The organism is Enterococcus sp. DIV0712, assembly GCF_050554855.1.
Classification (GTDB): Bacteria; Bacillota; Bacilli; order Lactobacillales; family Enterococcaceae; genus Enterococcus; species Enterococcus faecalis.
Genome location: NZ_CP187333.1, coordinates 1 through 57,671 on the forward strand (window position 1 = coordinate 1; position 57,671 = coordinate 57,671).

Consider the following 57,671-nt stretch of genomic DNA (forward strand, 5'->3'; position numbering starts at 1 on the left):
ATGCCCGACGTGGAAAGTTTTTGGCATAGCCTTGAAGAAGCCTATCAAGCGATTTTGTCGGCGCCAAGTTTTGATGCTTGGATTAAAACCACACGCCCTTTGAAATTAGACAACAATCAATTGTGGCTAGAAGTCCCTTCTGCAGTTCATCGTGATTACTGGGAAAAAAATCTTTCGGCAAAAATTGTCGAAACTGGATTTAAATTGACCGGTGCAGAAGTGATGCCCCATTTTGTTGTTGCCGATGAAAAAGACGCAGCACTGGCACAAGAACTCGAAGAACCTGCCGAAGAAGAAGTTGTTTTTAGTGAACAAAGTAAAAAAGCGATGCTTAATCCTAAGTACACTTTCGACACCTTCGTTATTGGTAAAGGAAACCAAATGGCGCACGCTGCAGCGCTTGTTGTTGCCGAGGATCCAGGTTCGATTTACAATCCCCTTTTCTTCTATGGTGGTGTAGGGTTAGGGAAAACCCATTTGATGCATGCTATTGGTCATCAAATGTTAGTGAATCAACCAGATGCCAAAGTCAAATATGTTAGTAGCGAAACGTTTACGAATGAATTTATCAACTCAATTCAAACAAAGACATCCGAACAATTTCGGAAAGAATATCGCAATGTTGACTTATTATTAGTCGATGATATTCAATTTTTGGCGGAAAAAGAAGCAACATTGGAAGAATTTTTCCATACCTTCAACGATCTTTACAATGAAAATAAACAAATTGTTTTAACAAGTGATCGCCCGCCGAATGATATTCCAAAATTACCTGAACGATTAGTTTCTCGCTTTGCTTGGGGTTTGTCTGTCGATATCACCCCGCCTGATTTAGAAACACGGATTGCAATTTTGCGCAAAAAAGCAGATGCCGAGCGTTTAGAAATTCCGGATGATACACTAAGTTATATCGCTGGTCAAATTGATTCCAACATCCGTGAATTAGAGGGTGCTTTGGTCCGTGTTCAAGCCTTTGCAACTATTAATGGAGAAGATATTACCACTAGTTTAGCGGCGGACGCCTTGAAATCTCTAAAATCAGTTGGTAGTAAAAATCAATTGTCCATTTTACAAATTCAAGAAGAAGTATCCAAATATTATCATGTGCCTCTTAAAGATTTAAAAGGGAAAAAACGGGTGAAAACAATTGTGGTTCCTCGTCAAATCTCAATGTATCTTGCTAGAGAAATGACCGACAATTCCTTGCCAAAAATTGGTGCCGAATTTGGCGGCAAAGATCATACAACGGTGATTCATGCGCACGAAAAGATTCAGCAATTATTGGAAAAAGATCCAGCGATTCAAAAAGAAGTCAGTGAAATTAAAAATTTATTGAACTCTTAGGATGTGGAAAACTAAACAAAAAAGAACAAAGTTATCCACAACTTATGCACAAGTGGATAACTTAGTAAAATCAATGCTCTTTTGACTTTTCCACAGAATCAACATGCCCTATTACTTTTATTATTTATTTATATATAATATACAAAACAGTGGCGTACAAAATTAGAACGTATTGAAAATACTTAAAAAGGAGTTTACATTATGAAATTAACGGTCAAACGAAGTGTCTTTTTACAAGAATTACAAACTGTTCAACGAGCAATTTCTTCTAAAACAACGATTCCAATCTTAACAGGTGTTAAAATTGTGTTATCAGAAGATGGCTTATCACTTACTGGGAGTAACGCGGATATTTCAATTGAAAGTTTTTTAAGTAAAGATGATGAAAAAGCTCAAATGACCATTGAACGCACAGGTAGCATCGTTTTACAATCTCGTTTCTTTGGCGAAATTATTCGTAAATTACCAGAAGATATGTTCACAATGGAAGTTCTAGATAACAATCAAGTTGCAATTACTTCAGGAAAAGCTGATTTTACGGTTAATGGATTAGATGCTGATAATTATCCGCACTTACCAGTAATTGATACTCAAAACCAAATGAAATTACCTGTTCATTTATTGACAAAAATTATTAGTGAAACAGGTTTTGCTGTATCGATGCACGAAAGTCGTCCAATTTTAACTGGGGTTCACTTTATTTTAGAAAATCAAAAATTACTTGCCGTTGCGACAGATTCACATCGTTTAAGTCAACGTGTGATCCCGACAGAACAAGCAGTAGAAGACTTTAACATTGTAATTCCAGGAAAAAGTTTAACTGAACTTTCTCGTTCATTAACCAATGAAGAAGAAATGGTTGAAATCAGCATTATGGAAAATCAAGTGCTATTTAAAACAGAAACAATGTACTTCTATTCTCGTTTGTTAGAAGGAAATTATCCTGATACCAACCGTTTAATTCCAACTAGCCATAACACGCAAATTGAATTTTATGTACCAGAATTGCTTTCAGCAATCGAACGTGCCTCTTTACTTTCTCATGAAGGACGTAACAATATTGTTCGCCTTTCAATTTCACCAGATTCTGTTGTTTTATATGGAAATTCACCTGAAATTGGAAAAGTCGAAGAAGCTTTAAACTATGAAAATGTTTCTGGTGAAGCGTTGGATATTTCTTTCAACCCAGATTATATGAAAGATGCGTTGCGAGCGTTTGGCGATATGAATATTACCGTGAAATTCCTTTCTCCAATTCGTCCGTTTACATTGGAGCCAACCGAAACAGAACTAGATTTCATTCAACTAATTACACCGGTTCGTACAAATTAATCATGTTTAAAAAAGACCTTCGGAAAATCAATATGATCGCCGAAGGTTCTTTTTTGTCGTCTGTTTAAAGCCGATAAACGCTGCTAGATAAGCTTTTTATAACTAGAATAGCTTTTACGCTAATATGATTGTGAATGTTTGAACTATCGTTTGGCGAATAAATTCTGCCTTTTTTTTCGTGGATAAAGAAAAAAGCCCTTTAATTTTTCGTTTAAGAGCTGTTCATTTTTTTATGAACATTTCCTAGTGAAAGAAGTTTACGTTGCTTAAAACGACGCTCAGACCTCTACAAGCTACTTTTCTTCATTGCGCGCCCTCTTCGTTTGTCTTTGAGTTACCCCTAATTGTTTTTTAGTTAAACGCTACTCGTCATTTCTGCCAAATCAGGCCCCTTTTTTCTCAAGAAAATATCAATTTCCGTTTTAAAATGCTTTTTAAGAGTTTTTTTATCCTAATAATATTTTCGGTCATTTAGAATTAAAATTGCTTAGAATGAAAATTAGACAGATAAATTTGTTTTCTCTTATGAAAAAGGGTATAATATATATGAGAACGTATTAGAAAAAAGAGGGATGCACATTGAAAAAAACGTTTGTTTTAGCAACTGAGTATATAACGCTTGGTCAGTTTCTTAAAGAAATCAACGTCATTGGTAGTGGCGGCCAAGCCAAATGGTATTTGGCAGATAATAGCGTGTTTGTTGATGGCGAGTTGGAAAATCGTCGCGGACGGAAACTTTATGCGGGCATGATGATTGAGATACCTGAAGAAGGTACTTTTTTTATGGTGAAAAACGGAAACGAGTCCGACGATGCGGCTGAATGAGCTGACACTTCAGCATTATCGTAATTATGAAACAGTCAGCTTAGATTTTCCAAAAACGTTAAATCTTTTTTTAGGCGAAAACGCCCAAGGAAAAACCAACTTGTTAGAAAGCATTTATGTTCTAGCAATGACACGAAGTCATCGAACCAGCAATGAAAAAGAATTAATTGACTGGGAACAAGCAGCAGCTAAAATTAGCGGTGTGGTTGAAAAAAAGACAGGCACCGTGCCGTTGGAAATTTTAATTTCCAACAAAGGACGTAAAACCAAGGTTAATCACATTGAGCAAAAAAGGCTCAGTGCGTACATTGGGCAACTGAATGTTATTTTATTTGCCCCAGAAGATTTATCTTTGGTGAAAGGCTCACCTCAAGTCCGCCGGAAATTTATTGACATGGAACTCGGACAAGTGAGTCCTATTTATCTTTATGATCTTGTCCAATATCAGTCTGTTTTAAAGCAACGGAACCAATACCTAAAACAACTAGCTGAAAAGAAACAAACAGATACTGTTTATCTGGATATTTTGACAGAGCAGCTAGCTGAATTTGGCGGGAAAGTTCTATACGCTCGGTTAGGTTTTCTTAAAAAATTAGAACACTGGGCAAACTTACTCCATCAAAAAATTAGTCATGGACGCGAAACGCTCACCATTGACTACGCATCAAGCATCCCAATTGACAACACGGATCTTTCCTTAGAAGCACTTCAAAATCAATTGCTCCAACAATTAATGAACAATCGTAAGCGTGAATTGTTTAAAGCGAATACTTTTTTAGGCCCTCATCGTGACGATTTGCTATTTATTGTCAATGGTCAAAATGTTCAAACGTATGGCTCACAAGGCCAACAGCGAACGACAGCTTTAAGTATTAAATTGGCAGAGATTGATTTGATGCATTCAGAAACAGGAGAATATCCTGTGTTATTACTAGATGATGTCATGAGTGAATTAGATAATGAACGTCAAATTCACTTGTTAGAAACGATTGAAGGCAAAGTTCAAACGTTCTTAACGACAACTAGTTTAGATCACATAAAAGACAAGCTAACAGTTGAACCAGATATTTTCTATGTTCAACAAGGCAAGATAGAAAGGAATTCAGCGACATGACAGAAGAAGAAAAAAACATGAGAGAACGTGCGCAAGAATATGACGCTAGTCAGATTCAAGTTTTGGAGGGCTTAGAAGCTGTCCGGAAACGTCCTGGTATGTACATAGGTTCTACTAGTGGCGAAGGGTTACACCACTTAGTATGGGAAATCGTTGACAACTCTATCGACGAAGCCTTAGCAGGATTTGCTAAATCAATTCAAGTAATTATCGAACCAGACGATAGTATTACTGTTATCGATGATGGTCGTGGAATTCCAGTCGGGATTCAAGCCAAAACAGGTCGCCCAGCTGTGGAAACAGTGTTTACAGTGCTACATGCCGGCGGGAAATTTGGCGGTGGCGGCTATAAAGTATCAGGTGGCTTGCACGGTGTTGGTTCCTCTGTTGTTAATGCTTTATCGACCAGTTTAGATGTTCGTGTTTATAAAGATGGCAAAGTGTATTACCAAGAATATCGTCGTGGTGCGGTTGTTGATGACCTAAAAGTTATCGAAGAAACGGATCGTCACGGAACCACTGTTCACTTTATTCCAGATCCTGAAATTTTTACAGAAACAACCGTTTATGATTTTGATAAATTAGCAACACGGGTTCGTGAATTAGCCTTTTTAAATCGAGGCTTACACATTTCAATTGAAGACCGTCGTGAAGGACAAGAAGATAAAAAAGAGTATCACTATGAAGGCGGGATTAAGAGTTATGTTGAGCATTTAAATGCCAATAAAGACGTTATTTTCCCAGAGCCAATCTTCATTGAAGGAGAGCAACAAGATATTACAGTGGAAGTGTCAATGCAGTATACAGATGGCTACCACTCAAATATTTTAAGTTTTGCCAACAATATTCATACTTATGAAGGCGGAACGCATGAATCTGGTTTTAAAACTTCTTTAACACGTGTGATTAATGACTATGCACGTAAACAAAAATTGATGAAAGAAAACGATGAAAAATTAACTGGGGAAGATGTTCGTGAAGGCTTAACCGCAGTGGTTTCCATCAAACATCCAGATCCTCAATTTGAAGGACAAACCAAAACGAAATTAGGAAACTCAGAAGTACGGACCGTCACGGATCGTTTATTCTCAGAATACTTTACAAAATTCTTGATGGAAAATCCAACAGTCGGCAAACAAATTGTCGAAAAAGGCATGTTGGCTTCAAAAGCTCGTTTAGCCGCTAAAAGAGCCCGTGAAGTCACCCGTCGTAAAGGCGCGTTAGAAATTAGCAACTTGCCAGGGAAGCTGGCTGATTGCTCAAGTAAAGATCCGGAAAAATGCGAATTATTTATCGTCGAAGGAGACTCGGCCGGCGGTTCAGCAAAACAAGGCCGTAGCCGTGAATTCCAAGCCATTTTACCAATTCGTGGGAAAATCTTGAATGTCGAGAAAGCCAGCATGGATAAAATTTTAGCCAATGAAGAAATTCGGTCATTATTTACAGCTATGGGAACAGGCTTCGGCGAAGATTTCGATGTTTCTAAAGCACGTTATCACAAACTAGTGATTATGACCGATGCCGATGTCGATGGTGCGCATATTCGAACGTTGTTATTAACCTTGTTCTATCGCTTCATGCGGCCAATTGTTGAAGCTGGTTATGTGTATATTGCCCAACCACCACTATATGGTGTGAAACAAGGGAAAAACATCACCTACGTTCAACCGGGCAAACATGCTGAAGAGGAACTAGCAAAAGTGTTAGAAGAATTACCTGCTTCACCAAAACCAAGTGTTCAACGTTACAAAGGGTTGGGTGAAATGGATGATCACCAACTTTGGGAAACAACAATGGACCCAGAAAAACGATTAATGGCGCGAGTGAGTGTCGATGATGCCATTGAAGCTGACCAAATTTTTGAAATGCTAATGGGCGATCGTGTGGAACCACGTCGTGCGTTTATCGAAGAAAATGCCCATTACGTGAAAAACTTGGATATTTAATGTGTCGCAACGTTGTAAGAGACGCTAGAACATATATTTAGAGGGGAAAAAATTCATGAGTGAAGAAATTAAAGAAAACATTCAAGACGTCAATCTGACCAGCGAAATGAAAGAATCTTTCATTGACTACGCAATGAGTGTTATCGTAGCCCGCGCGTTACCTGACGTTCGTGACGGTTTAAAACCTGTTCATCGCCGAATCTTATATGGAATGAACGAATTAGGGGTAACCCCTGATAAACCACACAAAAAATCAGCCCGGATTGTTGGGGATGTTATGGGTAAATATCACCCCCATGGGGACAGTGCGATTTACGAATCAATGGTGCGGATGGCACAACCTTTTAGTTATCGGGCTATGTTAGTTGACGGCCACGGAAACTTCGGTTCTGTCGATGGTGACGGCGCTGCCGCTATGCGTTATACCGAAGCACGTATGAGTAAAATTGCTTTAGAAATGCTACGAGATATTAACAAAAATACAGTCGATTTCCAAGGAAACTATGATGATTCAGAACAAGAACCAGTAGTTTTACCTGCTCGTTTTCCAAACTTACTAGTTAACGGAACAACGGGGATTGCGGTGGGGATGGCAACAAATATTCCACCACACAATTTAAGTGAAGTGATTGATGCAACAAGTTTATTGATGGACAATCCTGATGTAACGACGAATGAATTGATGGAAGTGTTACCTGGACCAGATTTTCCAACAGGCGGTTTAGTGATGGGGAAATCAGGGATTCGCCGAGCATATGAAACAGGGAAAGGTTCGATTACTGTTCGTGCAAAAGTTGAATTGACTGAAATGCCGAATGGAAAAGAACGTATTTTAGTAACTGAATTGCCTTATATTGTGAATAAAGCCAAATTAATCGAACGAATTTCTGAATTACACAGAGATAAACGAATTGAAGGAATTACTGATTTGCGGGATGAATCTTCTCGTGAAGGCATGCGGATCGTCATCGATGTTCGTCGAGATGTGAGTGCCTCTGTTGTGTTAAACAACTTGTACAAAATGACTGCCTTACAAACATCTTTTGGTTTTAACATGTTAGCCATTGAAAAAGGCGTACCGAAAATTTTAAGCTTGAAACGTATTTTAGAAAATTACGTCGAGCACCAAAAAGAAGTCATTACTCGCCGGACGATTTTTGACAAAAACAAAGCAGAAGCACGGGCGCATATTTTAGAAGGTCTACGAATTGCCTTAGATCATATCGATGAAATCATTGCCATTATCCGTGGATCACAATCAGATGACGAAGCAAAAGCAACGTTAATTGAACGCTTTGAATTTTCAGATCGTCAAGCGCAAGCGATTTTAGATATGCGTTTACGCCGTTTAACAGGCTTAGAACGCGACAAAATTGAAAATGAATATCAAGAGCTATTGAAATTCATTGCGGACTTAGAGGACATTTTAGCCCGCCCAGAACGCGTCATTGAAATCATTAAAACAGAGTTAAATGACGTTCGCACAAAATTTGGTGATGCACGACGCACAGAATTATTAGTAGGTGAAGTCCTAAGTCTTGAAGATGAAGATTTAATCGAAGAAGAAGAAGTCGTGATTACGTTAACCAATAACGGCTACATTAAGCGGATGGCAAACTCCGAATTCCGGGCGCAACGCCGCGGCGGACGTGGTGTCCAAGGGATGGGCGTTCACGATGATGATTTCGTGAAAAACCTAGTTTCTTGTTCAACACACGACACGTTATTATTCTTTACGAACACTGGGAAAGTTTACCGAGCAAAAGGTTACGAAATCCCTGAATACGGTAGAACAGCAAAAGGAATTCCAGTAATTAACTTACTGGGAATTGATTCTGCAGAAAAAATTCAAGCGATTATTTCTGTTGAGGGCAAAGCGGAAGCAGGTAAATACTTGTTCTTCACAACCTTAAAAGGAACTGTCAAACGGACAGCCGTAACAGCCTTTTCTAATATCCGTAGTAATGGATTAATCGCCATTAGCTTAAAAGAAGATGATGAGTTAGTTAACGTAGTAACGACTAATGGCAATCAGAAGATGATTATCGGAACACATGCAGGATACTCTGTCACATTTGATGAAAATACTGTACGTGATATGGGCCGGACAGCATCAGGCGTTCGGGGAATCCGTCTCCGCGAAAATGATTATGTGGTCGGCGCAGCGATTCTGGATGAAAATAAAGAAGTCCTAGTCATTACTGAAAATGGTTATGGTAAGCGTACAAAAGCTTCTGAATATCCAGTTAAAGGACGTGGCGGTAAAGGGATTAAGACAGCAAATATCACTGAGAAAAATGGTCCATTAGCTGGTTTAACCACGGTCAATGGGAATGAAGATATCTTATTGATTACGAACAAAGGCGTCATTATCCGCTTTAACGTTGATTCTGTTTCTCAAACAGGACGCGCAACATTAGGGGTTCGTTTAATGAGAATGGAAGATGGTGCCAAAGTGGTAACAATGGCCGTTGTAGAACCAGAAGAAGTGGAAGAAGAAATCGTTGAAGTTGTAGAAACAACAGAAAACGAAACAACATCAGAAACAGAAGAATAACATAAAAAAGTTTCGCCAGTTGGCGAAACTTTTTTATTGGGGCTTTTCAAAACTATTTCTTGCTTTTGTCCATCAATTAGCATATAATTAGAGATTGTGAACTACCTTTTTAGGTATGTTCTCCTTGCTCTTAGCCAACTAAGAGCCTTGAAGTCCATAGGGAGGTGAAAATCAATGAGTCAAGATACGAAGTACGAAATCATGTACATTATTCGTCCGAACATTGATGAAGAAGCAAAAACTGCTTTAGTAGAACGTTTCGACACAATCTTAAAAGATAACGGAGCAGAAGTTATCGAATCTAAAGATTGGGAAAAACGCCGCTTAGCATATGAAATGAACGGATTCCGTGAAGGCATCTATCATATCGTTAATGTTACTTCTCCATCAACAGCTGGCGCAATCAACGAGTTTGATCGTTTAGCAAAAATCAATGACGATATTATCCGTCATATGATCGTGAAGGTAGAAGCATAATTTGTTTCACATGAAACATTTATTGACGAAAGGAGATGTTTTGAATGATTAATAACGTTGTATTAGTCGGAAGATTGACAAAAGATCCTGACTTACGTTACACCGCTAGTGGTTCAGCTGTTGCGACCTTTACACTTGCTGTAAACCGTAACTTTACGAATCAAAATGGTGACCGTGAAGCAGACTTTATCAACTGTGTGATTTGGCGTAAACCCGCAGAAACAATGGCTAATTATGCCCGTAAAGGTACATTATTAGGTGTTGTCGGAAGAATTCAAACTCGTAACTACGAGAACCAACAAGGTCAACGTGTCTACGTAACTGAAGTGGTTTGTGAAAACTTCCAATTGTTAGAATCTCGTTCTGCTTCAGAACAAAGAGGAACTGGCGGCGGTAGCTTTAATAACAACGAAAATGGTTATCAATCACAAAATCGTAGCTTTGGTAATAACAATGCCGGTTCTGGATTTAATAACAACAACAATAGTTTCAATCCATCATCTTCTCAGTCGCAAAACAATAACGGTATGCCTGATTTCGATAAAGATTCTGATCCATTTGGTGGCTCAGGTTCATCTATCGACATTTCAGATGATGATTTACCATTCTAAACGAATTTGATAGGAGGGAACAAGAATGGCACAACAAAGAAGAGGCGGACGTAAACGTCGGAAAGTCGACTACATTGCAGCAAACCACATCGAATACATCGATTATAAAGATACTGAATTGTTAAAACGATTCATTTCAGAACGTGGCAAAATTTTACCACGTCGTGTTACAGGTACTGGCGCTAAAAACCAACGTAAATTAACGATTGCTATTAAACGCGCACGTATCATGGGATTATTACCATTCGTTAGTGACGAACAATAATTTTATGACAATTTCCAGAACCAAAGAGCTTGCTCTTTGGTTCTTTTTTATCTTGACTAGTGTTTCACGTGAAACATAACAAGGTTCGCAGAATGAAGTGTTTTGTGATAAAATAAAGGATGAAATAACTAGTGAATCACCAGAGCAATATGCTCGTTGGAACAAGTCGCCTCAAAGGTCTGCAGAAAGATTGGAGGCAAAAAAATGCAAAAGAAGAGAATTCAAAAAAACGGTTTCTTAATTGTTGTGGGTCTTCTCTTAGTAGAATTTCTCCTCTATTACTTACTAACAAATAAATGGCTGCTATTGGCGGTAATTATCGCATTAGATATCTTTCTCTTAGTGGTTATTCGGCTGTTGATTAGAGATGTAGAAATTACGAACGTAGAAAAGATTCAAGAAGCAAGTTCCATTGCTGAACAATCGTTGGATTATGTTGTGAATGAAGTACCTGTGGGAATTATTACGTATAACGGGGAAACACGCGCGGTAGAATGGCTTAATCCTTATGCTGCTTCTATTTTTAATAAAGACAATCAGCTAACGTTAACCGCTAGCCAAGTTACGTCTTATTTAGAATTAGCAGAACGAAACCAAGATATCTTTACGATTGACGAAAATACCTATCGCTTTAGCGTCAATAAAGAACAACATACAATTACTTTTGAAGATATCACTAAAGAAAGTAATTTGTATCAAGAAAAAGTCGAAATGCAAACGGCTATTGGCATTGTGTCTGTCGATAATTATGATGATGTCACCGATACAATGGACGAGAAAGAAATTTCTTATTTGAATAGTTTCATTACGACGATGGTTTCTGATTGGATGGACCAATACAAAGTTTTTTATAAGCGAATCAATGCAGAACGTTATTTTTTCATTGCCCAATGGGAAGATATTCAAAAAATGATGGACGAAAAATTTTCTATTTTGGATACGATCCGTAAGGAATCAGCTAACCATGAAGTAGCCATTACGTTAAGCATGGGGATTGCTTATGGGGGGCCAACCTTAGATCAAACCGGGACCACGGCTCAAACAAACCTAGATACAGCTTTAGTACGTGGCGGCGATCAAGTGGTTGTAAAAGAAGCCAAAGATGAAGCGAAGCCGTTATTTTTTGGTGGAAAAACGGCAGTAACGACGAAACGTTCCCAAGTACGTTCTCGCGCAATGAGCATGGCAATTAAGGGAATTATTGCGGAATCAGCTGATATCTATATTATGGGCCATCGTTATCCAGATATGGATGCGTTAGGTTCAGCATTTGGTGTTGCTCGTTTAGCCTCGTTTAATAATCGAAAAGCGTGGATTGTTTTAGATGAAAATGAAATCATTCCCGATGTCAAAAGAGTGTTAGAGGCGATTAAAGAGTACCCAGAATTAGAAGAGCGCATTATTAGTCCTAAAGAGGCCATGAAGCGCAAGAAAGAAAGTAGCTTATTAGTTATGGTAGATTACCATAAACCGTCTCTATCGATCTCACAAGAGCTCTATGAGCGTTTTGATAAAGTGGTAATCATTGATCACCATCGACGAGGAGACGAATTTCCAGCAAAACCCTTGCTTTCTTATATTGAATCTTCTGCCTCTTCTGCTTCAGAATTAGTCACAGAATTGATCGAATACCAAAGTAATAGCGCAAATAAACTGCAGGCCTTTGAAGCAACCATGATGTTGGCGGGAATTGTGGTTGATACGAAAAGTTTCAATACACGAACGACGGCGCGAACATTTGATGTGGCTAGTTATTTACGAACTTGTGGAGCAGACTCATCTTTAGTACAATATCTATTAAGTTCTGATCTTACAAGCTATCTGGAAATGAACAACTTAATCTCTAAAAGCGAATATGTCACAAAAGATACCGTCGTTGTTGCAGGGAGTGAAGACAAAGAATATGATAGTGTCACAGCTGCCAAAACAGCGGACACATTACTTTCTATGGCAGGGATTAATGCAGCATTTGTCATTACCAAGCGGACGGATCAACAGATTGGCATTAGTGCTCGGAGTAACGGTTCAATTAATGTCCAAATTATTATGGAAAATTTAGGTGGTGGCGGTCACTTTACTAATGCGGCAGTACAATTATCAAACGTAACAGTAGCAGAAGTAAAAGAGCAACTACTTGATGTAATTCGTCAAAATATTAATGAAATGTATGAACAGGAGTGAAGGAAATGAAAGTCATTTTTTTACAAGACGTTAAAGGAAAAGGAAAAAAAGGGGACGTAAAAGAAGTGCCAACTGGTTACGCCCAAAACTTTTTAATTAAAAATGGTTATGCGAAAGAAGCCAATAAAGGGAGCATGAGTGCGTTAGCGGGTCAAAAGAAAGCCCAAGAAAAACATGAAGCAGAAGTTTTAGCACAAGCAAAAGAAATGCAAGCCTTTTTAGAAGATGAAAAGACTGTTGTAGAGATCAAGGCAAAAGCTGGAGAAGACAGCCGTTTATTTGGCTCAATTCCTTCAAAACAAATTGCAGAAGCCTTAAACAAACAATACAATGTAAAATTGGATAAACGCAAAATCGAATTAGCCAACCCAATTCGTTCTCTAGGCTACACTAACGTACCAGTCAAACTACATCATGAAGTTACAGCGAAAATTAAGGTTCATGTCGTAGCGGAATAATACAATCGATAAAAAAGAAGCCGATTTCTCCGGCTTCTTTTTTATACCGAATAAATTACTCGAATTATTTTTATAATATTTAAAAATCAAATATACAACACTTTAAATTAACGAAAGCATTATATTTTTATTATTTGTATATTTTTTGAAATTGAAAAGTGAACTAAAAATAGAGAAATCAGCAGAGAAAAAATGTACTTTTTTTAATGAAATTGTGTTAAAATGGATAGACTAAATGAACCAGAAAGTAAGACATCGTGGGAGAGAACAAAATGAATGAATTATTGCAAGATAGGGTACCGCCACAAAATATTGAAGCGGAACAAGCCGTTTTAGGTTCTATTTTCTTAGATGCAGATGTGCTAATAGAAGCGATGGAATATGTGGAACCTAAAGATTTCTATCGTCGTAGTCATCAGTTGATTTTCCAAACGATGATGACCTTAAGCGACCGAAATGAAGCAATTGATGTGGTAACAATCAAAGATCGCCTAGAACAAGAGAATTTGTTAGAAGATGTTGGCGGACTAAGTTATCTGTCAGATTTAGCTTTAGCTGTACCGACAGCTGCCAATGTCATTTATTATGCAAAAATTGTTGAACAAAAATCGTTGCTGCGCAACTTAATCCAAACCGCTACAGAGATTGTAACTAAAGGCTTTGAGCAAGGTGAAGATGTTGAATCTATTTTGGATGATGCAGAACGAAGCATTTTAGAAGTCTCCGAAAAGCGGAATCGCAGTGGCTTTTTATCAATTTCAGATGTTCTAAATACAACTATTGCGAATATTGACCAATTATACCAAAATGATGAAGAGATTACTGGTTTACCTACAGGCTATCAAGCATTGGATAAAATGACTGCTGGCTTGCAAGCGGAAGAGCTAATTATTCTAGCGGCCCGTCCAGCGGTAGGGAAAACCGCTTTTGCATTAAATATTGCCCAAAATGTCGGCACCAAAACAGATAAAGCTGTCGCTATTTTTAGTTTAGAAATGGGGGCAGAATCATTAGTGAACCGGATGCTTTGTGCAGAAGGATCCATTGAGGCCAGCCATTTAAGAACAGGGCAATTATCTGAAGAAGAATGGCAAAACTTAATTATTGCGATGGGTAGTTTGTCCCGTGCGAATATCTATATTGATGACACACCAGGGATTAAAATTACCGAAATTCGTGCGAAATGTCGTAAATTAGCACAAGAAAAAGGCAACTTAGGTCTAATTTTGATCGACTACCTACAATTGATTGAAGGAACTGGAAAAGAGAACCGCCAACAGGAGGTTTCTGATATTTCACGTCAATTAAAAAAATTAGCGAAAGAATTAAAAGTCCCAGTTATCGCTTTGTCACAGCTTTCTCGTGGCGTGGAACAACGTCAAGATAAACGTCCTGTGTTAAGTGATATTCGTGAATCAGGTTCCATTGAGCAAGATGCCGATATCGTTGCCTTTCTTTATCGTGATGATTACTACGATCGTGGTGAAGGAGAAGACGGCGATCATGAGCCACCAGAAGTGGACAATGTTGTAGAAGTTATCATTGAGAAAAACCGTAGTGGTGCGCGTGGAACGGTCGAATTACTTTTCATTAAAGAATATAATAAATTTTCTTCGCTTTCGCCGAGGACAGAATTTTAAAAAAACGAACTCATTTTTTGAGTTCGTTTTTTTGCTTATTAAGGGATTAAAATCAGAGAGTAAAACACGAACAATATTCGTATATTTTATTATTTTACAAAAACATAACTAAAAATGTTCGTATTTTTGACAGAAACGCTTTTGATTGTGAAAGAATATTCGATTTTTACCCTTGAAAGGGACTGGTTTTACTGGTACAATGATTCAGGACAAAAAAATTATGAACGAGGTGTTCGAATGTCATCAGTAGTAGTTGTTGGAACGCAATGGGGCGACGAAGGTAAAGGAAAAATTACAGACTTTCTAAGTGAAAACGCAGAAGTGATCGCTCGTTACCAAGGCGGAGATAACGCCGGACATACCATTAAATTCGACGGCGTAACGTATAAATTACATTTAATTCCTTCAGGGATTTTCTATAAAGAAAAAATTAGTGTAATTGGTAACGGCGTAGTTGTGAATCCAAAATCTTTAGTAAAAGAATTAGCTTATTTAAAAGAAAATAATGTTGCCACTGATAATTTACGTATTTCAGATCGTGCCCATGTCATCTTGCCGTATCATATTAAATTGGATCAATTGCAAGAAGATGCGAAAGGTGAAAACAAGATTGGGACAACGATTAAAGGAATTGGCCCAGCCTACATGGATAAAGCAGCACGGGTGGGAATCCGTATCGCTGATTTATTGGATAAAGAAATTTTTGCGGAACGTTTGCAAATTAACTTAGAAGAAAAAAATCGTCAATTCGTTAAAATGTTTGATAGCGAAGCCATTGAATTTGATGATATTTTTGAAGAATACTATGAATACGGACAACAAATTAAACAATATGTTACAGATACTTCGGTTATTTTAAACGATGCATTAGATGCTGGAAAACGGGTTTTATTTGAAGGGGCACAAGGTGTCATGTTGGATATCGATCAAGGAACCTATCCATTTGTTACTTCCTCTAATCCAGTAGCTGGTGGCGTAACTATCGGTAGTGGCGTTGGTCCATCAAAAATTAATAAAGTGGTTGGTGTCTGCAAAGCGTACACTTCACGTGTCGGTGACGGCCCATTCCCAACAGAATTATTTGATGAAACAGGAGAAACCATTCGTCGTGTCGGTAAAGAATACGGAACAACAACAGGACGTCCGCGTCGTGTCGGTTGGTTTGATTCAGTAGTCATGCGTCATTCAAAACGTGTATCAGGGATTACAAACTTGTCATTAAACTCGATTGACGTGTTAAGTGGTTTAGAAACGGTGAAAATTTGTACAGCTTATGAACTTGATGGTGAATTAATTTATCATTATCCAGCAAGCTTGAAAGAATTAAGCCGCTGTAAACCAGTTTATGAAGAATTACCAGGTTGGTCTGAAGATATCACTGGTTGCAAAACTTTAGCCGATTTACCAGCTAATGCTCGTAACTATGTGCATCGGATTTCAGAATTAGTTGGTGTGCGCATTTCAACATTCTCTGTAGGTCCAGACCGTAACCAAACGAACGTTTTAGAAAGCGTTTGGGCACAAATTTAAGCAGATTTTTAAGGGAACGTAAAGGATGGCTTATGCCAGTTCAGCCTTTACGTTCTTTTTTAATTTTTATATAAAAATTAAAAACTATGGTAAAATAAAAGAAAACATGAAGGGGGCAATTGTCCGTGAATTATCAATTAGTGACAGATTCTTGTTGTGACTTGCCGTATACATACTTAAAAGAAAACCAAGTACCTTTTATTAGCATGAATATTCAAATTGACGGGAAAGAATATCGCGATGATTTAGGCGAAACGTTTGATTATCAGAACTTCTTAACGGCTATTAAAAATGGAAGTATGCCCACTACCTCTCAAGTTAATGTAGGACGCTACAATGAATTTTTCCGTCCTTTTGTGGAGCAAGGGTTACCGGTGATTTATTTAGCTTTTTCATCTGGGTTAAGTGGCTCTTATCAAAGTGCGTTGCAATCAGTAGAGATGTTAAAAGAAGAGTACGATAATGTAGAAATTCATATTATTGATACAAAAGCAGCTAGCTTAGGTCAAGGGATGTTAGTCCGAGAAGCCATTCGATTACAAACAGATGGTCATTCATTAGGAGAAGTTGTTGCCTATCTTGAAGAGCAAAAAATGAAACTTCACTCGTGGGTAACGGTAGATGATTTAAAACATTTAGAACGTGGCGGACGGATTTCTAAAACAGCGGCAGCACTTGGTGGCTTAATGAACATTAAACCAATTATTCGCGTGGATGCGGCAGGCAAACTAGCATCCGTTGGTAAAACTCGTGGACGAAACAAGTCCTTGCAAAAGATTGCGCAAGAAACGATTCAAGGCATTGTAGAGCCAATGAAACAAACACTGTTGATTGCATATGCGGGAACGAAAGATGACGCGGAAAAAGTCAAAGAATTAATTGAAAAAGAAATAGAGGTTAATGAGATACTGATTTATCCTCTAGGCCCCACCATTACTAGTCATACTGGAATAGGTTGTATTGCTGTGTTTTCTTTTGGTGAAAAAAGAAAATAAAAAATGAGCCTGGGACAAAAATCACTTTGGATTTTTGTCCCAGGCTTAAAAATTGATAAACGGCGGGAACAGAAGCAACACTACGCGTTGCTCCGATCTCAACAACTTCTAAGGTGTTTTCTCGACATGCGTCTCGTCACAGTACAGCCTTCAAAAGAGCTAAAGCTCTAAGAGTTGAAGGTCCTTCGGAAATAAGCCGAAATTGTTGAGAATCACGAAGAACGTAGTGATTCGATGATGAACAATACCTACTTGGTCTCCAAAAATTATAGAACACCGGGTAGGTATCATGCAACATCAACTCGTTCCTCGTTGTGTTTTATGACAATTTTCGGAAATTCCTTCTTATTGCTGAGAAACACTATTTGCAAAGTAAATAGATGACATCTGCGATTACTCGATGTATTTGAGCCTTTGAGAGTGTTGAACAGTACCTACTTGGTTCTCGGAGTTAAACGCTTCTGTCCCGACCTCATTTTTTAATAATCTGAACTGAATAAAACGTCCATTTGTTTTTGAATTTCTGGGTTTTCCAAGAATTCATCATAGGTTGTTTCTGCTCGATCAATGACCCCTTTATCAGAAACAGCAATAATTCGGTTCGCTAATGTTTGGATAAATTGGTGGTCATGTGAAGCAAAAAGAATTGAACCAGTGAAAGCCATCAACCCATCATTTAATGCAGTGATTGATTCTAAGTCTAAGTGGTTCGTTGGATCATCTAAAACCAAGACATTGGCTTTAGAAAGCATTAATTTTGAAAGCATGACACGCACTTTTTCGCCTCCGGAAAGAACATTGACTGGTTTTAGTACCTCTTCACCAGAGAATAACATCCGACCTAAGAAACTACGTAAGAACGTATTGTCATCTTCTTCTTTACCAGCAAATTGACGTAACCAATCTAAAATGGTTAATGGCTCTTCAAAGTCTTTGCTGTTGTCTTTTGGTAAATAAGCTTGGCTAGTTGTAACGCCCCAACGAACAGAACCTGTATCGGGAGTAATTTCGCCCATAATCACTTTGAATAACGTAGTCGTTGTAATATCTGAGTCAGCGATGAATGCCACTTTATCATCTTTTGTTAAGTTGAACGAGATATTATCTAAGATTTTTTTGCCATCAATCGTTACAGAGACATTTTCAACTTGTAATAAGTCATTGCCGATTTCACGTTCTGGTGTAAAGCCAACGAATGGATAACGACGAGAGGAAGGTTGAATGTCATCTAAGGTAATTTTATCTAACATTTTTTTACGAGACGTTGCTTGTTTTGATTTTGAGGCATTGGCGCTAAAACGAGCGATAAAGTCTTGTAATTCTTTGATTTGTTCTTCTTTTTTGGCATTAGATTGTGCTTGCAATTTTGTCGCTAGTTGGCTTGATTCCAACCAGAAATCATAGTTACCAACGTAAAGTTTGATTTTACTAAAGTCTAAATCTGCCATGTGAGTGCAGACTTTGTTTAGGAAATGACGGTCATGGGAAACCACGATAACGGTATTTTCAAAGTTGATTAAAAATTCTTCTAACCAATTGATTGAGCGGGTGTCTAAACCATTTGTCGGCTCGTCTAATAGTAAGACATCTGGTTTGCCAAAAAGAGATTGAGCTAATAATACTTTGACTTTTTGACCAGCTGTTAATTCGCTCATTTTTTGATCATGTAATTCTTCTGGAATGTTTAGCCCTTGGAGTAAAACAGCTGCCTCAGGTTCTGCTTCCCAACCGTCAAGTTCAGCAAATTCGCCTTCTAGTTCTGCGGCACGAATCCCATCTTCATCTGAAAAATCTTCTTTCATATAGATAGCATCTTTTTCTTTCATTACTTCGTAAAGACGTTTATGTCCCATAATTACAGTTTCTAAAACAGTGTAGTCTTCGTAGTCAAAGTGATTTTGTTTCAGCGTTGCTAGTCGCTCATTAGGACCCATTGAAACTACGCCAGTTGTCGGTTGAATCTCACCTGATAAAATTTTAAGAAACGTTGATTTTCCTGCACCGTTTGCGCCGATTAAGCCGTAACAGTTGCCAGGAGTAAATTTAATATTCACTTCTTCAAAAAGTTTACGATCTGGAAATTGTAAACTTACATCATTAACAGTAATCAATTGTTTTCCTCGCTTTTAATATATTCTTGAACCTCTCTGCATTATATCGGCTACAGAACCTTTTTTCAAGGAGTTTCAATCTTTTTACAGAAACGAATAAAAAGGTGGGTTTTTTATAGAAAAAAGGCGCTTTTTTAAAATGTTTCATGTGAAACAGAAATTTTTTTCATGAAAGGGTTTTTAGTGTATTTTTTTAATGATACACTGTATCATGTAAATTAATTAGTGTATCGATTAAAGGAGCCATCAAAAATGAAGCGGATTGAAAAAATCTATCAATATGTTAAAGAGCAAACGAAGAATTTAACGCCAATGACCTTAACAAGTGATGCGGGAGTCACGACACAAGAAATTTCAGAACGTTTAAACATTCAGCGGACCAATGCTAGTAAAGATTTGAATCAACTGGTTCGTGAAGGGCGCTTGAAAAAATTATCTGGTCGACCAGTAAAATATGTCGCGCAGGTGGCGTTTCAGCATCGACCATTAACCAAGCCAGTTAAAAGTTATCGGGAAAAATCAATGGATCACTCCACAAAAACTTTTATCGAACCATTGGTTGAACCAGTAGTCACGACAAGTAAAACCCCAGAAGTTGAAGATATTTTCAAAAAAATTATCGGTTCAGCTGGAAGCATGAAAACGCCGGTGGAACAAGCCAAAGCAGCGATTTTATATCCGCCAAAAGGCTTGAATTGTTTAATTACTGGACCAACAGGTTCTGGGAAAACTTATTTTGCTCATGCCATGTTTCAATTTGCGAAGCTGAACCAAATTGTGGCCAAAGAAAAAGAGTTTGTGGTGTTTAACTGTGCAGACTATGCGCATAATCCAGAACTTTTGATGTCGCATTTATTTGGGTATGTAGAAGGGGCCTTCACAGGCGCTACGAAAGCGAAAGAAGGGATTATTGATGAAGCAGATGGCAGCATTCTGTTTTTAGATGAAGTACATCGGTTACCACCCGAAGGACAAGAAATGATTTTTTATTTTATGGATCACGGCGTGTACGCGCGTTTAGGTGAAACAGTGAAATCACATCATGCGGATGTTCGGATTATTTGTGCTACGACGGAGAATCCTACTTCTTCTTTATTGAATACTTTTGTGCGACGCATTCCGATTATCATTCAATTACCGAACTTTAGTGACCGTCCTGCGAAAGAAAAAATTGACCTCCTAAAAGTGATGGTTTCAATGGAAGCAGCGCGGATTCAACGGCGAATCTCTTTGTCAGAAGATGTGGTCAAAGCGTTAATTGGAAGTGTTTCTTATGGAAATGTCGGTCAGCTAAAATCGAATGTGCAACTTGTGACTGCGCGAGGGTTCCTTAATCAGATGGAACAAGAGGAATTAATGATTACGATGGACGAATTAACGGACAATATCAAAGAAGGCATTATGCAACTTGCCAGTAATCGAGAAGTGTTGTCGGAGTTATCGAAATATCTGGAACCGCAATTAGTGGTATCACCAAATGAATCTTTAGTAGCTATTCAGTCAGATGCCTATGAATTGCCTTACAATCTATATGAGATTATTGGAGATAAAGCGGCTCTCTTAAAAGCAGACGGCTTGGACCAAGAACTAATTAATAATTTTATTACAACGGATATCAATGTTCATTTAAAATCTTTCTACAAAGATTATGGATTCACCTTTGATACAGAAAATAAATTGGCTGAAATTGTTGACCAACGAATTATTGATGTCACTAAGAAAATTTATAATTTTGCAGCGAAGCGGTTATCGTATTCGTTTCAACCCAATTTTATTTATGCAATGAGTTTACACATTAGTTCTTTCTTGAAACGCATCCAATTAGGTAAAGATCCTAAGCATCCTTTAAATGAAAGTATTCGAAATATGGTTTTAGATTATCCAACAGAGTTTGAAACAGCAAAAGAAATTAAAAATATTATTGAAAGTAGTTATCAGATGGAGATTCCTGAATCTGAAAGTTACTATTTAGCTGTTTTGCTCATTTCTTTAAGAGAAAATCCTGAGGCTGGCCGGATTGGCATTGTCGTGGCTGCGCACGGAAATAGTACCGCTAGCAGTATGGTACAAGTGGTTTCTCAATTGTTAAATGTTGATAATTTGAAGGCTGTGGATATGCCTTTAGATATGCCACCGAAAGAAGCTTTGCGTAAAATCGTTGAAGCAGTTGGTGAAGTGAATGAAGAGAATGGCGTACTATTATTGGTGGATATGGGTTCATTAAGTACGTTTTCAGAAGAAATTGTACGCCAGACAGGCATTGATGTGCGGACAGTAGACATGGTGACCACGCCAATTGTTCTTGAAGCGGCCCGCAAAACCGCATTAATTGATACGCAATTGGAAACACTTCACGAGTCTTTAAAAAACTTTCATGGCTATGCCGATATTCGCCAAAGTGAAACGAAACAAATCATTGAAAATTGGAAAACAAGAGCAATTATTGCTATCTGCGCTTCTGGAGAAGGAACTGCGCGCCGAATGAAAGAGCTTATTGAGGAAGCTGTCTTGCCACAAATAGACTGGCATTTAGAAGTGATTCCTTTGTCCATTGTAAATATGAAAGAAGTCTTGCCTAAAATTCAAGAAGACTATGAAATTATTGCGACAACTGGGATTACCAATCCCAAAATTGGAGTTCCTTATATTTCCATGGAAAATTTCTTTTCCGGTGAAGCAGAAAAAATTATTCAGCAATTACTAGCAGAGCGGAAAGAAGAAGTAATGAATAAGCCGTTGGACGAAGCGGCAGCAAAAGAAATTTGTCTAAAATATATGGAGCAAAGTTTCACTTTCATTAATGGAAAAAAAATCATTGATCTGTTGTGGTCATTCGCTAAAAATATCCAAACCCAATTAGCGATGCCAGAAGAGTACACATTTTACATCAATTTGATTATGCACACATCGGGCATGTTGGAGCGTATTTTACGGAATGATACACTGACGGTTTCAGAAAAGGAACTTGGTCGATTGGTTCAAGAACCAATTTATCCAGTGATTGTGGCCTCAATTGAGACTATGGAAGAAGCTCTTAATATGGATGTTCCAGCAGAAGAAGTTTATTTTATCGCACAGTTAGTCAAAAATGCTCAGTGTATCGAAGATAAAATCACCGAAATTGATACACTAGATTAATACAGAAAAAACGATACACTATTTATTAGTGTATCGTTTTTTTTTATTTTCTTAAAAAAACCTATAATTTTCTAGGTTTCGAACCGATACACTAAAGTTGGCACGAAACTTGCTTATAATAAGGTGTCCCTTTTTACCTAAAATTTTTAAGTAAAAAGACAAAGGTCCTAACCTTTAAAAATGAATTTAAAGGAGCATTCCCGATGGTAATGGATATTCGTTTAGCTCGAATTGATGATCGATTAATTCATGGCCAAGTAGCAACTGTTTGGGCAAAATTGACGAACATTAATCGCATTTTAGTGGTTAGTGATTCCGTTGCTCATGACAATTTGAGAAAAGCCTTGTTGGTTCAAGCTGCTCCACCTGGTGTCAAAGTAAATGTCATCACTGTTCAAAAAATGATTGATGTTTACCCTGATCCTCGTTTTGATTCGTTTCGAGCCATGTTGTTATTCACTAATCCTTTGGACGTGAAACGAGTGGTCGAAGGCGGTGTACAACTAACTTCTGTGAATATTGGCGGAATGAGTTTCAGCACAGGCAAGCGAATGATTACGAATGCAGTCGCAGTGGATGCCAACGATTTAAAAGCATTTCTGTTTTTAAATGAACAAGGTATTGAATTGGAAATTCGAAAAGTCGCAGCAGACAGCCAAGTGAATTTGATGGATTTACTGAAAAAAGAGCGTAGCAAAGAAAATAACGCCAGCTGACGTTAATTTTTACAGACGAAAGACATTGAAAGGATGTGGTGGCCTAGGACCAACATCATTGCTTCATGAACTGTATTGATAAAGGCAAGTGCTGATGTTGAAAAAAATCAAGAACTATTGAAATTTTTTCATTTATTTTTGTCAGAATCTGATTTATCTGATTTTTTTCAAAAAGTGAAAGCGTTTAGCAGTACAACCATGAAAAAAAACATCAATTATACAGGAGGTATAAAAATGGTAGGAATTATCCTAGCAAGTCACGGTGAATTTGCTGAAGGGATCTTGCAATCTGGTGCAATGATCTTTGGCGAACAAGAAAATGTAAAAGCAGTTACGTTAATGCCTAGCGAAGGTCCCGATGATGTAAAAGCAAAAATGCAAGAAGCCATTGCATCGTTTGACAATCAAGACGAAGTACTATTTTTAGTTGACCTATGGGGAGGAACACCATTTAACCAAGCGAACTCATTGTTAGAAGATCATAAAGACAAATGGGCAATCGTTGCAGGTATGAATTTACCAATGGTTATTGAAGCATATGCTTCTCGTTTCTCTATGGAATCAGCACAAGAAATTGCGACACATATTCTTGAAACAGCAAAAGATGGTGTCAAAGTTAAACCAGAAGAGTTACAACCAGCAGAAGCACCAAAAGCTGCTGCGACAGAAGATGCACAGCCAAAAGGTTCGTTACCACCAGGTACAGTTGTTGGCGATGGCAAAATTAAATTTGTGCTAGCACGTATTGATTCACGTTTATTACATGGTCAAGTAGCAACAGCTTGGACAAAAGCAACACAACCAAACAGAATTATTGTTGTTTCTGATGCCGTTGCAAAAGATGACTTACGTAAGAAATTAATCGAACAAGCAGCTCCTCCAGGAGTAAAAGCCAATGTTATTCCAATCAGTAAAATGATTGAAGTAGCGAAAGATCCACGTTTTGGCAATACAAAAGCATTATTATTATTTGAAAATCCTGAAGACGTCTTAAAAGTGGTTGAAGGCGGCGTAGAAATCCCAGAAGTAAACGTTGGTTCAATGGCTCACTCTGTTGGAAAAGTCGTTGTAAGCAAAGTATTATCAATGGGTCAAGAAGACGTTGATACGTTTGATGAATTAAAAGCCAAAGGCATCAAATTTGATGTGCGTAAAGTGCCAAATGATTCAAAAGCGAATATGGACGAAATTTTGAAAAAAGCAAAAAATGAGTTAGCAAACGCGTAACTCGCCAAATACAAATCAAAATAGGAGGCTTATCATGTCTGTTATATCAATTATTTTAGTTTTACTCGTTGCCTTTCTAGCTGGTATGGAAGGGATTTTGGATGAGTTCCAATTCCACCAACCGTTAGTAGCATGTACATTAATCGGATTAGTTACTGGTAATTTAGAAGCCGGAATTGTTTTAGGTGGTACTTTACAAATGATCGCGTTAGGTTGGGCGAACATCGGGGCTGCCGTTGCACCGGATGCCGCTTTAGCATCTGTTGCCTCAGCAATTATTTTAGTTTTAGGTGGCCAAGGTGTTAAAGGTGTTCCTTCAGCGATTGCCATCGCAGTTCCTTTAGCGGTTGCAGGTTTGTTCTTAACAATGATCGTTCGGACAGTTGCGGTTCCAATCGTTCACATGATGGATGCGGCTGCTGAAAAAGGCAACATTAAACAAGTTGAAATGTTACACATTTTCGCTGTATGTTTACAAGGTATTCGTATTGCGATTCCAGCAGGTGCGTTACTATTCATACCTGCTGACACTGTTCGTAATTTCTTAGAATCAATGCCAGCTTGGTTAACTGATGGTATGGCTATCGGTGGTGGTATGGTCGTTGCCGTAGGTTATGCATTAGTAATCAACATGATGGCAACAAAAGAAGTATGGCCATTCTTCATTATCGGTTTCGTAGTCGCAGCGATTTCTCAATTAACATTAATCGCATTAGGTGCTTTAGGTGTCGCTTTAGCTCTTATTTACTTGAACTTATCTAAAATGGGCGGTTCTTCTAACTCAAATGGCGGAGGCAACTCTGGCGACCCATTAGGCGATATTTTAAACGACTACTAATTCTGAAGGAGGAGCAAAGAAAATGGCAGAAAAAATTCAATTAACTAAAAAAGATCGTTTAGCTGTAGCTTGGCGTTCAACATTTATCCAAGGTTCTTGGAACTATGAACGTATGCAAAACGGCGGCTGGGCATTCTCAATGATTCCAGCAATCAAAAAATTATATAAAACGAAAGAAGAACGTTCAGCGGCGTTAAAACGTCACTTAGAATTCTTTAATACACACCCATACATTGCCTCACCAATCCTTGGTGTAACATTAGCTTTGGAAGAAGAACGTGCCAATGGCGCACCAGTTGATGACGTAGCGATTCAAGGGGTTAAAGTTGGGATGATGGGTCCTTTAGCCGGTGTCGGTGACCCAGTTTTCTGGTTTACTGTTCGTCCAATGTTAGGCGCTTTAGGTGCTTCCTTAGCAATGGGTGGTAACATCTTAGGCCCAATCTTATTCTTCGTTGCTTGGAACTTAATTCGTTGGTCATTCATGTGGTATACACAAGAGTTTGGTTACAAAGCAGGTTCTAAAATTACTGATGACCTTTCAGGTGGTTTACTACAAGATATTACAAAAGGTGCTTCTATTTTAGGGATGTTCGTACTGGCCGCATTAGTTCAACGTTGGGTATCGATTAAGTTCTTACCAATTGTCTCACAAGTTAAGTTAGACAAAGGTGCTTATATCGAGTGGGATAAACTTCCTGCTGGCGGTGAAGGAATGCATAAAGCCTTTGAACAAGTGAACCAAGGCTTGGCGCTTTCACCAACGAAAGTTACTACTTTACAAGATAACCTAGATCAATTGATTCCAGGTCTAGCACCACTACTACTTACATTCTTATGTATGTGGTTATTGAAGAAAAAAGTTAGCCCAATCGTTATCATTCTTGGTTTATTCGTAGTCGGCGTTGTCGGCCACTTAATCGGCTTATTATAAGAATGACGAGGTAAGTTTATTACTTCTAATCAAAAAAAGCGGAAGAGAAGTCGAGAAACTTTTCTTCCGCTTTTTTAAACAAAGATGTAATTTTGTTTGTTTCGATCAGGAAAGAAACGTATAATAAAGAGGAATTAGTCGAATGAAATGGAGCAGATAACATGGTACAATCATTAAACACAAAAGTTGATTTAGTTATAGATGCGACGGCATTTACAGGATTAACAGATTATGGACAAATTATGATAGGTGACCGCGGGTTTGAATTTTACCATGCCAAAGATCCACGTAAGTTTATCCAAATTCCGTGGGAAGAAGTCGATTACGTGTTGGCTTCAGTAATGTTCAAAGGAAAATGGATTCCTCGTTATGCGATTCAAACCAAGAAAAATGGGACGTATACGTTTGCTTCAAAAGAGCCGAAGCGAGTGTTACGAGCTATTCGTGAATATGTTGACCCAGATCATATGGTCCAATCTTTGAGTTTCTTTGATGTCATAAAAAGAGGGATTCTCTCGATTGGGAAAAAGAAAAAATAATTTATAACTGTTACTTTTTTATAAACTAGATGAAAAAGTAGCGGTTTTTTTGTGGGAAAACGAGGGACTTATTTATACAAAAAAGGCACAATTGTGCACCAAAAAAGAGACAATCAAGTGATACGTTGTTTTTAATGGAGTTATCATTGAAATGGTTTTCAGAAAGCACGATGAAAATATTTGACACCTTGTAAAATAGTAGTAACATAATAAGTGTAATAAATTATTTTATAGAGGAGTGAGTGTCATGGAACAACGACAACATCATGGAATGGACTGGGGTTCATTAGTATTAGGAATTCTATTTGTTCTGACTGCATTAATTTCTTTCCAAAATCCTGCCGGTAATTTAATTGCCATTGTGATGGTTTTTGCGATTTTTGCTATTATTAAAGGGATTTTCGAAATTTTTGTACGTAATCGTATGAAAGAATTGCTAGGCTACAAAGCTTATGCACCAATCATCTTAGGGATTATTGATATCCTAATTGGTGTTTACTTATTGTTTAACTTAAATATTGGTGTCGCTGTGTTACCATTTGTTTTTGCAATTTGGTTTTTATTCGACTCAATTTTCGGCTTATTTACTTTAGATTTTGCTAAACGAGTAAGCACAGGTTACTTCTGGTTCACATTAATTGTTGACGTTTTAGGGATTATCTTAGGTGTAATGTTATTATTTAATCCATTGTCTTCAGCATTAACTCTAAGCTTCTTAGTTGGCTTCTACTTTATGATGTTTGGTATTAGCAATATTGTATATGCTTTTAGATAAAAGAAGTAAAAAAACAGGTTTTCCGAAAAGGAAAACCTGTTTTTTTTAATAACGACGGCGGCAGTTGCCATTATTTCCCGAAATTGTTCGAACAAGCCACACGATAATCGCTACGGGAACTAAAATTTTTACTGCTAGCCACAATAAGCTTCCCACGATACCGACAACGGCACTAAAGAGTGAACCGACAACTAAAAATAAAAGGACCACTAAAAGAATATTTATAAACATTGGTCGTTGATTATTCATACGTACTACCTCCAAATTTTTCCTGTTTTCTATATACAGAGTATAGCAAGAAAGCGCAACAAGCACCTCCATCGGAAGGCTGATTTTTTTCTCTGGCGAATGATGGAGCCGCTGTTGGTTATTTTGGACTTTCTTATTGAAATAATCAGAATATTCTGGTGTATAATTATAAAAAAGGATTTAAAGTGAGGGATTGGATGTCGACTGAGGGATTAATCGCTTTGTTAGAAAAGAAACGAAATCATTTAAGTAAAATTGAAAATCAAGTACTGGATTATATTTTGACGCATATGACGGAAATTAGTTCACAAACCATTTATGAGGTGGCGCAGACGTTGTTTGTCTCAACAGCCACTATTTCTCGAACAGCAAAACACTTAGGTTATCGAGGCTTCCAAGAATTAAAATACGCGATCGTCCAATCGGTGCAGAGCGAGAGCACAGAAAGCGATAGTCGTAGTTTTCAAGCCATTACACAACAGTTGATCGCCAATGTGCAAGACAGTTTTCAACAAATGGATGAAGCCAAAGTCGCGGAAATGCTTAAAATGATTGAGCGTGCGAATACGATTGAAGTGTTCGGTGTTGGTGGCAGTTTTCCTATTTGTACTGATTTTGCACGAAAGCTAACATTTTTAGGAAAAAAAGCCTATGCACGATCTGATTGGGATGAACAAGCGGCAGCAGTTAAGAATCTGGATGGACAGGATTTAGCCATTTTTGTCAGTTATACAGGAGAAACTAAGGGGATTTTAGCGTATGCACGTGTAGCGCAGGAACAGCAAGTGCCGATGATTAGTTTGATTTCGACTAAAGGAAGCACCTTGGAAAAATTGTCGACGACGACGTTATTTGCCAAAGGGACGACACGTTATCATCAGCGCGTGGATTTAAGTTCAAGAATTGCTGTCATTTGTTTGTTCGATACGGTTTTATTAATGTATGCAGAGGCAAAGCAGCCGCGGTAATTTTATGCAACACCATACTAAATGATGTAAGGGGATACAGAAAGAGTGTAGCCTCTTTTTTCTTTGTTTTGGGCTAGTTATAATGAGGGCAATGAATGTAAACGCAATCATTTTTAGTTTTGTAAAGAATGAATGGAGGAGTTAAGAAATGGCAGTAAAGAAAAAGAAAGCGACTTTCTGGGAGTTTTTCCAAGGATTAGGTAAAACGTTTATGTTGCCAGTGGCTTTATTAGCTTTTATGGGGATTTTGTTGGGATTAGGAAGTTCTTTTTCCAGTGAATCAATGATTGAAACGGTCCCGTTTTTAGGAAAGCCCGCAGTGAAAATTATTTTCCAATTTATGTCGACAATTGGTGGTTTTGCGTTTGCCTATTTACCTGTCATGTTTGCAATGGCCATTCCGTTGGGGTTAGTTCGGAAAGAAAAAGGAATTGCTGCGTTTTCAGGTTTCGTAGGCTATACGGTGATGAATTTAGCGATTAATTTCTATTTAGTGCAGACGAATCGCCTCGTGGATCCTGAGCAGTTGCGGGAAGCCGGCCAAGGAATGGTTTTTGGGATTCAAACGATTGAAATGGGCGTTCTTGGTGGAATTATCGCTGGGCTTATTGTCTATAAGTTGCATAATCGATTTTATACGGTGCAACTACCAGATAGTTTTGCCTTTTTTTCTGGCGCACGGTTTGTACCAATTATTACTTCATTAGTGATGGCCTTCGTGGGCTTAGTAATTCCGTTAGTTTGGCCACTTTTCGCGCTAATGATTATGGCGATTGGCCAACTTATCCAACGTTCTGGTATTTTTGGGCCTTTTCTGTTTGGTTCAGGGGAACGTCTACTGTTACCGTTTGGGTTGCATCATATTTTGGTTTCCATGATTCGTTTTACTGAAGCAGGGGGTTCAGCGGTGGTGGCTGGCAAAGAAGTGTTTGGTGCGTTAAATATTTTCTATGCAGAATTGCAAAATAATTTACCGATTTCACCAAGCGCAACAGCTTTCTTGTCACAAGGGAAAATGCCGACCTTTATTTTTGGCTTACCAGCGGCGGCACTTGCGATGTATCATACTGCAGCTCCGGCGAATCGACATAAGATTAAAGGCTTACTCCTTTCGGGTGTAATTGCTACGGCTATCACTGGCATTACAGAACCAATTGAATTTTTATTCTTATTTATTAGTCCATTATTATGGCTGTTTCATGTCATTATGACTGGTCTAGGTTTCATGGTAATGGCTTTATTAGGTGTTGTGATTGGGAACACTGATGGCGGGCTACTGGACTTTGTTATTTTTGGCTTGTTACAAGGAACTTATACAAAATGGTGGTGGGTTCTCATTGTCGGCGCTATCTGGTTTGTTGTTTATTATTTCGTCTTTAAAACAGTCATTGTAACCTTTGATTTAAAAACACCTGGACGAGACAAGGTCTTAGATGAGACTGAATATACCGATCAAGAAGTTCAATATAAGAAAACGGGTGGCTATGATGCGCCTGGGATTTTAGCGGCTTTGGGTGGGCAAGAGAATATTCAAGCTATTGATAATTGCATTACGCGTTTACGTTTAGTGTTAGCAGATGCTAATAAAGTAGATGATGACAAATTAAAGCAATTAGGGGCTTTAGGCGTTGTACATTTAGATGCGCAGAATGTACAAGTGATTATCGGAACCAAAGTGACAACGGTCCGTAATCAATTAGAGATGATTTTAGGTTAGAAAAAAGACAGAAGGTGAAGAGTGTGTCGTTTGATAAAGCAATTGATCGACGAGGAACGTATTGTACACAGTGGGATTTTGTAGAAGACCGATTTGGGGAAGCGGACTTGCTTCCCTTCACTATTTCCGATACGGATTTTGCTGTGCCAGAGGCAGTTCTGGCAACATTACAGGAGCGTTTGAAACATCCAGTATTTGGCTACACGAGGTGGAACCATCCGCAATTAAAAGAAGCAATTCAAACGTGGTACCAGACAAGATTCCAGACGAAGATTGAAGAACACTGGATTATGTATACCCCGACCGTTATCTATGGTATTTCTGCTTTGATTCAATTATTGACTAACGAAGGGGAGGGCATTATTTTACAAACACCTGCCTATGATGCATTTTTTAAAGTTATTCAGGAAAATAAGCGGCAAGTAGTGGCGAATGAACTGCTTTATCAAGAGAAGCGCTACAGCATTGATTTTATTGATTTAGAAAAAAAACTAGCGCAACCAGAAAATCGCTGTTTGCTTTTATGTTCCCCGCATAATCCAACAGGACGTGTTTGGGAGCAATGGGAATTAGAGCGAATGGTTTCATTGTGCCAACAGTATGATGTGTTTTTACTTTCTGATGAAATTCATATGGATATCGTTAATAAAGGCCAAGTTCATCGACCAATTACGCAATTTGATTATAAAAAATCTGCCATTATTACCAGTGGCACGAAAACCTTTAATTTTCCAGGGCTGATTTTTGCTTACGCCCTAATTCCAGATAACGAATTACGTGACGCTTTTCAGCTCAAATTAAAAAACGCCGATGGTTTATCATCAACAAGTATTTTGGGAATGCTAGCAACCATGACGGCCTATCAAAAATGTGGTACTTGGGTTGACGAGTTGAATGATTATTTAGCGGAGAACCAACGTTACGTGAAAGATTTTTTACAGACATATTTGCCAAAAATTAAAGTGACGGAGCTGGAAGCCACTTACTTAATGTGGTTGGATATATCAGCGGCAGTTCCAGATGTGGCCCGCTTACAAGAGACTTTAGTTTCTGTGGGGAAAGTCGCCATTATGGACGGCTCGATTTATGGCGGTAATGGGCAACGATTTTTACGGTTAAATATTGGCTGTTCGCAAGCAAAACTACACGAGGGACTTGAAAGGATGCGCCAAGGTTTTGAAGCTGTTTTACAAAAGGATGGCACAGCATCAGCGCTTGGGAATAATTGAGAAAAGATAGCATTCCGAAAATGGTTGCAGTACAATGGAAAAATAGAAACAAATAAAATAACAAAAAGTAACAACTTGTCATTTACTGGGGGAAAAGAAATGAAAACAATTAAAACAAAGCAAGCACCACAAGCAATTGGGCCATATTCACAAGCAAAAATTGTGAATGGTTTATTGATTACTTCTGGTCAGATTCCACTGGATCCTGAAACAGGCAAGGTGGTTGGTACAACGATTAAAGAACAAACCAATCAAGTACTGAAAAATATTCAAGGGATTTTAACAGAAGCTGGTAGTGATTTTGCTCATGTAGTCAAAACGACATGCTATTTACAAAATATGGCGGATTTCACGGCATTCAATGAAGTCTATGCTGAGTATTTTAGTGCGGAATATCCTGCACGCACAACGATTGAAATCTCTAAATTACCGATGGATGTGTTGGTGGAGATTGAGATTATCGCAGAAGTAGTGGCGTAAAAAATACAGATAAAAGAGTGAGAAAAAAATCGTCTTAGATTTTTTTCTCACTCTTTTTTTCAATAAAACAATACGATTCAGCCAAAATGTCTAGCCGTGCTGGAAAATTTTCAGCAAATAGGCTACCATGGAAGAAAATCGATAAAACGAAAGTTAAATGAATAGAAAAGAGATATGAAAGAGGCTACAAGATGAAAAAAAATATTAGCCAACTAACGCAGTGGTTGAAAGAACACAGTTTATTATTGAAACTAATTTTTCTTGGTTCTGTATTAGTTTTCGTGGCTAACCAAGTGACACATATCGCTCAAGGCATGACCTGGGCGGATATTTTTTCCACGATGGAACAACAAAGTACGGGGCGTTTAATTGGTATGGTCTTGGCAGGACTATTAGGGGTTATTCCGATGCTCCTTTATGACTATGTAGTCGTTAAGTTATTGGAAAAAGAAGGTAAGCCACCAATGAAACGAATGGATTGGTTAACTTCGGCTTGGGTCACTAATACCATTAATAACTTAGCGGGTTTTGGCGGCGTGGTTGGTGCAACGCTACGGATTAATTTTTACGGAAAAGATGTACCGCGGGGCAAGGTTGTAGCAACGGTCTCAAAAGTTGCTCTGTTCTTGATTTCAGGGTTATCTATTTTATCTTTTGTGGCGTTTGTTGATTTATTTTTTATTCGAACCCAAAATGTTTTTCGTGAATATTGGCTTTGGTTATTATTGGGCAGTCTGATTGCGCCAGCGCTCTGGTTTTTCACGTATTTAAAACGGCGAACATTGTTTAAAACATTTTTTCCAAAAGCGGTGCTCCTATTATTCGGCGCTTCATTAGGTCAATGGCTAGGTGGGATGTTTGCTTTCTTGATGATAGGTCGTTTGATGCAGGTGCCAGTTTCGATGGTTTCTGTTTACCCAATGTTTGTTATCGCTACGTTAATCGGGATGTTAACCATGGTTCCTGGTGGTATGGGAACGTTTGATGTCTTAATGATTTTGGGCTTATCACAATTAGGGATTGATCGATCACAAGCGGTCGTCTGGTTGTTGTATTATCGTTTGTTTTATTATGTGACGCCTTTTATGACAGGAGTTATTTTGTTCTTGCAACAAGCAGGCATGAAAGTTAATCAATTTTTTGATAATTTACCTCGGTTATTTTCACAAAAAGTGGCGCATTTTATTTTGGTGGCGGCGTTATATTTTGCAGGGATTATGATGGTTCTATTGTCGACTGTGACGAATTTGTCGAATGTCAGTCGTTTATTCCAAGTGTTACTTCCCTTTTCTTTTAATTTTTTAGATCAAACATTGAATTTATTTGTAGGATTCTTGTTATTAGGTTTAGCTCGAGGCATTTCTATGAAAGTGAAAAAAGCTTATTGGCCTACAATTATTTTACTAGGATTTTGTATTGTAAATACGGTGGCACGAACGACTTCGTGGCAGTTAATTGCTGTTTATGCCGTTATTTTATTGGCGGTTATTTTGGCTCGTAAAGAATTTTATCGTGAAAAGTTTGTTTATTCATGGGGCGCTTTAACGGTAGATAGTATTTTGTTTGGCTGCTTGTTTATCGGTTATGCGGTTGCTGGCTATTACGCCGCACGACCAGCTGGTGGCAATCAAGTTATCAATCACTTTTTGTTGTTTCCGTCAGATGATGTTTGGTTTAACGGATTGATTGGTTTAAGTATTTCCTTGATTGGTTTATTCTTTTTGTATCAATATTTAGCCGAAACAACTGTTACTTTAGGTGAGGGGTTTGAGGAAGCGCGGTTGACACGCTTTTTGGAAAAATTTGGTGGCAACGAAGGCAGTCAATTTTTGTATTTAAAGGATTATGGTCATTTTTATTACCAAGAAGAAGGCGAAGATCAAGTACTTTTTGGGTTTCAAATGAAGTTTAATAAATGCTTTGTCTTGGCGAATCCAATTGGGCAACGAGAGAAATGGACAGCGGCGACACTGGCGTTTATGGATCAAGCTGATTTGTTAGGCTATCAATTAGTTTTTTATCGTATTTCGGAAGAATATGTTATGAATCTTCACGATTGCGGCTTTGAATTTATGAAAGTTGGGGAAGAAGGCTTGATTCAATTTGATGAGCCGTCAACAGTGAATCAAACAGCCTGGACGGAAACAGTGACTGAAAAAATAGCAGCAGAAGCAGCGGATTTTCAGTTTGAATTTTATCCCGAAACGATTAGTGATGCCTTATATCAAGAGTTAGAACGAGTTTCTGCGGACTGGTCACGGAATCAAAAAGAGCGCTACTTTATTGGTGGACGGTTGGATCCCGAGTACTTGAAATGCAGTAGCGTGGGCTTGGTGAGACAGAAACAAACGGTCATCGGTTTCATTACTGGAAAAGAAATGGAAAAAGGCAAAAGTATTTCGTATGATTTGTTACGTATTCGTTCAGAAGCACCTGCTTTTACTAGAGAATATTTGTTCACTCATTTTATTGAAACCTATCAACAGCAGGGCTATCAATTAATTGATATTGGGATGGCGCCGTTGGCTAACGTAGGGGAGAGCAAGTACTCTTTCTTAAAAGAACGCTTTGTTAATATTTTTTACAAGTATAGTTATCAAATTTATGCGTTTCAAGATACACGCAAGCGCAAAGAACAATATGTCACTAGTTGGCAACCACGTTATTTTGCTTATCCTAAGCGGACCAGTGTACTCTTTGCTTTTGTGCAACTTTCCTTGTTGATTACGAAAGGGAGACATCAAAGTGTTTCGCTTGTGGAAGAAGCAATGACTGAAATTTAAATCTAATATAAATAAAAAAGTTAGACTTTGGTCTAACTTTTTTATTTATCACAAATTATTAATCAAAGAATATATTTTTTTATTAAAGAATGGTTGACATTAAGTTTGCGTATTATTAGAATTTAATTAGAGTGGCGGTTGTTTATCTTTTAATATGGAATCTCGTTATGTCGATATTTAACGTAAAATCTTGAGATTAGTAAGGCCGATAAACAGAAAGAACATAATTTTATAAGACCAGAAGTTAAGTATTCAAGTGAATAATTTGGCTAAGTATGTAATTGAATATTGTTTAGAACACTATCATAATGGCCTGTAATGTAAAAATGTCGAGCTGTTTTATTCAAATTCATGGACTAGGGTTAACTAAATCAAAATTAGAATTAATCAAGATGTTTTACAATGATGATAAATAATTAGCCATTTTGGTAGAAAATGCCTCACTAGGAATGCGATTGGAAGCAGTAGGTGCATTTAATTATTTTAGTTTTACATAACGAATCAGAATATAACTATTTTGCTATAAACTTAGATGAGGTAGGTGAGCCAATTGAATACGAAGAAGTGGAACTGGTCGATACTTGCATTTTTTATACCGTACCTTGTTTCAAATATTTTTTTATTTTTTACTCTTACAGAAAAAGATAATAAGCTATTAAAAATGATTGAAGAGTCGTCAAAACTATTAAATATTTCAAACGGAGAATTTAATTTTTTTATGATAGTTATTGTTATAATCGCTAATTTGTGTATCTTTTTTGTTACGTTCATAATTTTGAAAATTGTTTTACTTATTTTTGGGTTTAAAAAAAATTATAATCAAGATATATTTATAAGTCTGCTATTGTCAGTAAGCGTAGTTAATCTTCTTGTTCTTTTTATATCTGAAATAGTAACAATTGATAGATTACCATTATCAATTAGTACTTCTTCTATTGAAGTGATAATCTTTTTATTGCTATTTTACAGTAATACCAAAGATGTAAAAGCAACTAAATTGTTGTTTTTTGGTAAATTATGGTTGCTTTTATTTAATATAGTGTCATTAGTAGTTTAAATGGAAATCATAGGAATTACATAAAAAAATCAAATTAATGTTTGTCTTGTTGGATAAAATTAGCAATTTGAAATTAAAAGGTTGAAAAAGCATAGATATTTCATAGAATAAACGAATATCTATTCTAACTGCCTAAATCATTTATAACAAAAAAATCTGAGACAGAATGAATCCCATTCTGTCTCAGATTTTGTTTTTCACAACTCATCAGACCTTATTGATAAAGAGTCATTTTAATAATAACCCTTAGTTTTTTGTGAAAGATTTTTTATTTGTCTTCTTTTTTACGGTTTCGTCTAGCAGGAATCAAGGTTACGTAGGCAACGAAACCACCAGTACATAGAACGAATAACACGATGCCAGGAATCAATCCTTCTGGTAAATAAGAGAACTGAATAGTATGGGTTCCAGCGCTGACAGGAACGCTTAGAAAGGCATCTTTAAAGGCTTTTGGGGTAACTTTTTTGCCATCAATTTTGACACGCCAACCTTTGTCATAAGGAATTGTAGTGACGAGTACTTGATCTTTGTCCGCGGTAAAGGTACCTGAAGCAGAGCGTTTGCCAGTTGTTAAATCAACGCCTTTTTCTTGCACGGCGGAAATGGCTTTTTCAAATGCATTGGTATTTAAGCCAACTACTTGCGGCTGAACAAAACTTACTGCTTTGGTTCCATAAAAATTTACTTTGAAGTTAACGGTTGTATCTTTTGGATAGTAGCCTAAATTATAATATTGGCCAGTAATGCCAATTTGTGATTGCTGACTCGAGCCGTTCACAGTGACCGTCGCAGTGGAACTTTCCAATTGAGCAAAATCTGTTGGGAATAAACTCAAATAAGCTTGCGTATTGGCGGGCACATTGACTGTATAAGAAATCTCTTTGGCTACGTTATGTTGTTTCTCCGTAAAAGTTACGCCAGCTGTATTTTGCGTAATTGTCACGTTATTTTGAAGCGTCATCGTTGGTTGATAAAAGGTAAAATACCGTTCATTGGTATTGGCTAAAGCATTTAGTAAATTTGTTTGACTACCTAAATTATCATTGAGAGGTTGCCGGACATTGTAAATCTCTTTGTCTGCTAAAAATCCTAACGGCAAAGCATTTTCGTTACGATAAAGCTGATATTTACCAGCAGCTGCTTGTCGCTCAAAGCCGAATTTCATTGGATTGTTTTCAGCAATATTGTATTTAATGCCCATCAAAGCATCCATTAACAAGGTATTATTTTGGTAACGAATATTTAAATTCGTGCCTCGCGAGCGGAAACCTAAGGCGTTTAGGTATGTTGAAGAATGTCGGTTCCGTACGGAAGAAAACATGCTAATGCCACTGTAGCCATAGTTAATGCCGTCATTGGCCGAAACACCATTTAAATTTTCCAAGCGGTAAAAGGTATCATTTTCTTTTTTTGTTTGATCGACTAGATTTTTTAAGTCAGGATAAGGTTCAGAATACAAGCTGCGTGATGCGTAGTTCCAATCATCTAAAATACCAGTGACCATCGCCCGTGTATTAATGATTGCTTCACCAGAAACGAGCAGCAATAGTAAAATCACTAAGTATTGCATAGGCGCTTTTTTCAATTGATAAAAAGCAATCCCGAAAAAGTATAATAGTAAAAAAGTTGCCGTTAATACGAAAGAGGTTAAAGTCACATACGTATAACTAGTAGCACCTTTTGTGCCCATTGCAAGAGCAAAAATTGCTAAAAGAATCAAAATCAAGCCGCTTAAGACGCCGAGATCATCCTTTTCAAATTTTTCCCAACCATAACCAGCAAGCAAAATAACTAGGAATGAAAAGAGGAAACTATAGCGGAAAAGAAACATGTTCGGCGCATGCATACCGTGCCAGAATAAATTTAAGGGCGTGATGTAAAAGCTAGCAATCAATAGGACAAACAAACTGCCAAAAAGTAGTTTGTTTTTCAATGGAATTTCTTTCGTAACGAAATAGAAGAGACAAAAAATCAAAGGCAACAACCCAATGTAAATAAAAGGAATAGACCCATATTTGGTTGTATCGTAAACGCCAATCATATTTTTCATAATAATATCTAAAAAGGCAGTCGCTTCTGTTTTAAAGGTTGTAATTTCAGAAAGAGTTTCACCATTGGTTCGTAAATCTAAGACAGCAGGTAAGACCATAATCATGGATGCTCCACCAGCTAAAAGAGAAGTAGTAAAATACGCAACGATTCGAGATTTATATCGTTGCCAGTCTGTAAACGTTCGTGCAAAATAGTACAGGAAGGAAAACAACCCAATCATAAAGCCAAAATAATAATTTGTAATGAAAAGCAAGAAATAACTGACAAACAATAATGTCGGTTTTCGTTGGTCCATTAAACGATGAATTCCTAAAATTACGAGTGGCAGATAAATAAAGGCATCCAGCCACATAATTAATTCTGAATGGGCCACAATGAAGGACATTAGCGCATAAGACACACTTAAAGTCACATGGGACCATTTAGGAATCTTAAAGGTTTGTTTTGCCAAGAACCAAAAACTCAAGCCGGCACTCCCAATTTTCAACAACGTTAGGAAATAGAGCGCATCAGGCATGTTTTGATTGTTAAAGAAAAAGACGAGCGGCGTAAATAAGCCACCAAGATAATAGGAAATTAAGGACAAGTAGTTTAGTCCCAAAGAAGCATTCCACGTATAGAAAAGACTTTGTTTTCCATGAAGAACATTGTTAAAGCTTGCGTGAAAATTTGAAAATTGAGAAAAGGCATCGCTGGCTAAAACACTGCGACTACTTCCTGGATAAATCCCAATACTCAAATAGATAATTGCCATAATTAAAAATGGAATGAAGAAACTGGCTAACATATAAGGCCAGTTGTTTTTTAAAAACTGCCTACTTTTATTTTTCATAAATAACCTCACCTGATTTTTCGAAAGTACCTATAGTTTATCATACTCTTTATTTGATGTACCAATAGAAGAAAAACTTTAAAATTTTATTAGGATCCTAAAGGTGGAGTGAAGAAGAATTAGTAGTAAGGGATTGACATTCAAATGCTAAATCACCAGATTAAACAACGAATATTCTCCGAAAAATTGCTGAAAACGCCCTGTGGATAACTTTGTGCATAACTCTGTTGAAAACCACAAAAAAGCTTTTTATCTCGGTTTATCCACAAGGATAAGTTTTCGAGTTGCTAAAAAAAATAAACGCAAGTTCAGAAGGGCTGCTTGCTAAAAGTAAAGGAGCCCCTAAAGTTGAAAGAAGATGAAAACGTTATTAAAACAACGTTTTCATCTTCTTTTTTCTAGAATTTACAAAGATTTAATGTCGAACAAATAAGCATTGTGGAAAAGTTTTTTGGAAAAAATAAGAAATTTCATCCACAAAGTTTTCTGTAGAGAATTTAAAAATGCTTGTCAAGCTTTTTTTGAAAAAATGTGGATAACTTTTTAAAGACACGCTTTTTTCCATTTGCGAATTTGCGTTCGGAAACTAGTAAAAGGGGCAACGCTATTAATGTGAATCCATTTCCAAAGAGGCCATTGTGCTTTGGTAGTCGCCCAAGCCCGTTGTTGAGGTAAAAATAATTCGTCTTCGGAAAGCGAGTCAATCCAATGAAGTAATTTTTCTAAGGTGTCTTGCAACGCAATCAGCTGACTTTCTAAACTCATTTGTCCATAGGTTTGATAAAATGATTGATAGAGAGCACCCAGTTGATTCCATTTATAACCTTCAGCTGGCGTTTGAACGGTCAGACCACGTTGTTCTTGTTCTTCCCAAGAAAGCAGCAAGTTGAGCCAACCTAATTGATAGGCTAAGTTCTCTGAAGGTGTTTTAGCTACTGTTTCAATTCGGTGATCTTTAAGTGTTTCAGGAATTTCTGCAAATTCAGCTAAATATTTTTGTGAAGCTATTTGAATGGCCTCAATCAAGGCTTCTTTTGATTCATAGGTTCGCATTCTTCGGCTAACGTCCTTTCTTGGTAGGATCTGCTTGTTTTTCTTGAGTAATTTGAGTGACTAAACCAAAAGGATCTTTCACAATCGCATAAAATGTTGCAAATTCATTTTCAATTGGTTCTTGGATAATACAGGATTCGGGATGGCACGTGAGTTTTTCAAAAATTGTTTTGGCAGAGTGACGGCTCTCGACGGTTAAGCTGAGGGTCAATTGTTCTGTGGGCGTGGTATTCATTCCTGCAAACAAAGGATTATCAGCTAGTTGTAATTGAAAAGTGTCCATTTGTAAAATCGAGTGAGAAAGCCAGTGTTCTTCGCCAGCGGGAATGGTCAAAGAAGGATTTAAACGCTCTTTAAATTCTTGATTAGTAATTTTAAAAAGAATATCACCAGCAAAGGCTTCTTGGTAAAACGTCAAGGCTTCCGTTGCTCGTCCGTTTAAGACCATAAAAAGGGCAAATTGTGTGTTTTTCATTGTTTGAACCTCCTAAGATTGATAAGATAAGCATAACAATAAAAGGTGTCAAAAAGTGACACCGATGGAGGGAAAAATGAAAAAATCAGAACGTTTAAATCAGGAACTTTTTTTCTTGAGAACCCATCCTCAGTTTAATTTAAATCAGTTAATGAAAACTTTTGGGATTTCTAAAAGCACAGCTTTGCGGGATATTGAAGCTTTGGAAAATTTAGGCGTGCCGCTATATGTGGAGAATGGTCGTTATGGTGGCTATCGAGTTTTAAACAAACCGTTGTTGCCGCCGATTTATTTTAATGAAAACGAAGTGTTAGCGATCTTTTTTTCGTTACAATTACTGAAATTAGTCGCAGAGTCACCGTTTGGTCATTCCTATCAGCAAATTCAGCAAAAATTATTGCATTCTTTAGATGAACCAACCCAATTTAAAATCAGTCAAATGAGTAAGGTCGTCTATTACGAAGGAATTGAACAAGTAGAAGCACCAGGCAATTTAGAGCAGCTGTTTCATTGTATTTTGGCGCAACAAGTAATTCAGTTTAACTATACCAGATATGAAGCAACAACGAAAAAAATCTTACCAACCCGGTTAACTATTTTAGAAGGGTATTGGTATTGTTCAGGCTATGATGTGACTAAAAAGGCTTGGCGTACTTACCGCTGTGATTTTATGGAGGCTATTCAGCAGTTAAACCAAACACTGGATTTTACGACTGAAGAACTGAAAGAATCGTATCGCCATCAACAAACGACAGCACGTACGATTCCATTTAAAGCAATCATTACAGAAAAAGGCAAAGAATTTTTTTATAAACATCGCTTTGACAATATTCAGTTGGAAGAAACGCCCACGCAGTGTTTTTTAGTTGGACAGATTCATCCAACAGAAACACAATTTTTAGCCAACTATTTTATGGGCTTTGGTGAAGAAGTGACAATTTTAGAGCCAGTCCAAGTGAAACAAGCATATGTAGAAAGTATAATGAGGATTCAAAAAAAATATCAAGAATAGATTGTGGAACTGTGAACAATCTCATGTGTAAAAATGCACATTGGAGAGGAGAAAGAAAAACCCTTGATTTTTAAATCAAGGGTTTTTCTTTCTAAGAACGTGCTTGCCCATTTCCATAAATAACATATTTTGTCGAAGTAAGCTCTGCTAAGCCCATAGGTCCACGGGCATGTAATTTTTGCGTACTAATGCCGATTTCGGCGCCAAATCCAAATTCAAAACCGTCCGTGAAACGAGTTGAAGCATTCGCATAAACAGCGGCTGCATCCACTTGTTGTAAAAATTGTTGTGTGGCAAAGTAATTATCACTAATAATACTTTCAGAATGTTTTGTATTGTAGCGATTAATATGCTGGATGGCTTCGTCCAAAGAATCAACGACTTTCACTGCTAAGATAAAGTCGAGAAATTCCGTTTCCCAATCTTGTTCAGTCGCTGGAATGGCTTCTTCAAAAATCGCTAACGCACGTTCATCTGCTCGAAGTTCCACGTGAAACTCCTTCAAGGCTTTTTCAATTGTTGGTAAAAAGGCTTCAGCCACCTCTTGATGAATTAATAACGTTTCGGCGGCGTTACAGACAGAAGGACGTTGACATTTAGCATTGACAATAATTTCAGTTGCCATTGTTAACTGGGCGTCTTTGTCCACGTAAATATGACAATTGCCCGTGCCCGTTTCAATAACAGGAACAGTGGCTGTTGTCAAAACAGTTTTGATTAAGTTGGCGCCGCCACGTGGAATGAGGACATCCAAATAGTCATTTAAGCGCATAAGTTGTTGAGCTGTTTCTCTAGAAGTATCATCAACAAATTGAATGAGATGGGGAGAAACGGCTTCTTGGATTAGCGCTTCTTGTAAAATTGTCACCAATATCTGATTGGAGTGAAACGCTTCTTTTCCGCCTCGAAGAATAACAGCATTTCCTGATTTGAAACAAAGGCTAGCGGCATCTGTTGTCACGTTTGGCCGCGATTCATAAATGATTCCAATAACACCTAAAGGCACGCGTTGTTGCCCAATTAACAGCCCCGCTTCATTGCGCCACATTTTATCTACTTCCCCAATTGGATCGGGTAAAGTAGCGACTTGGCGTATGCCCTCGGCCATCGCTGTGATCCGTTCTTCTGTTAAACGTAAGCGGTCTTGCATTGTTTCAGAAATTCCGTGGGTAGCGGCTTGCTCTAAATCTAATGCGTTTGCTTGTAAAATGCGGGGCGCATTGGCTTCAATGGCTGCGGCCATTTTGTTTAACAAAGTATTTTTTTGACGAGTATCCATCAAGCCTAGCGTATAAGAGGCTTCTTTAGCTTGTTGCCCTAGTTGCTTTAAATCAGTCACTTTCATGCCCTCCTTTAATAAATAACGTACCGATATCTTTTCCTTCTAAAATTTCAAAAATGATTTTTGGCTGCTTTCCGTTTGCTAAAATCATCGCCTGTTGATTAGCTAACACACGTTCAGCAGCTTTTAATTTACTAGACATCCCACCAGTGCCAAAGCGGCTCCCCTTACCACCGGCTAATTGGAACAAGTCTTCATTAATTTCATTGATTTCAGAAAATAACGTGGCTTCTTTGTTGACAGTAGGGTTGTCTGAAAAGAAACCATCAATATCTGATAACATAACTAACAAGTCAGCTTGAACAATTTGGCAGACAATGGCAGACAATTGATCGTTATCCCCGAACTTGGTTAAGTGATCCAATTCTTCAATTGCGACAGTATCATTTTCATTGACGATAGGAATAATATTCATTTTTAACAGTTGTTCAAAAGTATTGGTAACATTATTGCGACTTTCAGGATATTCAATAACATCACGAGTTAATAAAACTTGTGCCATTTGTTGGCTATAGGTTGAAAACCGCTGATTATAAATGTTCATTAATTCTGCTTGGCCGACTGCAGCGACTGCCTGTTGTTCGGGAATTGTCGTTGGGCGCACAGATAGATTTAATTTATTCAGTCCGACACCAATTGCGCCAGAAGAAACTAAAATAATTTCTTTGCCTTGGTTGCTTAAATCACTCAAAGTAAAGGCTAATTGATCAATTGCTTTTAAGTTAATATTGCCATTGGGATAAATCAGAGAACTGGTTCCGACTTTGATCACAATTCGTTTGGCCTGTTGGAGTTTGTTTCTCATAAGTGCCTCGTTTCTTTTTACAGTAAAATTTGACACTCATTATAACAAAATCAGCGGCTACTAGAAAGTGCTAAATAATGAATAGTAAAGAAAGTTTAATGAAAGTGTGAACTTTTTGAGGGAATCTTGGGACTTTTTGGGATTTGGTCTGTTTATTTTAAGAGAAGATGATAGACTAAAAGAAGGAAAATAAACAAAAATTCTCCTCTTTTTTGCGTAGTCTAGATTAACTGGGCTTTTAGAAATGAGAAACTTACTAAAAACAACCAGAGTATCAGAGATTATGGTAAAATAGGAGTAGTTTAGACAGTAGGGGAGAATGAATATGAAACAACGTGGTTTTGAGATTATTTCTAAGTATCAAGAAGAGGGCTTGAGTGTCCCACAACGAGCAACAAAAGGTGCCGCGGGGTATGATTTTCAAGCAGCCGAAACGGTCGTTGTACCAAGTCTTTGGAAGTTACAACAAGCTGGAGAAAATCCCAAACCAATTTTAGTTAAAACAGGAATTAAGGCGTATATGCCTGATTCTGAATATTTAGAATTGGTGAGTCGTTCTTCGAACCCGCTAAAACGGTTCCTACTTTTAGCGAATGGTGTCGGAGTCATTGACAGAGATTATTATAATAACGAGAATAACGAAGGACATATCATGTTCCAATTTTTAAACTTTGGATATGAAGATGTTGTCATTGAAAAAGGTGAACGAATTGGCCAAGGGATTTTTAAGCCGTTTTTATTAGCGGATGATGACCAAGTCGAGGCAGAAAGAACGGGCGGTTTTGGTTCGTCTGGACAAAAATAAAGCCCATTTTTTCAGTAGGCAACGTTATTCAAACCATTTAATAAATGTTAAAATAAACAACAGATAAGGAGATTCTACATGGCAAAAAAAGCAAAAGTTCAATTTGAATGTCAAAGCTGTGGGTATGTGTCTCCAAAATATCTCGGCCGCTGTCCTAATTGCGGACAATGGAATTCGATGGTGGAAGAGGTTATTCAAGATACTTCTGATCGTCGTGCTAGAGTAAGTTTGACTGGTAAAAAGACACAACCACAACGGCTATCTGAAGTCGTACCTAAAAAAGAGCCGCGTGTAAAAACTGAATTAGTGGAGCTGAATCGGGTTTTAGGTGGTGGCGTTGTTCCAGGTTCGTTAGTTTTAATCGGTGGCGATCCCGGAATAGGTAAGTCAACATTGCTCTTACAAGTATCGCAACAATTAGCAGCCACAGGTGGTACGGTTTTATATGTTTCTGGTGAAGAAAGTGCTGAGCAAATTAAATTACGAGCGGAGCGTCTAGGCACCGTCAACGAGACATTTTACTTATACGCAGAAACAGATATGCACGAAATATCACGAGCCATTGAAAAATTAGAACCAGACTATGTCATTATTGACTCGATTCAAACAATGACGCAGCCAGATGTTACCAGCGTTGCTGGTAGTGTCAGTCAAGTCCGAGAAACAACTGCCGAATTATTGAAACTGGCAAAAACGAATGGGATTGCCATTTTTATTGTCGGACACGTAACGAAGGAAGGGTCTATCGCAGGGCCACGGATGTTGGAACATATGGTAGATACGGTTCTTTATTTTGAAGGAGATAAGCATCACACCTTTAGAATTTTACGGGCTGTCAAAAATCGGTTTGGCTCAACGAATGAGATTGGTATTTTTGAAATGCAGACACATGGATTGGTTGAAGTTATGAATCCTTCTCAGGTCTTTTTAGAAGAACGTTTAGAAGGAGCCACCGGATCTTCAATTGTGGTAGCAATGGAAGGTTCACGCCCTATTTTGGTGGAAATCCAAGCGTTAGTTACCCCAACGATGTTTGGCAATGCCAAGCGAACGACCACCGGGTTGGACTTTAATCGCGTTTCTTTAATCATGGCGGTTTTAGAAAAACGGGCAGGCCTTTTATTACAAAACCAGGATGCGTATCTAAAAGCGGCTGGTGGAGTCAAAATTAATGAACCAGCTATTGATTTAGCGTTAGCAATCAGTATTGCTTCTAGCTATAAAGAAAAAGGAACCTCATCTTCGGAATGTTTCATTGGTGAGATTGGTTTAACTGGTGAAATTCGCCGCGTGAATAGTATTGAACAACGAGTGCGTGAAGCGCAAAAACTAGGCTTTACAAAAGTCTATGTTCCTAAAAATAACCTTGGTGGCTGGGAAGCGCCTGAAGGGATTGAAATTATTGGCGTTTCAACAATTGGTGAAACGTTAAGAAAAGTTTTTAAATAATGAAAGTAGAAATAATCCGTTTAGGTTGTTGGTGGCGTATGATTTTTGTACGCCCCACAACACTAGACGTCTTTATTAAATAAACGAGGAGGATGGCTATATGCAAAAACGAATCATCACGTTGCTGATGATCATTGCTGGTGCAAGTTTAGGAATTTCTCTTTTCCCAATGGCTTGGGAAATGGCTAAGCAAGGCAATAACAGTTGGTTAAACAATAACTTTACGAACGGATTAATCGGTGCAATTATTTTCTTTATTTTATCTTTAGGGTTAGCAAAGTATATTGTTTCCGCTGTCAAAAAAATCGAAGCAGCTTTAAATGAAATGAGTTTAACCTATTTATTATTTGGAAGTATTGGTGCCATCATTGGTTTAACAATTGGCGTCATTATCTCCATTCCAATGTACAACTTACAAATTCCTGTCGTGAATAGTTTACTACCAATTCTAGTTATGATTATTCTGGGTTACTTAGGTTTCCGAATGGGAACAACACGGATTGAGGAGTGGAAAAAAGTTTTCACACCTCGCCAAAAGAAAGCAAATACGGAAGACACCGAAGGACAAATGTTGGAACGTAAAGTGGAAGACAACTTCCATAAATACAAAATTTTAGACACCAGTGTCATCATTGATGGCAGAATCTACGATATCGCTAAAACAGGCTTTTTAGAAGGTGTTTTGCTCATCCCTAACTTTGTTTTATATGAATTACAATACATTGCTGATTCTGGAGACAGTTTAAAACGGGTGAGAGGTCGTCGTGGCTTAGATATTTTAAATGCTTTACAAAAAGAAGAAGGTATCTCCGTTGAGATGTATGACGGAGATTTCGAGGATATCTCTGAAGTAGACAGTAAATTAATCAAATTAGCAAAATTATTAGATGGCGTGGTTGTGACCAATGACTACAACTTAAATAAAGTCTCTGAATTTCAAAATGTGCCTGTTTTAAACATTAATGCTTTAGCTAATGCTGTGAAACCAGTGGTGATTCCAGGTGAAACGATGAATGTGATGGTTGTAAAAGCCGGAACAGAGCGTCAACAAGGGGTCGCTTACTTAGATGATGGCACAATGGTTGTGGTAGAAGATGGCCAGCATTACATGAATGAGCAAATCGAAGTGGTCGTCACAAGTGCTTTACAAACCGCAGCTGGGCGTATGATTTTTGCCAAACCGGCACACGCGGGTCGCGGGATTAATGATCGCAAGGATAACCATCCTAAAAACGATAAAAATTAAGCAAAGTGAGGACTTAGTATGATTCGAATCGGTCAAGGTTTTGATGTTCATCAATTAGTTCCGCAACGACCTTTAATTATTGGTGGGGTTACTCTTCCTTATGAAAAAGGTCTGTTAGGTCACTCAGATGCCGATGTTTTAACACATGCAATTATTGATGCAATCCTTGGTGCCGCTGGTCTGGGTGATATTGGGCAACTGTTTCCCGAAACCGATCCGCAGTTCAAAAATGCGAATTCTGTAAACTTATTAACAAAAGTAAATGAAAAAGTTGGGCGGTCGGGCTTTACTATTGGCAATATTGATTGTACAATTTTAGCGGAAGAGCCAAAGATGAGCCCATACTTGGCAGAGATGAAAAAGAATCTAGCCGCGAGTTGCCACTTAGCGGTCACACAAGTGAACATTAAGGCAACGACCATGGAAACGATGGGCTTTGTTGGTAAAAAAGAAGGAATCGGCGCAATTGCCGTTGCTTTATTGGAAAAATAACTGAAAACGACGTTAAACCGTCTGTTTTTAAAAAATGGAAAGAGGAATGAACATGACGAAAGTTCGTGTGCGTTACGCACCAAGTCCAACTGGACACTTGCACATTGGGAATGCAAGAACAGCATTATTTAACTACTTATTTGCCCGCCACAATGACGGAGAATTTATCATTCGTATCGAGGATACCGACCAAAAACGGAACATCGAAGACGGCGAGAAAAGTCAGTTGGAAAACTTAGCATGGTTAGGGATGGAATGGGATGAATCACCTGCTCATCCGGGAGAATATGGTCCATATCGTCAATCAGAACGTAAAGAAATTTACCAACCATTGATTGATCAATTATTAAGTAGCAATCGTGCGTATAAGTGTTATTGTACGCCAGAAGAATTAGAAGCAGAACGTGAAGCACAACAAGCTCGTGGGGAAATGCCTCACTACGCAGGCACTTGTGCGAATTTAACACCTTCTGAACAAGCAGCCAAAGAAGCGGCTGGTCTAGAACCAGTGATTCGTTTCCGTGTGCCACGTAACACAGAATACAAATTTGATGACATCGTGAAAGGTGAAATTACTTTTGAGTCAGATAACATTGGTGGCGATTTTGTCATCCAAAAACGCGATGGGATGCCAACGTATAACTTTGCCGTTGCAGTAGATGATCACTTAATGAAAATTTCTCACGTTTTACGTGGCGATGATCACATTGCGAACACACCAAAACAATTAATGATTTACGAAGCGTTTGAATGGACACCACCTGTCTTTGGCCATATGACCTTAATCATTAATTCAGAAACTGGCAAAAAATTGAGCAAACGTGATGAAACAATTTTACAATTTATTGAACAATACCGTGAATTAGGTTACTTACCAGAAGCCATGTTCAACTTTATTGCTTTACTAGGATGGTCTCCTGTTGGCGAAGAAGAAATCTTCTCACAAGAAGACTTGATTAAATTGTTTGATGAACAACGCTTAAGCAAGTCACCAGCGGCCTTTGATGCGAAAAAATTAGAATGGATTAACAATCAATACATGAAACAAATGGACTTAGGTGAACTAACAGATATGTGTATTCCTTATTTAGTCGCTGACGGTCGTGTTGAAGAAAATCCATCTCCTGAAAAAATCGAATGGTTAAAACAATTAGTTAGCTTGTATCAACCACAAATGAGTTATGCAGCTGAAATTATGGAACTATCAAACTTGTTCTTTAATGAACATCCAGTTTTAGATGATGCTGCGAAAGAATTCTTGCAAGGAGAAACAGTGCCAACTGTGTTACATGCGTTTAAAGAACAATTAGAAGCCTTGGACGTTTTCGATGTCCCAAGTATTAAAGCAGCGATTAAAGCCGTCCAAAAAGAAACCGGCGTTAAAGGCAAAAACTTGTTTATGCCAATTCGAATTGCTGTTTCTGGACAAATGCATGGCCCTGAATTAGGCGAAACCATCGAATTATTAGGCAAAGAAAAAGCATTAGATCATTTAAATAAAGTGTTATAAAAACACAAAGAATAGAAGAAGTAGACAATCAGATGGATTTCAGAGACGCTGTGGGTGGTGAGAACAGCGAGCATCTTTTGTCGAAATGCATCTATGAGTGGCTTTGGTGAAAAAAGTAACCGAAGACGTCGGCAGGCGTTAACTGTATCGAGGCAAGAGCTAGTTCTTGTGAAGAAAAGTGGAACCACGCATGGGCGTCTTTTAAGCAACGTTTTTTTGTTGCTTAAAAGACGTTTTTTATTTTTGTATAATAGAAAGGAGTTCACCCTATGAGTTGGTTGAAACGTAGCGTCGCAGCTGTTAAAAGAAACGATCCTGCAGCGCGGACCACACTAGAAGTTCTTTTAACGTATCCTGGCTTGCACGCCCTGTTTTGGCATCGCTTGTCTCATTTCTTATATAGGCATCAGTTGTTTTTGTTGGCGAAGATTCATGCACAATTTTGGCGTTTCATAACGGGCGTAGAAATTCATCCCGGAGCCACAATTGGAGCGGGAGTTTTTATCGATCACGGCATGGGCATTGTGATTGGGGAAACCGCGGAAATAGAAGAAGATGTTGTTTTGTTTCACGGAGTGACGTTAGGTGGGACCGGTCGTGATACGGGTAAACGCCATCCAACAGTGAAAAAAGGAGCGATGATTTCGGCACGAGCTCAAATTTTAGGGCCAGTTGTGATTGGTGAACGTTCAAAAATTGGTGCGGGTGCTGTTGTTATTTCAGACATCCCAGCAGATGCCACAGCTGTGGGTGTTCCTGCGAAAGTCGTTCGTCTAAATGGAAGAAAGGTGGAAAAAGGGCATGATTAAAATTTATAATACATTGACCAGAGAAAAAGAAGTATTTACGCCAATTGAGGCGCGTAAAGTTCGGATGTATGTCTGCGGACCAACCGTGTATAACTATATCCATATCGGTAATGCGCGCAGTGCGATCGCCTTTGATACGATTCGTCGTTATTTTGAATATCGTGGGTATGAAGTGAATTATGTCTCGAACTTTACAGATGTCGATGATAAAATTATCAAGGCAGCTAAAGAATTGAAAATTACTGCGCCGGAAGTGGCGGAGCATTTTATCAAAGCCTTTGAAGAAGACACGCAAGCATTGAATGTCCAACCAGCAACGTTACATCCTCGGGTGATGGACCACATGCCTGATATCTTAGCTTTCATCGAAGTTTTAATTGAAAAAGGTTTTGCTTATGAGGTCGCAGGTGATGTGTATTATCGCACCCGTAAATTCCCTAATTATGGTAAATTAAGCCATCAATCGATTGATGAACTAGAAGTGGGGGCAAGTCAACGAACTGGCGTTGAACAACAATTAAAAGAAGACCCATTGGATTTTGCTCTTTGGAAAAGTGCCAAAGAAGATGAAATTTCTTGGGATTCTCCTTGGGGGAAAGGACGTCCCGGCTGGCATATTGAATGCTCTGTCATGGCGACAAAACACTTGGGAGAGACGATTGATATTCACGGTGGTGGACAAGATTTAGAATTTCCACATCATGAGAATGAAATTGCACAGAGCGAAGCCAAAACAGGCCATACCTTTGCCAATTACTGGATGCATAACGGCTATGTCACAATTGGTGAAGACGATGAAAAAATGAGTAAATCCCTAGGTAACTTCATTACTGTTCATGAAATGATTCAAAAAGTGGATCCGCAAATTTTACGTTTCTTTATGTCCACCACCCAGTACCGTCGCCCGATTCGTTATAGCGAAAGCACTCTAAAAGAGGCAGCAGCCAATTATCAAAAATTGAAAAATGCGTTTGAAAATTTACGTTTTAGACAAGCAGATGCGGTCGCAAGTTTGCCAGAGGATGAACACTATTTGGCTCAATTAAACGAATTAGAACAACGTTTTATTACGGAAATGGACGATGATTTCAATGCAGCTAACGGGATTACGGTCGTTTATGAATTAGCGAAGATGATGAATCAGTACAGTGAACAAGCAACAGTTTCGGAACCAATTCTAGTGGCGATGGATAAGCTTTTCAGTGGCTGGTTAGCTATTTTTGGTTTATTCTTTAAAAACGAAGAATTAGTGGACGCACAAGTCGATGCGTTAATTGAAGAACGGAACCAAGCACGGAAAGACCGTGATTTTGCCCGAAGTGATGAAATCCGCGATTTATTAAAAGAACAAGGCATTGTTTTAGAAGATACTCCGCAAGGAACGAGATGGAGAAGAAGTGAATGAGAGATTACAAACAATTAAACGGTTTAGCTTTGGCCTATGTTGGCGATGCGATTTATGAAATTTACATTCGTGATTATTTAGTTTCCTTGGGACAAACGAAACCGAATGTTTTGCATCGCATGGCGACACATTACGTGTCAGCAAAAGCCCAAGCAAGCTTAATGCAAGCGATGTTAGCGGGAGAAATGCTAACGGAGGAAGAAGAAGTGATGTACAAACGCGGTCGGAATGCGAAAAGTCACACCTTTGCCAAAAATGCTGATGTGACGACCTATCGGGTAGCGACCGGTTTCGAATCCTTGATGGGTTATTTACATTTAACACAACAAAAAGAACGTTTAGAAGAATTAATTAACTGGTGTATCAAGAAAGTAGGTGAAACCAATGAAAAATGAAAAATCTCGTCCTTTTAAAAAAGGTAAGAAACGTCCAGAACGTTCAGATAAGCGTTCAAAAGAACGGAACCCACGACCAGCGACAGCAGGTGCTGATGGAACCTCAGAAGAGCTAGCAGATAACTTTGTCTTTGGTTTCCATGCCACTGTTGAGGCGTTGCAGCAAGGACGCGGGAATAAATTGTTTTTACAAGAAGATGCTCGTGGCGAGAAAATTGAGCAATTAAAACAAGCAGCGAAAGAACAGGCTGTTCCAGTCAAATGGGTGCCTAAAGCAAAATTAGATACGATGAGTGATCACGGCGTGCATCAAGGCATGGTTTTAGCAATCACGGCGTATCAATATTTAACTTTAGAAGAATTATTGGAACAAACAAAAGAAAAGACAGCAACACCATTTTTCCTAATTTTAGATAGTCTAGAGGACCCACATAACTTTGGCTCAATTTTGCGAACAGCTGATGCGACAGGCGTGGACGGTATTATCATTCCGAAACATCGTGCAGTGGGAATTACACCAACCGTAACCAAAGCGTCAACAGGGGCCGTGGAACATATTCCAGTGGCTCGTGTAACGAATCTAGCGCAAAGTATTGCAACGCTAAAAGAGAATCAATTTTGGATTTTTGGTACAGATATGTCTGGGACGGATTATCGTCGCTGGAATACACAAGGCGCAATTGCCTTAATCATCGGAAATGAAGGTCGTGGCATGAGTCAAGGTCTTCATAAAGAAGTGGATGAATTATTAACGATTCCAATGACTGGACACGTTCAAAGCTTAAACGCTGGTGTGGCTGCAGGCTTGCTAATGTATGAAGTCTATCGTGGCCGCAACCCATTATAGAAGAAGGCGATTGTATGAAAAAACAATTGTTAATCGTTGATGGCTATAATATGATTGGTGCTTGGCCAGAATTGGTCCAGTTGAAAAAGCAAGAGCGTTTAGAGGATGCGCGTGAACTGCTTCTTAGTCGTCTGTCCAATTATGCCAAATATGAAGGGTTGGAAATCATTGTGGTCTTTGATGCCCAGTTAGTCCCAGGCATTCAGCAAACGTACAAAAAGTACCTTTTGACCGTGGTTTTCACCAAAGAAGATGAAACAGCAGATAGTTATATTGAACGTCTAGCTGGTGAAAAAAATGATCGTTTAACGCAAGTAACAGTCGCAACGAGTGATTTGGCTGAACAATGGGTGGTCTTTTCACAAGGTGCATTGCGGACTTCGGCCAATGAACTTTACAAAGCTGTCCAGAAAGCAGAAAAGACGATTGCCATTCATGCAACGGATATCCATTTCCAGCAATTTCGTCGAAATTCTCCATGGAACGTGGAGCAGTTATCAAAACTTTCTGAGAAGCTAGAAGAATTGTCTCAAAAAAAAGATTAAACAAATGTTCGCTTAAGTCATAAATTTCTAACATGCTATGCTCTCCTAAATCATTCGATACGTTTATCGAAAAGGAGGGCTTTTTATGTTAGAACAGATTCAACAAGCATTAGCAGGAGACCAAGAACAATTTCAAGCCTTATATGGGCAATATCAGCCAGTGATTTATAAGTGCATGAAAAAATACTATTTAAAAGATTATGATACTGAGGACTGGCTTCAAGAAGGACGAATTGTCTTCTTTCGGACGTTAGAACGATTTGATTCAGAAAAACAAGCATCATTAGGAAAGTTTTTTAAACGAAATTTTGAAAATCACGTACATAGCTTAATTCGCCATCAATGCGCCTATAAGCGGCGAACAGATACCTTGTCTATTTCTCTGGAACAACGATTAGAAAGCGCTGGTGAAGAGTTAGTGGACTATTTAGGGACAGCGGCTACCGACCCATTAGGTCAATTAATGATTCAAGAAAAATTGGCAGCTTTTCCGACACGTCTTTCCTCGTTGGAACAACAAATTTTAAACGCATACTTAAAAGGCTACACGTTAGAAGAAATCGCTAAAGTACGTGGGGGAACTTTTTCAGCTGTCCGAAGTGCCTATGATCGTGCCAAAGCAAAAATGAAATATACATTAGAAAATGAATAAAAATTCGACAAAACAGCCGGTTTGTCGAGCAAAAGTAGTTGCAAACAGACTTCTAGTATGATAAACTTGAAATTTTTTAAAAAAAGTGATATAATGTTTCTCGAGGTGAATGCAATGCCAACAACGTTATCGTCAATTAAGAAAGATTTGGAAGGCCGTATCGGCAGTGAAATTATGTTAGTTGCTCAGACTGGAAGAAAGCGCCAAACAGAACGTAAAGGAATCTTAACGGAGACTTATCCATCTGTTTTTGTTGTTGACTTGGATCCAGACGAGAACTCATTTGAACGTGTATCTTATAGCTATTCAGATGTTTTAACACGCACCGTTGAAATCGAATTCATCGGTCAAGCCGTATAATTTAGAAAGTCCGCTTAGGAGTGAAGGAAGAGCCCTTCGTTCCTAAGCTCTTTTTAATTTCAGCCATCTGTCGTCAGAGAAAGAGCAATCTTCGGTGTACTTCTTCATGGACATATGATAGAATCTAAAAGATTAAAATGTTGGTAGACAAAAGATTAAGGAAGGTGAATCAGGGAACCGATGGAAATAATCGAACGAGCTCCTGCGAAAATTAATCTTGGGTTAGATGTTCTGCATAAACGTGTGGATGGCTATCATGAAGTTGAATCTATTTTTGCAAGTGTAGATTTAGCCGATCATTTAACTTTTGAAAATCTAGAAGAAGACATCATTCGTATTGAAACGGACAGCTCTTTTTTACCCGTGGATCGACGGAATCATGTCTATCAAGCAGTTGACTTATTAAAGCGTACCTATAATATTCATAAAGGAATTAAAATATATATTGAAAAACGTATCCCTGTGGCAGCTGGTTTAGCAGGTGGTAGCAGTGACTGTGCCGCAGCATTACGAGGCTTGAACAAGCTGTGGAATCTGGGGTTGACGATGGACGAACTCTGTGAAATTGGCAGCCAAATTGGTATGGATGTTCCTTATTGTTTAAGGGGCGGAACAGCCTTTGCAAACGGACGTGGGGAGAAAATTGAAGCATTACCGACCATGCCTCAATGTTGGATTGTGTTAGTTAAACCAAGAATTAGTGTATCCACTAGTACCGTTTTTAATGATTTAGCGGTAGATGAATTGCACCATCCAGATATTGCTGGACTAAGAATAGCTATTGAAAATGGTGATTATACTGGGATGACCCAAACGGTCGGCAATGCGTTGGAAAGTGTCACGATTGCCAGACATCCGATCGTGCAACAAATCAAGGATCGCATGCTGAAGTACGGCGCTGATGCAGCGTTGATGAGCGGCAGTGGACCGACAGTCTTTGCTTTATGTGAAAAGAAAACACGAGCACAACGGATTTATAATGGACTTAAAGGCTTTTGTGAAGAAGTTTATTTGGTTCGGACATTGAAATAAATAAAAACAACAGAGCGTGGAGCAAAAACCCAAAGTGATTTTTGTCCCACGCTCTGTTGTTTTTTTAAATTTATTCCTTGACGTCCCGTGATCCATTTGGTACATTATTCCTGGCAAATCGTAAATATTACGGTTTATAATAGGTAAATCGAAAAGAGGACAGAACATGACGAAAATCTACCGCCGTTTGATAATCGGCGTTACTTTAGCAATCAGTGCTTTTCTTTTAGCTAGCTGTGGGCAAACCACACAATCGCCAAAAGAGAAGAAAGAGCTCACGGTAATGACTACTTTTTATCCGATGTACGACTTCGCAAAACAAGTCGTTGGTGATGAGGGAGAGGTTGAGCTGTTGATTCCAGCTGGAACGGAACCACACGATTATGAACCAAGCGCAAAAGACTTAGCGAAAATTACTGATGCGGATGTCTTTGTTTATAATAGTAAAGAGCTAGAAACTTGGGTTCCGAATGTTATTGAAAACTTGGACACGAAAAAAGTTTCAATCGTGGAAGCCAGTCAATCCATTCAATTGATGCAAGGAACAGAAGAGGAAGAATCTGGCGAAGAAGGTCATGAAGGCCATAACCATTCCCACGAACTGGATCCGCATGTCTGGTTAGATCCCGTGTTAGCGCAAAAAGAAGTAACAGCGATTCGGGATGCGCTTATCAAAAAATATCCTGAGAAAAAAGCCGTATTTGAAAAAAATACCGCTGCTTATTTGGAAAAATTGATTGCGCTAGATAAGGAATACCAAGCTGCGTTTGCAGGCGCTAAAAATCGGACCTTTGTGACGCAACATGCTGCATTTGGCTATTTGGCAAAACAATATGACTTGACCCAAGAACCGATTGCTGGGATTTCTCCAGACCAAGAACCTTCGCCAAGTCGTTTAGCCGAATTAAAAAAATATATTAAAACAAACAATGTTTCTGTGATCTATTTTGAAGCATCGGCTTCTACAAAAGTAGCCAAAACATTGGCAGATGAGACAGGCGTCGAATTAGCCGTATTGAATCCTTTAGAGAGTTTAACTCAAAAAGAACAAGAAGCAGGCGAGAACTACGTGTCTGTCATGAAAGAAAACCTCGCTGCTTTACAAAAAAGCATTCATTAATCTGGCAACAGAAAGGAGCCAACTTATGCATTATATTGAAGTCGAAAATTTAACCTTCTATTATGATGATGAACCTGTTTTAGAAGATGTTTCTTATTATGTTGATCCAGGGGAATTCGTTATTTTAACAGGAGAAAATGGCGCTGCCAAGTCAACGCTGATCAAAAGTACCTTAGGGTTATTAAAACCAACAAGTGGCAAAATTACGGTCGCTAAAAAAAATAGTGCTGGTGAAAAAATCAGCATTGGCTACATTCCACAACAAGTCGCTTCTTTCAATGTGGGCTTTCCTAGCACCGTCATTGAATTAGTACGTTCAGGTCGTTTTCCCAGAAATCGTTGGTTCAAACCGTTGACGAAAAAAGATCATCTTCATGTGGAAAAAGCTTTGAAATCAGTGGACATGTGGGAAATGCGCCACAAACGAATTGGCGAGCTTTCTGGCGGGCAAAAGCAACGAATTAGTTTAGCACGAGTGTTTGCGACTGATCCAGATTTGTTTATTTTAGATGAGCCAACAACAGGTATGGATGAACAATCGCGAAACGAATTTTATCAATTGTTGCAACACAGTGCGCATGAACATGGAAAAGCTATTTTGATGATTACGCATGATCATGAAGATATCAAAACCTATGTGGATCGTCAAATTCGTCTTGTCCGCAAAGAAGATTCGAAATGGCGTTGCTTCCATATGAGTGAAGAATCGTATACGTAAATTTTCCAATAAAACGTTATCTGGCTCGATAATAACGAAAGCCTAGGAACGGCTTAAAGAAATGTTGGAAAAATTTAAAAAATAAGCAGGAATTAAAAAATTAATTCGCTTAAACGTCGCTACAATGGTAGTGTTCATTTTAGCGGTAAGGAGTGAATCGTATGGCAGAAATGCTTTCTTATGCATTTATGCAAAAGGCCTTTTTAGCAGCACTGTTTATCTCAGTGATTGCTCCAATGCTCGGCGTCTTTCTAGTTATTCGCCGACAATCTTTAATGGCAGATACCCTTTCACATGTGTCATTAGCCGGTGTGGCTCTAGGCTTCTTTTTTAATTGGAATCCTAATTTAATGACCTTAATTGTCGTGATTGTGGCTGCAATCATTCTAGAATATTTACGAATGATTTATAGCACCTATTCAGAAATTTCGATTGCTATTTTAATGTCAGGCGGTTTGGCTTTGGCGTTAGTTTTAATGAATTTAACAGGAGGCAATTCAGCTGCTAGTATTCAATCGTATTTATTTGGTTCCATCGTCACGATTACGTGGGATCAAGTGGTTATGTTGGCAATTTTATTCGTAGTTTTAGTTCTATTGTTTATGTTATTTAAACGTCCAATGTATGTTTTAACATTTGATGAAGATACTGCTCATGTTGACGGGCTACCTATTCATTG

At 38.2% G+C, this 57,671-nt stretch carries 50 protein-coding genes, 1 pseudogene and 1 other annotated feature (1 of these 52 running past the window's edge); of the genes and pseudogenes, 43 read left to right on the forward strand and 8 right to left on the reverse strand.

Annotated elements, in window-relative coordinates:
- The 14 genes from dnaA to IGL42_RS00070 all read left to right on the forward strand — a co-directional run bounded on the left by dnaA (position 1) and on the right by IGL42_RS00070 (position 17,275).
- Positions 1-1,344 (forward strand): chromosomal replication initiator protein DnaA, encoded by a 1,344-nt coding sequence (gene dnaA / locus IGL42_RS00005; RefSeq protein ID WP_002356013.1) that lies wholly within the window; start codon positions 1-3, stop codon positions 1,342-1,344.
- Positions 1,345-1,545: 201 nt separating this feature from the next.
- Positions 1,546-2,676 (forward strand): DNA polymerase III subunit beta, encoded by a 1,131-nt coding sequence (gene dnaN, locus IGL42_RS00010; RefSeq protein WP_002356014.1) that lies wholly within the window; start codon positions 1,546-1,548, stop codon positions 2,674-2,676.
- Between the two features lie 579 nt (positions 2,677-3,255).
- On the forward strand, positions 3,256-3,501 hold the full coding sequence (gene yaaA, locus IGL42_RS00015) for a S4 domain-containing protein YaaA (RefSeq protein WP_002356015.1): 246 nt from the start codon (positions 3,256-3,258) through the stop codon (positions 3,499-3,501).
- Positions 3,488-4,615 (forward strand): DNA replication/repair protein RecF, encoded by a 1,128-nt coding sequence (recF, locus tag IGL42_RS00020; protein WP_010709099.1) that lies wholly within the window; start codon positions 3,488-3,490, stop codon positions 4,613-4,615. Before yaaA ends, recF begins: the two co-directional genes overlap by 14 nt.
- Positions 4,612-6,561, forward strand: coding sequence for a DNA topoisomerase (ATP-hydrolyzing) subunit B (gene gyrB, locus IGL42_RS00025; RefSeq protein ID WP_002359210.1), 1,950 nt, complete (start codon positions 4,612-4,614; stop codon positions 6,559-6,561). The genes recF and gyrB overlap by 4 nt, the downstream gene beginning before the upstream one ends.
- A 55-nt stretch (positions 6,562-6,616) precedes the next feature.
- The gene (gene gyrA, locus IGL42_RS00030) at positions 6,617-9,118 is read left to right on the forward strand and encodes a DNA gyrase subunit A (protein ID WP_185776362.1); all 2,502 of its coding nucleotides are present in this window, start codon (positions 6,617-6,619) and stop codon (positions 9,116-9,118) included.
- Positions 9,119-9,292: 174 nt separating this feature from the next.
- The gene (rpsF, locus tag IGL42_RS00035) at positions 9,293-9,595 is read left to right on the forward strand and encodes a 30S ribosomal protein S6 (RefSeq protein WP_002356019.1); all 303 of its coding nucleotides are present in this window, start codon (positions 9,293-9,295) and stop codon (positions 9,593-9,595) included.
- Positions 9,596-9,639: 44 nt separating this feature from the next.
- Positions 9,640-10,206, forward strand: a complete 567-nt coding sequence (gene ssb, locus IGL42_RS00040) for a single-stranded DNA-binding protein (protein WP_002364599.1) — start codon at positions 9,640-9,642, stop codon at positions 10,204-10,206.
- A 25-nt stretch (positions 10,207-10,231) separates the two neighbouring features.
- Positions 10,232-10,471 (forward strand): 30S ribosomal protein S18, encoded by a 240-nt coding sequence (rpsR, locus tag IGL42_RS00045; RefSeq protein WP_002356021.1) that lies wholly within the window; start codon positions 10,232-10,234, stop codon positions 10,469-10,471.
- A gap of 156 nt (positions 10,472-10,627) precedes the next feature.
- Positions 10,628-12,652, forward strand: a complete 2,025-nt coding sequence (locus tag IGL42_RS00050; RefSeq protein ID WP_025189790.1) for a DHH family phosphoesterase — start codon at positions 10,628-10,630, stop codon at positions 12,650-12,652.
- A gap of 5 nt (positions 12,653-12,657) precedes the next feature.
- Positions 12,658-13,110, forward strand: coding sequence for a 50S ribosomal protein L9 (gene rplI, locus IGL42_RS00055; protein WP_002356023.1), 453 nt, complete (start codon positions 12,658-12,660; stop codon positions 13,108-13,110).
- A 272-nt stretch (positions 13,111-13,382) separates the two neighbouring features.
- A complete protein-coding gene (dnaB, locus tag IGL42_RS00060) occupies positions 13,383-14,750 on the forward strand; it encodes a replicative DNA helicase (RefSeq protein ID WP_002381331.1) in 1,368 nt (455 codons plus the stop codon).
- 237 nt (positions 14,751-14,987) lie between these two features.
- Positions 14,988-16,280 (forward strand): adenylosuccinate synthase, encoded by a 1,293-nt coding sequence (locus IGL42_RS00065; protein ID WP_002359213.1) that lies wholly within the window; start codon positions 14,988-14,990, stop codon positions 16,278-16,280.
- 125 nt (positions 16,281-16,405) lie between these two features.
- Positions 16,406-17,275, forward strand: coding sequence for a DegV family protein (locus IGL42_RS00070; protein WP_002359214.1), 870 nt, complete (start codon positions 16,406-16,408; stop codon positions 17,273-17,275).
- A 287-nt stretch (positions 17,276-17,562) separates the two neighbouring features.
- Here the strand turns inward: IGL42_RS00070 and IGL42_RS00075 are convergent.
- Positions 17,563-17,773, reverse strand: a pseudogene (locus IGL42_RS00075) (hypothetical protein).
- Positions 17,755-19,386, reverse strand: a complete 1,632-nt coding sequence (locus IGL42_RS00080) for an ABC-F family ATP-binding cassette domain-containing protein (protein ID WP_002359215.1) — start codon at positions 19,384-19,386, stop codon at positions 17,755-17,757. The pseudogene IGL42_RS00075 and the gene IGL42_RS00080 overlap by 19 nt, the downstream one beginning before the upstream one ends.
- Positions 19,387-19,638: 252 nt before the next feature.
- On the opposite strand from IGL42_RS00080, the gene IGL42_RS00085 reads away from it, so the two are divergent.
- The 7 genes from IGL42_RS00085 to IGL42_RS00115 all read left to right on the forward strand — a co-directional run bounded on the left by IGL42_RS00085 (position 19,639) and on the right by IGL42_RS00115 (position 27,553).
- On the forward strand, positions 19,639-22,524 hold the full coding sequence (locus tag IGL42_RS00085) for a sigma 54-interacting transcriptional regulator (protein ID WP_002356028.1): 2,886 nt from the start codon (positions 19,639-19,641) through the stop codon (positions 22,522-22,524).
- 203 nt (positions 22,525-22,727) lie between these two features.
- On the forward strand, positions 22,728-23,240 hold the full coding sequence (locus IGL42_RS00090; RefSeq protein ID WP_002385473.1) for a mannose/fructose/sorbose PTS transporter subunit IIB: 513 nt from the start codon (positions 22,728-22,730) through the stop codon (positions 23,238-23,240).
- Between the two features lie 234 nt (positions 23,241-23,474).
- Positions 23,475-24,467 carry a mannose/fructose/sorbose PTS transporter subunit IIA gene (locus tag IGL42_RS00095; protein ID WP_002356030.1) on the forward strand — a complete coding sequence of 331 codons (993 nt, stop codon included), beginning with the start codon at positions 23,475-23,477 and terminating at the stop codon, positions 24,465-24,467.
- A 34-nt stretch (positions 24,468-24,501) separates the two neighbouring features.
- Positions 24,502-25,305, forward strand: coding sequence for a PTS mannose/fructose/sorbose transporter subunit IIC (locus IGL42_RS00100; protein WP_002356031.1), 804 nt, complete (start codon positions 24,502-24,504; stop codon positions 25,303-25,305).
- A gap of 22 nt (positions 25,306-25,327) precedes the next feature.
- Positions 25,328-26,239 (forward strand): PTS system mannose/fructose/sorbose family transporter subunit IID, encoded by a 912-nt coding sequence (locus IGL42_RS00105; protein WP_002356032.1) that lies wholly within the window; start codon positions 25,328-25,330, stop codon positions 26,237-26,239.
- Positions 26,240-26,400: 161 nt separating this feature from the next.
- Complete coding sequence (locus IGL42_RS00110; RefSeq protein ID WP_002356033.1) at positions 26,401-26,778, forward strand: DUF956 family protein; 378 nt, start codon at positions 26,401-26,403, stop codon at positions 26,776-26,778.
- 247 nt (positions 26,779-27,025) lie between these two features.
- The gene (locus tag IGL42_RS00115) at positions 27,026-27,553 is read left to right on the forward strand and encodes an HdeD family acid-resistance protein (RefSeq protein WP_002356034.1); all 528 of its coding nucleotides are present in this window, start codon (positions 27,026-27,028) and stop codon (positions 27,551-27,553) included.
- Between the two features lie 45 nt (positions 27,554-27,598).
- On the opposite strand, the gene IGL42_RS00120 is transcribed toward IGL42_RS00115, so the two are convergent.
- Positions 27,599-27,802 carry a hypothetical protein gene (locus tag IGL42_RS00120; protein ID WP_002381332.1) on the reverse strand — a complete coding sequence of 68 codons (204 nt, stop codon included), beginning with the start codon at positions 27,800-27,802 and terminating at the stop codon, positions 27,599-27,601.
- 197 nt (positions 27,803-27,999) lie between these two features.
- On the opposite strand from IGL42_RS00120, the gene IGL42_RS00125 reads away from it, so the two are divergent.
- The 5 genes from IGL42_RS00125 to mprF all read left to right on the forward strand — a co-directional run bounded on the left by IGL42_RS00125 (position 28,000) and on the right by mprF (position 34,979).
- Positions 28,000-28,770 carry a MurR/RpiR family transcriptional regulator gene (locus IGL42_RS00125; RefSeq protein WP_010710953.1) on the forward strand — a complete coding sequence of 257 codons (771 nt, stop codon included), beginning with the start codon at positions 28,000-28,002 and terminating at the stop codon, positions 28,768-28,770.
- Positions 28,771-28,918: 148 nt separating this feature from the next.
- A complete protein-coding gene (malX, locus tag IGL42_RS00130; protein WP_002361463.1) occupies positions 28,919-30,487 on the forward strand; it encodes a maltose/glucose-specific PTS transporter subunit IIBC in 1,569 nt (522 codons plus the stop codon).
- Between the two features lie 14 nt (positions 30,488-30,501).
- A complete protein-coding gene (locus tag IGL42_RS00135; protein ID WP_025191910.1) occupies positions 30,502-31,716 on the forward strand; it encodes a MalY/PatB family protein in 1,215 nt (404 codons plus the stop codon).
- Positions 31,717-31,815: 99 nt separating this feature from the next.
- Complete coding sequence (locus IGL42_RS00140; protein WP_002356039.1) at positions 31,816-32,196, forward strand: RidA family protein; 381 nt, start codon at positions 31,816-31,818, stop codon at positions 32,194-32,196.
- Between the two features lie 191 nt (positions 32,197-32,387).
- Positions 32,388-34,979: a bifunctional lysylphosphatidylglycerol flippase/synthetase MprF gene (gene mprF, locus IGL42_RS00145; protein ID WP_010710955.1), complete on the forward strand. Its 2,592-nt coding sequence runs from the start codon at positions 32,388-32,390 to the stop codon at positions 34,977-34,979.
- A 1,325-nt stretch (positions 34,980-36,304) separates the two neighbouring features.
- Here mprF and IGL42_RS00150 read toward each other — a convergent pair.
- The 3 genes from IGL42_RS00150 to IGL42_RS00160 form a co-directional block, all read right to left on the reverse strand.
- A complete protein-coding gene (locus IGL42_RS00150) occupies positions 36,305-38,920 on the reverse strand; it encodes a YfhO family protein (RefSeq protein WP_104842622.1) in 2,616 nt (871 codons plus the stop codon).
- A gap of 543 nt (positions 38,921-39,463) precedes the next feature.
- Positions 39,464-39,973, reverse strand: a complete 510-nt coding sequence (locus IGL42_RS00155) for a ClbS/DfsB family four-helix bundle protein (RefSeq protein ID WP_002356044.1) — start codon at positions 39,971-39,973, stop codon at positions 39,464-39,466.
- 7 nt (positions 39,974-39,980) lie between these two features.
- Positions 39,981-40,448, reverse strand: coding sequence for a VOC family protein (locus IGL42_RS00160; protein ID WP_010710956.1), 468 nt, complete (start codon positions 40,446-40,448; stop codon positions 39,981-39,983).
- Between the two features lie 64 nt (positions 40,449-40,512).
- On the opposite strand from IGL42_RS00160, the gene IGL42_RS00165 reads away from it, so the two are divergent.
- Positions 40,513-41,460, forward strand: a complete 948-nt coding sequence (locus IGL42_RS00165) for a helix-turn-helix transcriptional regulator (protein ID WP_002385468.1) — start codon at positions 40,513-40,515, stop codon at positions 41,458-41,460.
- A gap of 91 nt (positions 41,461-41,551) precedes the next feature.
- Here the strand turns inward: IGL42_RS00165 and IGL42_RS00170 are convergent, their stop codons facing one another.
- Together IGL42_RS00170 and proB are read right to left on the reverse strand one after the other, a co-directional pair.
- On the reverse strand, positions 41,552-42,805 hold the full coding sequence (locus IGL42_RS00170; protein WP_002385467.1) for a glutamate-5-semialdehyde dehydrogenase: 1,254 nt from the start codon (positions 42,803-42,805) through the stop codon (positions 41,552-41,554).
- Positions 42,792-43,607 carry a glutamate 5-kinase gene (gene proB / locus IGL42_RS00175; protein WP_002389550.1) on the reverse strand — a complete coding sequence of 272 codons (816 nt, stop codon included), beginning with the start codon at positions 43,605-43,607 and terminating at the stop codon, positions 42,792-42,794. Before proB ends, IGL42_RS00170 begins: the two co-directional genes overlap by 14 nt.
- Positions 43,608-43,926: 319 nt before the next feature.
- On the opposite strand from proB, the gene IGL42_RS00180 reads away from it, so the two are divergent.
- From IGL42_RS00180 to IGL42_RS00255, 16 genes are all read left to right on the forward strand, one after another.
- Positions 43,927-44,412, forward strand: coding sequence for a dUTP diphosphatase (locus IGL42_RS00180; RefSeq protein WP_002356049.1), 486 nt, complete (start codon positions 43,927-43,929; stop codon positions 44,410-44,412).
- A gap of 78 nt (positions 44,413-44,490) precedes the next feature.
- Entirely contained in the window at positions 44,491-45,861 is a 1,371-nt protein-coding gene (gene radA / locus IGL42_RS00185) for a DNA repair protein RadA (RefSeq protein ID WP_002356050.1), read from the forward strand.
- 100 nt (positions 45,862-45,961) lie between these two features.
- Positions 45,962-47,107: a PIN/TRAM domain-containing protein gene (locus IGL42_RS00190; RefSeq protein WP_002368622.1), complete on the forward strand. Its 1,146-nt coding sequence runs from the start codon at positions 45,962-45,964 to the stop codon at positions 47,105-47,107.
- 18 nt (positions 47,108-47,125) lie between these two features.
- Positions 47,126-47,599, forward strand: a complete 474-nt coding sequence (ispF, locus tag IGL42_RS00195; RefSeq protein WP_002359233.1) for a 2-C-methyl-D-erythritol 2,4-cyclodiphosphate synthase — start codon at positions 47,126-47,128, stop codon at positions 47,597-47,599.
- A 52-nt stretch (positions 47,600-47,651) separates the two neighbouring features.
- A complete protein-coding gene (gene gltX, locus IGL42_RS00200; RefSeq protein WP_010710957.1) occupies positions 47,652-49,109 on the forward strand; it encodes a glutamate--tRNA ligase in 1,458 nt (485 codons plus the stop codon).
- Positions 49,108-49,314 (forward strand) — a binding site (T-box leader). Its footprint overlaps the gene before it by 2 nt.
- A 64-nt stretch (positions 49,315-49,378) precedes the next feature.
- Complete coding sequence (gene epsC / locus IGL42_RS00205; protein ID WP_002356054.1) at positions 49,379-49,918, forward strand: serine O-acetyltransferase EpsC; 540 nt, start codon at positions 49,379-49,381, stop codon at positions 49,916-49,918.
- Entirely contained in the window at positions 49,911-51,323 is a 1,413-nt protein-coding gene (gene cysS, locus IGL42_RS00210) for a cysteine--tRNA ligase (protein WP_010710958.1), read from the forward strand. The genes epsC and cysS overlap by 8 nt, the downstream gene beginning before the upstream one ends.
- Positions 51,320-51,718 (forward strand): Mini-ribonuclease 3, encoded by a 399-nt coding sequence (locus IGL42_RS00215; RefSeq protein WP_002356056.1) that lies wholly within the window; start codon positions 51,320-51,322, stop codon positions 51,716-51,718. The genes cysS and IGL42_RS00215 overlap by 4 nt, the downstream gene beginning before the upstream one ends.
- Positions 51,708-52,565: a 23S rRNA (guanosine(2251)-2'-O)-methyltransferase RlmB gene (rlmB, locus tag IGL42_RS00220; RefSeq protein WP_002378685.1), complete on the forward strand. Its 858-nt coding sequence runs from the start codon at positions 51,708-51,710 to the stop codon at positions 52,563-52,565. Before IGL42_RS00215 ends, rlmB begins: the two co-directional genes overlap by 11 nt.
- Positions 52,566-52,579: 14 nt before the next feature.
- Positions 52,580-53,110 carry an NYN domain-containing protein gene (locus IGL42_RS00225; RefSeq protein WP_185776361.1) on the forward strand — a complete coding sequence of 177 codons (531 nt, stop codon included), beginning with the start codon at positions 52,580-52,582 and terminating at the stop codon, positions 53,108-53,110.
- An 85-nt stretch (positions 53,111-53,195) separates the two neighbouring features.
- The gene (locus tag IGL42_RS00230; RefSeq protein WP_002356059.1) at positions 53,196-53,762 is read left to right on the forward strand and encodes a sigma-70 family RNA polymerase sigma factor; all 567 of its coding nucleotides are present in this window, start codon (positions 53,196-53,198) and stop codon (positions 53,760-53,762) included.
- 57 nt (positions 53,763-53,819) lie between these two features.
- A complete protein-coding gene (locus IGL42_RS00235) occupies positions 53,820-54,122 on the forward strand; it encodes a Veg family protein (RefSeq protein WP_002383497.1) in 303 nt (100 codons plus the stop codon).
- A gap of 180 nt (positions 54,123-54,302) precedes the next feature.
- Positions 54,303-55,154: a 4-(cytidine 5'-diphospho)-2-C-methyl-D-erythritol kinase gene (ispE, locus tag IGL42_RS00240; RefSeq protein ID WP_002356061.1), complete on the forward strand. Its 852-nt coding sequence runs from the start codon at positions 54,303-54,305 to the stop codon at positions 55,152-55,154.
- A gap of 166 nt (positions 55,155-55,320) precedes the next feature.
- Entirely contained in the window at positions 55,321-56,274 is a 954-nt protein-coding gene (locus IGL42_RS00245) for a metal ABC transporter substrate-binding protein (protein ID WP_010710959.1), read from the forward strand.
- A gap of 25 nt (positions 56,275-56,299) precedes the next feature.
- Positions 56,300-56,992, forward strand: a complete 693-nt coding sequence (locus IGL42_RS00250; RefSeq protein WP_010710960.1) for a metal ABC transporter ATP-binding protein — start codon at positions 56,300-56,302, stop codon at positions 56,990-56,992.
- A 161-nt stretch (positions 56,993-57,153) separates the two neighbouring features.
- Positions 57,154-57,671, forward strand: partial view of a metal ABC transporter permease gene (locus tag IGL42_RS00255; protein WP_002383493.1) — the 5' portion only. It continues 322 nt past the right edge of the window; the window shows 518 of its 840 coding nt (coding positions 1-518); it begins with the start codon at positions 57,154-57,156; the stop codon falls past the right edge of the window.

Excerpts from the sequence above, each read along its gene's own strand:
- IGL42_RS00105 (WP_002356032.1), top strand. The coding sequence starts at position 25,328 with ATGGCAGAAAAAATTCAATTAACTAAAAAAGATCGTTTAGCTGTAGCT.
- IGL42_RS00125 (WP_010710953.1), top strand. The coding sequence starts at position 28,000 with ATGTCGACTGAGGGATTAATCGCTTTGTTAGAAAAGAAACGAAATCAT.
- dnaB (WP_002381331.1), top strand. The coding sequence starts at position 13,383 with ATGAATGAATTATTGCAAGATAGGGTACCGCCACAAAATATTGAAGCG.
- ispF (WP_002359233.1), top strand. The coding sequence starts at position 47,126 with ATGATTCGAATCGGTCAAGGTTTTGATGTTCATCAATTAGTTCCGCAA.
- IGL42_RS00150 (WP_104842622.1), bottom strand. The coding sequence starts at position 38,920 with ATGAAAAATAAAAGTAGGCAGTTTTTAAAAAACAACTGGCCTTATATG.
- IGL42_RS00085 (WP_002356028.1), top strand. The coding sequence starts at position 19,639 with ATGAAGCGGATTGAAAAAATCTATCAATATGTTAAAGAGCAAACGAAG.
- IGL42_RS00250 (WP_010710960.1), top strand. The coding sequence starts at position 56,300 with ATGCATTATATTGAAGTCGAAAATTTAACCTTCTATTATGATGATGAA.
- recF (WP_010709099.1), top strand. The coding sequence starts at position 3,488 with ATGCGGCTGAATGAGCTGACACTTCAGCATTATCGTAATTATGAAACA.
- IGL42_RS00215 (WP_002356056.1), top strand. The coding sequence starts at position 51,320 with ATGAGAGATTACAAACAATTAAACGGTTTAGCTTTGGCCTATGTTGGC.
- IGL42_RS00160 (WP_010710956.1), bottom strand. The coding sequence starts at position 40,448 with ATGAAAAACACACAATTTGCCCTTTTTATGGTCTTAAACGGACGAGCA.
- proB (WP_002389550.1), bottom strand. The coding sequence starts at position 43,607 with ATGAGAAACAAACTCCAACAGGCCAAACGAATTGTGATCAAAGTCGGA.
- ispE (WP_002356061.1), top strand. The coding sequence starts at position 54,303 with ATGGAAATAATCGAACGAGCTCCTGCGAAAATTAATCTTGGGTTAGAT.
- IGL42_RS00095 (WP_002356030.1), top strand. The coding sequence starts at position 23,475 with ATGGTAGGAATTATCCTAGCAAGTCACGGTGAATTTGCTGAAGGGATC.
- gyrB (WP_002359210.1), top strand. The coding sequence starts at position 4,612 with ATGACAGAAGAAGAAAAAAACATGAGAGAACGTGCGCAAGAATATGAC.
- malX (WP_002361463.1), top strand. The coding sequence starts at position 28,919 with ATGGCAGTAAAGAAAAAGAAAGCGACTTTCTGGGAGTTTTTCCAAGGA.
- IGL42_RS00100 (WP_002356031.1), top strand. The coding sequence starts at position 24,502 with ATGTCTGTTATATCAATTATTTTAGTTTTACTCGTTGCCTTTCTAGCT.
- rlmB (WP_002378685.1), top strand. The coding sequence starts at position 51,708 with ATGAAAAATGAAAAATCTCGTCCTTTTAAAAAAGGTAAGAAACGTCCA.
- mprF (WP_010710955.1), top strand. The coding sequence starts at position 32,388 with ATGAAAAAAAATATTAGCCAACTAACGCAGTGGTTGAAAGAACACAGT.
- IGL42_RS00245 (WP_010710959.1), top strand. The coding sequence starts at position 55,321 with ATGACGAAAATCTACCGCCGTTTGATAATCGGCGTTACTTTAGCAATC.
- dnaN (WP_002356014.1), top strand. The coding sequence starts at position 1,546 with ATGAAATTAACGGTCAAACGAAGTGTCTTTTTACAAGAATTACAAACT.
- rpsR (WP_002356021.1), top strand. The coding sequence starts at position 10,232 with ATGGCACAACAAAGAAGAGGCGGACGTAAACGTCGGAAAGTCGACTAC.
- rplI (WP_002356023.1), top strand. The coding sequence starts at position 12,658 with ATGAAAGTCATTTTTTTACAAGACGTTAAAGGAAAAGGAAAAAAAGGG.
- IGL42_RS00165 (WP_002385468.1), top strand. The coding sequence starts at position 40,513 with ATGGAGGGAAAAATGAAAAAATCAGAACGTTTAAATCAGGAACTTTTT.
- gyrA (WP_185776362.1), top strand. The coding sequence starts at position 6,617 with ATGAGTGAAGAAATTAAAGAAAACATTCAAGACGTCAATCTGACCAGC.
- cysS (WP_010710958.1), top strand. The coding sequence starts at position 49,911 with ATGATTAAAATTTATAATACATTGACCAGAGAAAAAGAAGTATTTACG.
- gltX (WP_010710957.1), top strand. The coding sequence starts at position 47,652 with ATGACGAAAGTTCGTGTGCGTTACGCACCAAGTCCAACTGGACACTTG.
- IGL42_RS00230 (WP_002356059.1), top strand. The coding sequence starts at position 53,196 with ATGTTAGAACAGATTCAACAAGCATTAGCAGGAGACCAAGAACAATTT.
- IGL42_RS00120 (WP_002381332.1), bottom strand. The coding sequence starts at position 27,802 with ATGAATAATCAACGACCAATGTTTATAAATATTCTTTTAGTGGTCCTT.
- IGL42_RS00170 (WP_002385467.1), bottom strand. The coding sequence starts at position 42,805 with ATGAAAGTGACTGATTTAAAGCAACTAGGGCAACAAGCTAAAGAAGCC.
- IGL42_RS00235 (WP_002383497.1), top strand. The coding sequence starts at position 53,820 with ATGATAAACTTGAAATTTTTTAAAAAAAGTGATATAATGTTTCTCGAG.
- radA (WP_002356050.1), top strand. The coding sequence starts at position 44,491 with ATGGCAAAAAAAGCAAAAGTTCAATTTGAATGTCAAAGCTGTGGGTAT.
- IGL42_RS00155 (WP_002356044.1), bottom strand. The coding sequence starts at position 39,973 with ATGCGAACCTATGAATCAAAAGAAGCCTTGATTGAGGCCATTCAAATA.
- dnaA (WP_002356013.1), top strand. The coding sequence starts at position 1 with ATGCCCGACGTGGAAAGTTTTTGGCATAGCCTTGAAGAAGCCTATCAA.
- ssb (WP_002364599.1), top strand. The coding sequence starts at position 9,640 with ATGATTAATAACGTTGTATTAGTCGGAAGATTGACAAAAGATCCTGAC.
- rpsF (WP_002356019.1), top strand. The coding sequence starts at position 9,293 with ATGAGTCAAGATACGAAGTACGAAATCATGTACATTATTCGTCCGAAC.
- IGL42_RS00065 (WP_002359213.1), top strand. The coding sequence starts at position 14,988 with ATGTCATCAGTAGTAGTTGTTGGAACGCAATGGGGCGACGAAGGTAAA.
- IGL42_RS00090 (WP_002385473.1), top strand. The coding sequence starts at position 22,728 with ATGGTAATGGATATTCGTTTAGCTCGAATTGATGATCGATTAATTCAT.
- IGL42_RS00115 (WP_002356034.1), top strand. The coding sequence starts at position 27,026 with ATGGAACAACGACAACATCATGGAATGGACTGGGGTTCATTAGTATTA.
- IGL42_RS00225 (WP_185776361.1), top strand. The coding sequence starts at position 52,580 with ATGAAAAAACAATTGTTAATCGTTGATGGCTATAATATGATTGGTGCT.
- IGL42_RS00180 (WP_002356049.1), top strand. The coding sequence starts at position 43,927 with ATGAATATGAAACAACGTGGTTTTGAGATTATTTCTAAGTATCAAGAA.
- IGL42_RS00140 (WP_002356039.1), top strand. The coding sequence starts at position 31,816 with ATGAAAACAATTAAAACAAAGCAAGCACCACAAGCAATTGGGCCATAT.
- epsC (WP_002356054.1), top strand. The coding sequence starts at position 49,379 with ATGAGTTGGTTGAAACGTAGCGTCGCAGCTGTTAAAAGAAACGATCCT.
- IGL42_RS00110 (WP_002356033.1), top strand. The coding sequence starts at position 26,401 with ATGGTACAATCATTAAACACAAAAGTTGATTTAGTTATAGATGCGACG.
- IGL42_RS00190 (WP_002368622.1), top strand. The coding sequence starts at position 45,962 with ATGCAAAAACGAATCATCACGTTGCTGATGATCATTGCTGGTGCAAGT.